29 protein-coding genes, 1 tRNA gene and 1 pseudogene are annotated in these 44,837 nt (G+C 39.0%); 18 read left to right on the top strand and 13 right to left on the bottom strand.

The annotated features are described in order from the left end of the window. Positions 1 to 248 precede the first annotated feature (248 nt). The 3 genes and pseudogenes from AC3WVG_RS04040 (at position 249) to AC3WVG_RS04030 (ending at position 4,200) form a co-directional block, all read left to right on the top strand. Positions 249 to 1,355, top strand: coding sequence for a glycosyltransferase family 4 protein (locus AC3WVG_RS04040; RefSeq protein WP_488796896.1), 1,107 nt, complete (start codon positions 249 to 251; stop codon positions 1,353 to 1,355). Continuing rightward, positions 1,345 to 1,821, top strand: a pseudogene (locus tag AC3WVG_RS04035) (polysaccharide deacetylase family protein); the annotation flags it as partial. The gene AC3WVG_RS04040 and the pseudogene AC3WVG_RS04035, both read left to right, overlap by 11 nt. A gap of 591 nt (positions 1,822 to 2,412) precedes the next feature. Next, positions 2,413 to 4,200 carry an ABC transporter ATP-binding protein gene (locus AC3WVG_RS04030; RefSeq protein WP_488796898.1) on the top strand — a complete coding sequence of 596 codons (1,788 nt, stop codon included), beginning with the start codon at positions 2,413 to 2,415 and terminating at the stop codon, positions 4,198 to 4,200. Between the two features lie 205 nt (positions 4,201 to 4,405). Here AC3WVG_RS04030 and AC3WVG_RS04025 read toward each other — a convergent pair whose 3' ends face one another. Both AC3WVG_RS04025 and AC3WVG_RS04020 read right to left on the bottom strand, forming a co-directional pair. After that, positions 4,406 to 6,217, bottom strand: a complete 1,812-nt coding sequence (locus AC3WVG_RS04025; RefSeq protein ID WP_488796895.1) for a chloride channel protein — start codon at positions 6,215 to 6,217, stop codon at positions 4,406 to 4,408. Then, positions 6,217 to 7,158 (bottom strand): bifunctional riboflavin kinase/FAD synthetase, encoded by a 942-nt coding sequence (locus AC3WVG_RS04020; RefSeq protein ID WP_488796894.1) that lies wholly within the window; start codon positions 7,156 to 7,158, stop codon positions 6,217 to 6,219. Before AC3WVG_RS04020 ends, AC3WVG_RS04025 begins: the two co-directional genes overlap by 1 nt. 155 nt (positions 7,159 to 7,313) lie before the next feature. On the opposite strand from AC3WVG_RS04020, the gene AC3WVG_RS04015 reads away from it, so the two are divergent. After that, positions 7,314 to 7,400: transfer RNA gene (locus tag AC3WVG_RS04015), tRNA-Leu, on the top strand. A gap of 411 nt (positions 7,401 to 7,811) precedes the next feature. Then, on the top strand, positions 7,812 to 8,819 hold the full coding sequence (locus AC3WVG_RS04010; protein WP_488796893.1) for a glycosyltransferase family 4 protein: 1,008 nt from the start codon (positions 7,812 to 7,814) through the stop codon (positions 8,817 to 8,819). A gap of 22 nt (positions 8,820 to 8,841) precedes the next feature. Here AC3WVG_RS04010 and sfsA read toward each other — a convergent pair whose 3' ends face one another. Continuing rightward, positions 8,842 to 9,549 carry a DNA/RNA nuclease SfsA gene (gene sfsA / locus AC3WVG_RS04005; protein WP_488796892.1) on the bottom strand — a complete coding sequence of 236 codons (708 nt, stop codon included), beginning with the start codon at positions 9,547 to 9,549 and terminating at the stop codon, positions 8,842 to 8,844. Between the two features lie 79 nt (positions 9,550 to 9,628). Here sfsA and AC3WVG_RS04000 point away from each other — a divergent pair, with 79 nt between their 5' ends. From AC3WVG_RS04000 to amrB, 3 genes are all read left to right on the top strand, one after another. Next, entirely contained in the window at positions 9,629 to 10,621 is a 993-nt protein-coding gene (locus AC3WVG_RS04000) for a sigma-54 interaction domain-containing protein (RefSeq protein ID WP_488796891.1), read from the top strand. A gap of 98 nt (positions 10,622 to 10,719) precedes the next feature. Then, entirely contained in the window at positions 10,720 to 13,656 is a 2,937-nt protein-coding gene (locus tag AC3WVG_RS03995) for a tetratricopeptide repeat protein (RefSeq protein ID WP_488796890.1), read from the top strand. A 149-nt stretch (positions 13,657 to 13,805) separates the two neighbouring features. After that, positions 13,806 to 14,630 (top strand): AmmeMemoRadiSam system protein B, encoded by an 825-nt coding sequence (gene amrB, locus AC3WVG_RS03990; protein WP_488796889.1) that lies wholly within the window; start codon positions 13,806 to 13,808, stop codon positions 14,628 to 14,630. Positions 14,631 to 14,713: 83 nt separating this feature from the next. Here amrB and folD read toward each other — a convergent pair whose 3' ends face one another. The 5 genes from folD to AC3WVG_RS03965 form a co-directional block, all read right to left on the bottom strand. Continuing rightward, complete coding sequence (folD, locus tag AC3WVG_RS03985; protein WP_488796888.1) at positions 14,714 to 15,559, bottom strand: bifunctional methylenetetrahydrofolate dehydrogenase/methenyltetrahydrofolate cyclohydrolase FolD; 846 nt, start codon at positions 15,557 to 15,559, stop codon at positions 14,714 to 14,716. A 114-nt stretch (positions 15,560 to 15,673) separates the two neighbouring features. Next, complete coding sequence (gene eno / locus AC3WVG_RS03980) at positions 15,674 to 16,957, bottom strand: phosphopyruvate hydratase (RefSeq protein ID WP_488796887.1); 1,284 nt, start codon at positions 16,955 to 16,957, stop codon at positions 15,674 to 15,676. A gap of 219 nt (positions 16,958 to 17,176) precedes the next feature. Continuing rightward, on the bottom strand, positions 17,177 to 17,950 hold the full coding sequence (locus AC3WVG_RS03975; RefSeq protein ID WP_488796886.1) for a type III pantothenate kinase: 774 nt from the start codon (positions 17,948 to 17,950) through the stop codon (positions 17,177 to 17,179). A gap of 397 nt (positions 17,951 to 18,347) precedes the next feature. Beyond that, complete coding sequence (locus AC3WVG_RS03970) at positions 18,348 to 20,459, bottom strand: ribonuclease catalytic domain-containing protein (RefSeq protein WP_488796885.1); 2,112 nt, start codon at positions 20,457 to 20,459, stop codon at positions 18,348 to 18,350. Between the two features lie 127 nt (positions 20,460 to 20,586). Continuing rightward, positions 20,587 to 21,861: an IMP cyclohydrolase gene (locus AC3WVG_RS03965; protein ID WP_488796884.1), complete on the bottom strand. Its 1,275-nt coding sequence runs from the start codon at positions 21,859 to 21,861 to the stop codon at positions 20,587 to 20,589. Positions 21,862 to 22,276: 415 nt separating this feature from the next. Between AC3WVG_RS03965 and AC3WVG_RS03960 the strand changes: the two genes are divergently transcribed. After that, entirely contained in the window at positions 22,277 to 22,597 is a 321-nt protein-coding gene (locus AC3WVG_RS03960) for a hypothetical protein (protein ID WP_488796883.1), read from the top strand. On the opposite strand, the gene AC3WVG_RS03955 is transcribed toward AC3WVG_RS03960, so the two are convergent. Next, entirely contained in the window at positions 22,520 to 23,947 is a 1,428-nt protein-coding gene (locus AC3WVG_RS03955; RefSeq protein ID WP_488796882.1) for an MltF family protein, read from the bottom strand. The genes AC3WVG_RS03960 and AC3WVG_RS03955 overlap by 78 nt on opposite strands. Positions 23,948 to 24,550: 603 nt before the next feature. Between AC3WVG_RS03955 and AC3WVG_RS03950 the strand changes: the two genes are divergently transcribed. The 7 genes from AC3WVG_RS03950 (at position 24,551) to malQ (ending at position 35,184) form a co-directional block, all read left to right on the top strand. Further along, positions 24,551 to 25,459: a transporter substrate-binding domain-containing protein gene (locus AC3WVG_RS03950; protein ID WP_488796881.1), complete on the top strand. Its 909-nt coding sequence runs from the start codon at positions 24,551 to 24,553 to the stop codon at positions 25,457 to 25,459. Positions 25,460 to 25,462: 3 nt separating this feature from the next. Next, on the top strand, positions 25,463 to 27,916 hold the full coding sequence (locus tag AC3WVG_RS03945; RefSeq protein ID WP_488796880.1) for an ATP-binding protein: 2,454 nt from the start codon (positions 25,463 to 25,465) through the stop codon (positions 27,914 to 27,916). 120 nt (positions 27,917 to 28,036) lie between these two features. After that, positions 28,037 to 29,362, top strand: coding sequence for a diguanylate cyclase domain-containing protein (locus tag AC3WVG_RS03940; protein ID WP_488796879.1), 1,326 nt, complete (start codon positions 28,037 to 28,039; stop codon positions 29,360 to 29,362). A gap of 145 nt (positions 29,363 to 29,507) precedes the next feature. Beyond that, complete coding sequence (locus AC3WVG_RS03935; RefSeq protein ID WP_488796878.1) at positions 29,508 to 30,788, top strand: adenylosuccinate synthase; 1,281 nt, start codon at positions 29,508 to 29,510, stop codon at positions 30,786 to 30,788. A gap of 113 nt (positions 30,789 to 30,901) precedes the next feature. Continuing rightward, positions 30,902 to 31,729 carry a DNA polymerase III subunit delta' gene (locus AC3WVG_RS03930; RefSeq protein ID WP_488796877.1) on the top strand — a complete coding sequence of 276 codons (828 nt, stop codon included), beginning with the start codon at positions 30,902 to 30,904 and terminating at the stop codon, positions 31,727 to 31,729. Beyond that, on the top strand, positions 31,726 to 33,612 hold the full coding sequence (glgB, locus tag AC3WVG_RS03925) for a 1,4-alpha-glucan branching protein GlgB (RefSeq protein ID WP_488796876.1): 1,887 nt from the start codon (positions 31,726 to 31,728) through the stop codon (positions 33,610 to 33,612). The genes AC3WVG_RS03930 and glgB overlap by 4 nt, the downstream gene beginning before the upstream one ends. Before the next feature lie 42 nt (positions 33,613 to 33,654). Beyond that, on the top strand, positions 33,655 to 35,184 hold the full coding sequence (gene malQ / locus AC3WVG_RS03920; RefSeq protein ID WP_488796875.1) for a 4-alpha-glucanotransferase: 1,530 nt from the start codon (positions 33,655 to 33,657) through the stop codon (positions 35,182 to 35,184). Between the two features lie 43 nt (positions 35,185 to 35,227). Here malQ and gyrA read toward each other — a convergent pair whose 3' ends face one another. The 4 genes from gyrA to AC3WVG_RS03900 form a co-directional block, all read right to left on the bottom strand. Beyond that, positions 35,228 to 37,663, bottom strand: coding sequence for a DNA gyrase subunit A (gene gyrA / locus AC3WVG_RS03915; RefSeq protein ID WP_488796897.1), 2,436 nt, complete (start codon positions 37,661 to 37,663; stop codon positions 35,228 to 35,230). Positions 37,664 to 37,709: 46 nt separating this feature from the next. Further along, a complete protein-coding gene (gene gyrB / locus AC3WVG_RS03910; RefSeq protein WP_488796874.1) occupies positions 37,710 to 40,085 on the bottom strand; it encodes a DNA topoisomerase (ATP-hydrolyzing) subunit B in 2,376 nt (791 codons plus the stop codon). Between the two features lie 27 nt (positions 40,086 to 40,112). Beyond that, positions 40,113 to 41,264, bottom strand: coding sequence for a DNA polymerase III subunit beta (dnaN, locus tag AC3WVG_RS03905; protein ID WP_488796873.1), 1,152 nt, complete (start codon positions 41,262 to 41,264; stop codon positions 40,113 to 40,115). A gap of 145 nt (positions 41,265 to 41,409) precedes the next feature. Beyond that, entirely contained in the window at positions 41,410 to 42,705 is a 1,296-nt protein-coding gene (locus tag AC3WVG_RS03900; RefSeq protein ID WP_488796872.1) for a DnaA ATPase domain-containing protein, read from the bottom strand. A 225-nt stretch (positions 42,706 to 42,930) separates the two neighbouring features. Here AC3WVG_RS03900 and AC3WVG_RS03895 point away from each other — a divergent pair, with 225 nt between their 5' ends. Together AC3WVG_RS03895 and larE are read left to right on the top strand one after the other, a co-directional pair. Next, entirely contained in the window at positions 42,931 to 44,097 is a 1,167-nt protein-coding gene (locus tag AC3WVG_RS03895; protein WP_488796871.1) for a homocysteine biosynthesis protein, read from the top strand. Then, a partial coding sequence (gene larE / locus AC3WVG_RS03890) for an ATP-dependent sacrificial sulfur transferase LarE (protein ID WP_488796870.1) occupies positions 44,084 to 44,837 on the top strand: 754 nt, incomplete at its 3' end. The genes AC3WVG_RS03895 and larE, both read left to right, overlap by 14 nt.

The raw sequence follows: 44,837 nt of genomic DNA, 5'->3' as shown, positions 1-44,837 counted from the left end.
TACTAACTCAATTGATCATGTTTATGATATAGAAAAATTTTTATCTGAAATAAAAAGAGTTTTAAAGATGAAGGTTTTTTTATTTGTGAAATGATGTTGGGGTATGAAGATGAACATGGCAAGCCTATTGACTTTTATGGCGCTTTACACTGGAAAAAAACTGAAGATCTAATAAATTATATTTCTAAAACTCGTTTGAAGGCCGTCTATCAACAAAAATTTTCATCCCCCTGGCATGGTAAACACGTATGGTTTACACCAGAATCCAAAAATTGAGATTGCGCATAATATTTTTTTCATCATCTCAAACAAGCAGTGGCGGCACAAGGCAAGCATTATACAGTGCCCAGGAACTTCAAAAGTTAGGCCATGAAATTATTTTTTTTGTCCCAGCTAAATCAAGTATCATCGAGAAAGGCCCTGATATAGACTGGATAGAACTTCCTGGTAAGACAAATTTGTGGAAAAAAACTTTTTTAGACACCGTACAAAAATTTCAACCAGACATTGTCCATGCCTTCCACAATAAGGCCGTGAAAAAAATTTCATGGTGGAGCTTGCTCTTTAAAAAAAAATATCATTTCCTATGCCTTGCTCATCGGGGGGTTGTATTCAGGCCAAACAACCCACTTCCCTACTGGTCACCAGGCATTGATTGTTTTACTGCTAATTCACACGCTTGTGCTAAGAAACTGACCAGCATTGGTGTGCTAAGAAAAAAAGTCAAAGTTATTTATAATTGTCTACCTCCTCAAAGAGTCCTCCCGGCCAATCCACCTCATGCTATTTTAAAAAAACTAGGAATTGACAAAAAAAAGGTTATCATAGGCACAATAAGTGGAGACTCACCAAACAAGGGAATTAATGTACTTTTACAGGCCGTAGCAAAAATAGAGGATACCGATTTTGTGCTGATAATTATTGGGGGAACTCCAAAAAAATGGCTCCCTGTTTGTCATCAATTAAATATCCATACCTTCACTCATATCCTGGGACATCAAGAAAACATTGCTGATTATTTACAAATCTTTGACATTTTTTGCATACCATCTTTTAGTGAAAGCATGCCTAACACCCTTTTGGAGGCAACCCATTTCGGGCTTCCAATTGTGGCGTCAAATGTAGGAGGTATCCCGGAGGTTCTAGAGGGTAATGGGCTTTTATTCGCCGCGGGGGATAGCAAACAATTGACCCATCACCTTAAACAACTTATCTCCTCTCCAGCTCTCAGGAACTCTTTGGGCCAAAAAAGTTTGGCGTTAAAAAAACTTTTTTTGCCCCAAACAAAAGCAAGGACCCTGGAAAATTTATATCGAGATCTAATCTCAAAAAAAGATAACACACATGTTGGATAGAATAATCCGCAGCATACCTGTTTTATGCTACCATGACATGGGTACTCCTGGTGGACATGACCTGGAGACATTTAAAAAACATCTGGCAACTATCAAAGAACTTGGCTTTCAAACCATCACAGCGAGTCATTTGTATGCCATTTTGACGGGCCAAAAAAAACTGGATGGCAAATATATTGTCCTCACTTTTGATGATTGCCATATCAGTAATTGGGTGCACACCATCCCCCTTCTGGTCAAAGAAAATATGCGAGGTGTATTTTTTGCCATAACAGACTTTATTGCTGAGGGGCCGGCTAGAGACCCCAATAACATTACAAAACCAGACAAATTATCTGACTCGTTTCGCAAGGCATTGAGAGACAAAGATTACTCTCAATTTATGAATTTAGGTGAATTAAAATCAGCTATGCAAGACTTTGGGATGGAAATTTATGCCCATTCAGCAAGACATCTGGGATGCTTTAAAAATACAAAGCAGGTGAGTACAATAAGCCAGGGTGGACACTGGTCCATCTATGGCATCTATAAAGAACCCCGACCAGAGTACCCTGTCTTCGAAATTGGTAGCGCCTATGTTTACAATGGCTTCTGGCCCGTAGAAGATGTTCAACGTTCAAGGTTCAACGTTCAAAATTCAACGGAAGATCATTTTAATTTGCATCAAAAAGGCCAAATTTTTCAAGCAGGCGGAATGCATTTTAGACCACGCTCAGACGAAGAGAGATATAAATTTTGCCTGAGTGATTTTAAGCGCTCTTATGCAACAATCAGGGAAATCAATAAATCCAACCTGCAACTCTTTTGCTGGCCTTGGGGCCACTACGATAAATTATCTTTGACCGCCCTTAAAGAGACTGGATTTGCCGGCGCTTTTAGTCTGGAAAGATATTACAATGGTCCGGGCACAGATCCATTCAGAATCCACAGGATAGGAATAGGCCGCAAAAAAGACCACAAATGGCTTAAAACTAGATTATATATGCACGCCAATGCGCTGGGCTCCAGAATCTTTTTTAAATTTTTCCGCAAAAAAAAAAATCTAAATGAGGAGAAAATGAAGCTAAAATCTGACTGGTCTAACGTAAACAGCCTAAAATTACTCAAGAGATGTCTGGGCTATTTCAAGCCGTATAAATGGCGTATTTTTATCTCCATTATCTCCATGTCCATAGTAGCTGCATGTTCAGCTGCTGCAGCCTTTCTGGTCAAACCTGCCCTGGATGATATTTTTATTAAAAAAGACAAACAAGCTCTTATGTACATCCCTATTCTTTTAATTATCGTTTTTATCGTCAAGGGAGTGTTCAGATTTTTACAAAATTATGAGATGAATTATTGTGGTTTAAAAGTGCTGGAACGCCTTCGCAATGAACTACACTCCAAAATTATCTCCCTGCCTGTAAACTTCTTTGACGACAACCAAACCGGCATGCTCATGTCCAGAATCCTTAATGATGTTACCTTAATCCGAACCAGTCTGCCTAGTATAGTCATGCTTACCAGGCAAATTCTGACCATGCTGGGCTTGTTATTTGTTGTCTTTTACCGCGACCCTTACCTGGCTTCTATTTCTATCCTGGTCCTGCCTCTGGCTATTTATCCATTTATCTATTTTGGTAAAAAATTACGCAAACTGGGACGCAAGAACCAGAGTAAAGTGTCTGATATTGCCTCTTTCTTGCAGGAAATTTTTAGTGGGATAAAAGTGGTCAAAGCCTTTGCCACGGAAAAAAAGGAAGAAAAAAAGTTTAATCAGGAAAATTCAAGGCTGGTTAAAATTGCTATCAAGGAAATAAAATACAATGAGTTGTCTTCCCCTGTTATGGAACTAATCGGAGCATTAGGCGCTGGAATCGTTGTCTGGTACGGTGGCAGCCTGGTCATTGCCGGAAAATCCACCCCAGGAACCTTTTTTTCATTCATGACGGCCCTCATTATGCTCTATGATCCCATAAAAAAATTGAACAGCGCCAACCTGAACATCCAGAAAGCTCTGGCAGGGGCAGAAAGAGTATTTCAAGTTCTTGACAGCAAAGAGCTTCAAACAGAAAAATCCGGCAATTTAACCCTTAAACCGCCTTTCCAAGAATTGATCCTTAAAAATGTCACCTTTACTTATAACGGCTGTAGCACCCCAGCTGTAAACAACGTAAGCCTGAAAATCAAACAAGGCGAAAAGGTCGCTATTGTCGGCCCGAGCGGTTCAGGAAAAACTACCTTGGTTCATCTTTTGCCCCGCTTTTACTGCCATCAACAAGGAGAAATAATTCTTAACGGCCAGCCCATAGAAAAATATACTCTGGCAAGCTTGCGCCTATTTATGGGGATAGTCTCACAAGACAACTTCTTATTCAACTGCAGCATTAGAGAAAACATCGCCTATGGACTTGCCGGAGTTACTGAAGACAAGATTATTGCTGCGGCCAAAGCAGCCTACGCACACGATTTTATTATGGAACTGCCTGAAAAATATGACACTGTTATTGGCGAGAGAGGAGTCAAACTCTCTGGTGGGCAAAAGCAGAGGCTCACCATTGCTCGAGCTCTTTTAAAAAATCCTCCGCTGCTTATTCTGGACGAGGCCACCAGCGCCCTGGATACTGAGTCTGAACGCATAGTACAAAAGGCACTGGACAATCTCATGCGCGAGCGGACAAGCATAGTTATTGCCCACCGATTATCAACTGTCCTTTCAGCGGACAGGATCATTGTCATGTTCAATGGAAAAATCATTGGTGAAGGTACCCACGCTGAGCTTTTACAAACGTGTTCCCTGTATAAACGTCTTTATGAGATGCAATTTAATGAGGATATGGATTCAACGTGTGAAGGTAATGGCTAATTTGTAACTAATCGCAAATGCTTAAGTTCTCTCACACTCCCGCTGACCGCAACTGGATGCTTTTTAAAAAGATAGGAGGTAGAAGCTGCGGGGAACACCATTCAAAATTAATCCCGCACACATATTAAAAAATATCAAGGCTTAATTTTTGATGTGCTGTTGTGTGGTTATCATTTCAACAACTTAATTTCTCAATCTCTACTTACTAACAAACTAACTTTTTAGCCTTCTGTCTCAACGCCCTAAACACATCTTCTCTAGCCAAAAGCCCTAAAATCTTTTTGGGATCACTTTGGTCCACAACAGGAATCTGGCCAAGATCACTATCGACAAATTTAAGCAGAGCAGTATACAAATTATCCTCTGGCACCAAAAAAACTGCCTTCCTGGCCACATCTTTGGCAACCAGCAGATCATACAAACAATCTTCAAAAAGAACCTTCCTTAAATCCTGCACAGCTAAAATCCCTGTTATCTCGTCCTTTTGGTTACGCACAGGAAAATAAAGCTCATTGGTGTTGGCAATAATATCAATTAAGGCCTTGAACGAAGTCCCTTCTTCCAGGATAGTCACCCTTCCGGGCTGATAAAAATCTTTGACCTGTAAATTCTCCAGGATATTTATCGTGGCATCGTCAATATGGGCAGGCGACTCAAATTTATTATCAACCTGATTTTCATAAAGGGAAATATTTCTATTTAAAACCAAGCACAAGGCTGATGCAAGCATCAAAGGAGCCAGCAAGCCATAACCTTGAGTTAGCTCGCAAACCATGATCAAAGGCCCGATAGGAGCATTGGCCACCCCGGCAAAAAAAGCAGCCATGCCCACCAAAACATAGCCACCAGGCTGAGTAACAATATTTGGGAAATATTGGTTTGCAGCATAGCCAACCATTCCTCCGGTCATCCCACCAACAAAAAGGGCCGGAGCAAACATACCCCCACTCATGCCTGAGCCGAGGGTGATGGATGTAGCCAAGGTCTTACCAAGGACGATTCCCAACATACTCACCAAGGTTAACTTGCCCAGAATGGCGAGTTCCAACCAGCCATAGCCTCCACACAGAACCTGCGGAAAAAGAACGCCCAAAACACCCATAATCAGGCCACCCAGACCCATAGTCCAGATAACGCCCCACTTATCCATTAACGGCCTGAAAAACTTATACTTTATAAAATAAAAGGAACGCACATAAAACCAGCCGGAAAGAGCACAGCATAGAGCCAGTATGGCATAAAAAGGAAGTTCCAGGGGATTGGAAAAGCTAAACCTGGGTATACCAAAGATTGGTTCTGTGCCAAAAACAAGAGTGAAAATAGAGTAGGCCACTACAGAAGAAATAACCGAAGGTAAAATTGCTTCGGCCTCAAAATCTTCCTTATAAATTACTTCCACAGCGGTTAAGGCGCCACCTAAAGGAGCTCTGAAAATGGCTCCCAAACCTCCGGCCGCGCCGGTTAAAAGCAAAATACGCCTTTCTTTTGGCGACAGTTTTAGTTTGTCTGCTAAAAAAGATCCCAACCCCGCACCTAAAAGAGAGATAGGGCCTTCTCGACCAGCACTACCTCCGGCCCCAATGGTCAGGATAGATGTTGCGCCCTTAATTAGTGCGACAAGCGGCTTTATTACCCCGCCCTGATTATGAAAGGCCTTGATCATGGAATCTGTGCCATCTGTCCCCCCATGAATACTTTCCGGAATAAATTTAGTCACTAAATATCCGGTAATAATCCCAACTAAAGAGGTAAAAATGGGGATCAGCCAGGGCCTATAGACAGATGCGTGGCCATGAAAAATTTCTTCCCCTGCCGGAGCTGGCAAATTAAATCCAGCTAACTTGTGCACCAATAAAAATTTTAGCCCCTCTACTCCGGCAAAAAATATAATGGCAAGAATGCCGGATATGACACCGGTCAGTGCCCCTAGAATCAGCCACCTTGCATTGGTTATAATTTGGTAAACCTTGACCGATTCTTGCCACAAGCGAATAAGTGGGAAAAAAATCTTTTTCATCAATGCAATTGTGCCTCTGGTGTATTTAAAATTTTTCGTCCCAATTCAATGTCAGCCTGAATTTGTTTTTTCAACGCATCCAATCCGGAAAACTTCTTTTCGGATCGAAGCCTTTGCACAAAATGCACTTTGATATCCTGATCATAAATATTTTGCTTGAAATCAAGAATATGTGCCTCAACAGACAAGTAGTCGTTGCCAAAAGTAGGATTATAGCCAATATTGGCCACGCCTTGCTTTATCAGACCTAAAACCTCCACCCAAACAGCATAAACGCCTGTTTTAGGAAACAGCTCATCTTTCAGACAAATATTTGCGGTAGGAAAGCCAAGCAAAGGCCCACCACGTTTTTGTCCGGATATAACCCTGCCTTGCACCCGGTAAAACCGGCCTAATAACTTTCTAGCTTCCCACACTTGCCCTGCTTGAACTAAATCTCTTATCCGAGTAGAACTAACGACAGCTCCATCGACCATTACCGGCGAAAGTTGTTCGACGATAAAACCAAATTTCTCTCCCAATCTTTTTAATAAATCGTAATTTCCTTTTCTACCTTTTCCAAAGGCATAATCATAGCCTATAATTAATTCTTTGACTTTTAATCCCTGAACCAAATACTTATAAACAAAATCCTCTGGCTCTAAGGCCGCCAATTCTTTAGTAAACTTTAAACACAAAACATAATCGACGCCTAATTTTGAGATAAGCTCTAATTTCTGTTCAGTAAGTGTAATGAACGGTGGAGTCTTTTTATCCACCAAAACTCGTAAAGGATGCGGGTCAAAGGTAATAACCACACTAGGAATATTCAAAATTCTGGCTCGATCTCGAACTCTGGCAATTAACTTCTGATGTCCTAAGTGAACACCGTCAAAATTACCAATAGTCGCGCAAGAAGCTTGTATTCTGTCCCTTAACTCATTGATATTCTTAACGACCATATACCAGCCTAGCCTCCGTATGCTGTTTGAAGATAGCAACAAAGAAAAGCTAACTCAAAAGACGCTTATCTTCAACTCATTGCTTGGTTTACAAAAAAATTGAGCCAAAAAAACTCTTGCCAATAAAAAACAAATTCCTTAATAAACACTTTCGCGCCGAAGTGGTGGAATTGGTAGACACGCTAGGTTCAGGGTCTAGTGGGGGGTTCCCCGTGGGAGTTCGAGTCTCCCCTTCGGCACCATAAGTTAATAAAAAAGGAGCCATCAGGCTCCTTTTTTTGTATTCTAGGCCCATAAGACTTTGTTGAATCGCATCATTTGATTGAACACTTGTCCTTTGCTGATGCAGGCAGAACTGGCGCTTCAAGAATGGCATCGGGTTCTTCGACCTCAAGGTCTCCTTGTAATAACATGCCCTGACATCACTAAAATATGTATACGATGGCTTAAATACACTTTATTGTATCCGATTAGACCAAAAATAAGTAAATTCGATTATACTCTTAAGATAATGGTATATTCCATAGAAATGTCTATGATATTAGAAGAATGAAACGTCTTTTATCAAAAAACGACTTTCAAATAGAATTTGCCTACAGCCCTTTTCCACGCAGAACAAGTCCTTCTTTTATTACCATAGCAAGAAAAATAACATGAGCCTACATTCCATCATTTTTCTAACTCAAGCCGGTCCAACTCTACCGAGCGTACGGTTTCGCGTCATACCTTATATAAAAGCGTGGCAGAAGACGAAACTCCAAATTAGCTATCTCCGTATTCCCAAAACCTTTTTAAAAAGAATTCCTTTTTATCTTTACCTACCAGCTGCCGACATAATAATTCTCCAAAAAAAACTTGTTTCCTCTATTGAACTAAAAATTTTAAGACAAAAAACAAAAAAACTTTGTTTCGACTTTGATGATGCCATCTGGACAAACCATCCCAGTGTGCTTGTAACCCCTAAAATACAACAAAAAAATGCTAGAAATCAAAAAAGATTGAAAGCTTTGGTCAAAAACGTAGATTTGGTTATATGTGGCAATGCTTATCTCAAAAGGGCCGTTGAACAAGAAGCAAAAGAAACTCTTATTTTGCCAACTCCCATTGATACCAGAAAATATCAGCCTAAAACTCTCTTCAAAAAAAAACAAAAACTGATTGTAGGCTGGATAGGCACAAATACGAACCTATACTTTTTAGAAAAAATAATGCCAACAATTTTAAGTCTTCAAGACATCCAACTCAAAATTATTTCCAATCAGATACCTATGGTATTGCCCAATGAGGTTGTATATGAAAAATGGAATGCCAGCCAGGAAGTAAAGCAAGTTTGCTCTTTTGATATAGGTCTCATGCCTCTAACAGATGATGCTTATACTCGTGGCAAATGCGGCTTTAAAATTTTACAATACATGGCTTGCGGCGTTGTACCAGTAGCTTCTGATGTAGGCTTTAACAGAGAAATTATCACTCACGGTCAGGATGGTTTTTTGGTGAAAAATGACAACGAGTGGCATCATTATATTGATATTCTGAAAAATCCCCATATAAGAAGCCAAATGGCTCTTAAAGCAAGACAAAAAGTTCTTGAAAACTTTGATATAACTGTATGTGCCAACCTTCTTCTAGGCCAACTCAAAGACCTCATGGCTCAAGCATAACTATAATTAAAAAGTCCCTTTGTTATCCCTCAAACAACTCCAGTCTCCGTCCCAAAGCTATCCCTTCCTCATCAACAACCACCTGAAAAGGATACGCCTTAACCCCGGCCTTTATAGCCTGCCAAAAAAGTTTGGCAAATTCCGGATCAATAAAATCAGCTGGGCCAAAACAGTTACAGTCAGGTCTTTGGATAAGATAAAAACAGGCTACTTGGTGTCCCTTTTTAGCAAGCCCGATTAACTCACGCAAATGCTTTCTGGCTCGCTCACTTTGGGCATCCGGAAAATAGGCCACATCATCTTCGACCAAGGTTACATTTTTGGCCTCGACCCACAAAACGCCCCCCGGACCCTCTAGTTTAGCATCTAGCCGACTCTGGTTTAGTTTTGCCTCAGGAATAAAGCGTTCATAAACAGCCCATTCAGGAATCAACTTATTTTCCCAAATAATCTTAAGCATTTTATTCGGCACCGAAGTATTTACTCCTACCCAGAAGTGCCCCATATAGATAAGCTCCAATGTATATGGCAATTTGCGCTTTGGATTCTTAGCAGGTGACAGGAGTAAAGTGCGACCTGCCTTAAGCAGACCCAACATAGACCCCGAATTATTTGTGTGCGCCCAAATATCCTGTCCATCTTTTGAGGCCAGGATGGTAAAACGCTTTATGCGGCGTACGAAACGGGCCTGGATACAGTCTTTTGGTAAAAACAATTTCTTTTTATTCATTTAGGAAACTCAGGTGTTGACTTTCTGTCATTATTTTGACAGCAACAATATGTTAACTAAATAAAATCCAGGAGAGATTATGTCACTTGATACAACAGGCATTATCGGCCAAAGCCCTGCCTTGCAAGAAGTATTTAAAATCCTGGCTAAAGTTGCCCCAACAGATACTACTGTCCTGGTTACTGGAGAATCAGGAACAGGAAAAGAATTGCTTGTCCGGGCTCTTCATAGGAATAGTCCCAGGGCAAATCAACCTTTTGTGCCTATAAATTGTGGAGCCATTCCTAAAGAACTTTTAGAGTCCGAACTCTTCGGCCATGAAAAGGGTGCATTTACCCATGCTATCAGGTCCAGGGCCGGCAGGTTCGAACTGGCTAATGGAGGCACCGTCTTTTTAGATGAAATCGGGGAAATGGATCTTAGCCTACAAGTAAAAATTTTAAGGGTTATTCAAGAAAAAGAATTTGAGCGAGTCGGAGGAACTAAAACCCAAAAAGTTGATGTACGCATTGTCGCTGCTACAAACAGAGACTTGGAAAAAGAAGTAGCCAAAGGTACATTTCGCGAAGATCTTTTTTACCGCCTCAATGTAATTCCGATTAGCCTGCCCCCTTTAAGAGAAAGGGGAGAAGATATTCTAATTTTGGCCGAATATTTTCTTGAAAAATTCTGCGCGCAAAAAGGCCGTGAAAACATGTCCATTTCTCCTGCCGCCAAGGAGCTCTTACTTAATTATCCCTGGCCAGGTAATGTCCGGGAACTGGAAAACTTCATGGAACGGCTGACTATCCTGTGTGAAAACACAGAGATTCAACCAGAAGACTTACCAAGAAAACTCCTTGAGGCCTCAGGGATTAAACCAAAACCAAAAACTTCGGCCTTTGCCTGGCCCCGACTTAAAGACATGCAAAACAACAAGATGAATTTAAAGGATTTTTTAGATAAGATTGAAGAAAACCTGCTCATCGAAGCCCTGAAACAGGCTCAAGGTGTTAAAAATAAGGCGGCTGAAATCCTCGGTATCAAGAGAACAACATTGATTGAAAAATTAAAAAAGAAAAAAATATCCTAATATTTTGCCTAAAAATTGCATACAATTTTAAACTTTGAATATTAAGAACTACATAGAAGAAATGATCTCAATTTTTACCAATCGTTTCAAGGTAAAGAATGGCAGTAGCTAACTTGCATTATAGAATAAAATCAACCCCCCTCCTTTTTATCGTGGTCTTGGGGATATTTCTTTGGGAAAGCCTGCTCCCAAAACAATGCGCTGCCTTGATCTATTATTGGGGCAAACACCCTCAAAATGAACGAATCGTCTTTAAGCTTGACCAAAAAAAACCAGAATTTAAATTAGAGAGAACAGCAAAAAAACAACTCACCCTTTTTTTACCACCGGATATATGGAAAAATGAACTTAAACCAACCCCTGTTGACCTATCCTTTTCTCGTTTGGTGGAAAAAATCATTATTTCCAAAAACGGTATTGAAATTATCACAAAACATCCCAATTTTGGCTTTATCACCTTTAACCTCGCCAAAGAGAAAAAAATCGTCCTGGATATCTTTTATGACCCTTTAGGAGCCAAATGGTCTCCACCACAAAAGCCTAAGAAAACCAAGAGGCAAAAAAAATCGACAAGTACGACCAAAACACAGCCAAAGTCTACTCCAAAGACCGCTGCTGACTCTGCCCAGGCTCACACACCAAAAACCAAACCAGGGCCTATCAAACGAAAAATTCAGGCCAAACCAAAACCACCAGAGCCACCAGAACACAACGCATCTGCCACACCTGTATCCAAGCCCATAACACCGGTTCCAAAACCAACCAAGGTGACAAACGCAACTGTCTCCAAAAGACCTAGCCAGGTCAAAAAAGAAGTACCTTATAAACTCAAGGCTAAAATAAAAAGAGTTCCTCCAGACCAAGCCCAGACCATACGTCCTCGATCTGCTCAAGAAGTGAAAGCCCCCGTTGAAACAGAGAAACCCAGTGTCCCAAAGGAGCAAGCAAAAAGTAAAACACAGGTACCCGTTCAACAAATCCCTGACACAGCAGCTGCTCCACCCGATTCCAGTAAGGCAACAGCACCAGAGAGCACAACCTCCGCAACAACAAAAGCAAACCAAAACGCAACTGCACAGCCTGATTATCAAGGCATACTTACCAACATTAGGGCAGCTATTGCCAATGGTGAACTCGATGCTGCGATGGAAACGCTAGTCCCCTTGGTTAATGACCCGCGCCTCCCTGAAGAACTCAAGGAAGAAGTACTTTATACACATGCTGATCTCCTTTTTCAAATAAACCGCAATAACCTGAAGGAAAATTTTTCCCAAGTTGTCGAAGCCTATGAACGAGCCATAAATTATGATCCCAAATCACCTAGACTCCCTTCTGCCTTGCTCAATTTAGGTTATGTCCACCTGACAGTTGGCAACATCCCGGAAGCGCGGGCCTATTTTAATCTTTTGCGCAAGAAATATCCTTATGATCCCGATATTCCCCTGACCTATTTTTATTGGGCTGATTTTTATTTTCGAAAAAAAGATTATCAAAAGGCTGCCGATGAATTTCAGTATATTATTCAAAAATATCCTGACCACCGTATAACGCAGCAAGCAGCAGTAGGCTTGGCCAAGAGCCTAAAACAACTTGAATTTTTCAAGCAGGCCTTAGATATCGTGGAATACATAGAACAAAGATGGCCCAGATACTACATTGATGACCCTGATTTTTTAATTTTGTCTGGTTACGTTGCTTATAAGAATAAAAAATATGACCGGGCCAAAGAGCGATTTTGGACTTATGTAAATCTGCTCCCGGATGGAGACAAGGCAGACATTGCTTTGGCCAGAATCGGCGACATCTATCTTCTTAAAGGTAAAAAACGGGCAGCCAAAGAAATTTATGAGAAAACATCCCAAAAATTTCCCGACCGGGAGGGCGGGCTAATAGCAGCTATGCGCCTTGCAGAGGAAGGAATTTATGACCAACCCAGTATAAAAGATATGTTTTCAGTCTTTGACCGGCCTTATACCCTGCGCCCCCAAAAAATTTATACTTTAATCAGTAATAAATATCCAGACAGCCCTCTAGCGCCTGTAGCCCTGATCAAATTGGCCATTTGGGAGTTATGGAACAAAAAAGAATTGCAGGCCTTAAAGACAATAGATAATTTTTTAAGCAGATATGGACAAAAAAAACTTCGCTCCAAGGCCCTGGATGTGGGAGTACAAGCCTTTGTTCAGCTAGTACACAGATATGTGCTGGAAAACAATTATAAGCAAATACTCAACGCGTGGACAAAGTATCCTTTTCTATCTCAAAATTTAACTAAAATAGACCCTGAAACCAGACTGGCCCTGGCCACAGCTTTTTTAAATAATAACCAGATCAACCAGGCCATCAAACTAGCACAACCTATATTAGACAAAAAAATTGTTAATCAAAACAGTTTCACGGCCCTGGCCCTACTCCTCAACATCTATTTTAAAACGGAAGATTGGAATAAAATTATAGAATTAGGAGAAAAGTGTAAGGATTGGTCCCTGCCTAAAAAGCAAAAACAGCAATTAAATTATGCTCTGGCCCTGGCTTATGAAAATTTGGACCAGCCCTCAAAGGCCATGCCATTGTGGAGAAAACTAGCTGCAGATATAGATCTCCCAGCTAAACAACGCGCTTATGCCTTGTATTTTCTAGCCCAAAATGCATTGTCCCAGGGAGATCTTGAGAATGTGTATATTTTCGCCCAGGAAGCCCTGTCCATTTTTCTAGAAAATAAAGACGACATCCCAAAAATTAAGTCTTGCCTTGACCTTTTAATCCAAGCTACGGAAAGGACTGGCCGTAAAAAAGAGGCCCTGGGCTGGGCCCTGGAATTGGCTACCTATATTAAGGAGGATGATCCCGACTGGCCAGCCTTCCAGTACCGTCTGGCCGGACTCTATAAATTAAATGGAGATACAGCCTCCTGGATCAAAATCTTAAACGAACTTATAAATAAAAAACCAAAAAGCCTGTTTAGCAAAATGGCCCAATCAGACCTGAATTCAGCCCAATTACTTAAGGAAGCCGAACAATACTTTGTTGAGTAGTTAAGTGGTTTAAGTAGTTGAGTAGTTGAATGATTGAGGTGAGGCAGCCCCATATCTTTGAGCGTTAATAGTAAACCATTCAGCCAAAAAGCCAGTAAACCAATAACAATTAGCCCCACTAGACTACTTAACTTAACCATGGAGGGAAAATGGACAGACAACCCATTGTTGCCGGCCAATTTTATCCAGGCACGCCCCGAACTCTTTATCAACAGGTACAGGAACTGCTCCAGGGTCAACCTGAGATCGATGAAAAGACCATTCTGGCCATGGTCCCCCATGCCGGATATATCTTCTCTGGTCCAGTAGCAGGAAAAACTTTATCCCAGGCCAATCTCGGCCAGACCATTGTCCTCTTAGGGCCCAACCATTCCGGTCACGGGGCCCGGCTTTCCCTTTGGCCCAATGGAAAATGGATAATTCCAGGCGGCTATTTTCAAGTAAATGAAAATTTGGCCCAGGAAATCGAAAAAATACCAGGTATAAGCTCTGATTATCAAGCCCACCTTTATGAACACTCCCTGGAGGTGATACTACCCTTTTTATGGGCCAAAAATAATAACATCCAGATTGTTCCCTTGAGTGTTTCCGAGTTTAATTTGGAAACTCTTCTCCAGGTGGGTCAGGAGCTAGCCCAGGCCATTTCTCGCTATACACAAAACTCTGGACTCAAACCAAGTGATGTCTCCCTGGTAGTAAGTTCAGACATGAGCCACTATGTTACTCATAAGCTGGCCCAAAAAAAGGATCAAAAGGCCATTGAGCAAATCCTAAACCTGGACCCCAGAGGGCTTTTTACCGTTGTCCAGCAAGAAAACATCTCTATGTGCGGAGTCTTGCCCATGACCATGGGCCTTGCGTGTGCCAAAAGTCTCGGAGCAACCAAAACAAGGCTTGTTGCCTATGCAACTTCTGGTGAAGTTAGTGGTGATTATGATCAGGTGGTTGGTTATGCTGGAATTTTGGTTGGTTGAATAGGTGAATAGCAAGGGCGGATTATCTATCCGCCCTTGTGTTTGTCGAGTAAAAAAATGGCTAACTTGACCTCTTAACCTTTTTACTTTTGCCTTAACTTAAAGGATTGAACAGTATTGAGCAAAAGTTGAGCAATGGTCATTGGACCGACCCCTCCAGGTACCGGGGTAATGGCCGAGACTATATCTTTCAAGTTTTCAAAGTCACAATCCCCAACCAGGCCTTCTTCTGTTCTGTTTATACCAACATCAACTACTACTGCCCCCGGCTTGACCATTTCCCTAGTCACAAACTTAGCACGCCCCACAGCTGCAAAAACAAAGTCCGCCTGGCTGACCTCCGAGGCTATATCCTGCGTGCGAGAATGACAGATTGTGACTGTAGCATTGTCCTGTAAGAGCATCAGAGCTAACGGTTTGCCAACAATATTACTCCGACCGATGACAACGGCCTTTTTGCCCTGAACACTCAAGTCGTAGCGCTTAAGCAAGGTCATTATTCCGGCAGGAGTACATGAGCGTAAACCATCTAGACCCAGAGTCAATTTTCCTACATTTACAGGATGAAAACCATCCACATCTTTTTCGGGCAAGATAAGTTCCAGGCACCTCTGGCTGTCCAATCCTTTGGGCAGAGGAAGCTGGAGTAAAATTCCATCAACCTCAGGATCCTCATTTAAGGCGCAAATCTTATCCTCCAACTCGACTTGAGTTATCTCCGCTGGCAGATGAAACCCTTTGGAGATAATCCCCACCTCGGCACAGGCCTTTTCCTTGTTGCGCACATAAACCTGGGAGGCTGGATCTTCACCGACCAGAATAACCGCCAGCCCGGGAGTGCGACCAGCCTGTGATTTTAGCTGAGCAATCTCCTCTTTTAATTCCTGTCTAATCTGTGCTGCTGTTTCCTTACCATTTAATATTTTCATAACCACCTCTTTTGTTGTTCAATGTTCAACGTTCAAGGTTCGATGTTCAACGTTTGACGTAGATTTCTGTTCACTGTCTACTGATTTTAGTGTCTGTTCACTGATCACTGTTCACTAACTCAACTGGCTCGCCATAGCCGGACCAAAGTAAATAGCCTGCTCATCAAGTTCCTCCTCAATGCGCAAAAGCTGGTTGTATTTGGCCAGGCGGTCGCTACGACAAAGCGAGCCGGTCTTGATCTGACCAGCATTCATGGCCACAGCCAGATCAGCGATAAAAGTATCCTCTGTTTCTCCTGAACGATGAGAAATAACAGTAGTGTAAGAAGCCTCTTTGGCCATCTCAATGGTATCCAAAGTTTCTGTTAACGTTCCGATCTGATTTAATTTAATCAAAATAGAGTTGCCAACACCCTGCATGATCCCCTCGGCCAACAAGGACGGATTGGTGACAAAAATATCATCGCCCACCAATTGGACTTTATTTTCCAGGGCTAAAGTCATAGCCTTCCAGCCTTCCCAGTCATTTTCCGCCAGCCCATCTTCAATACTAATCAATGGATAGGCAGCAATAATTTCTTTGTAATAATCAATAAGCTCGTCAGCAGTAAAAACCTTACCTTCTCCCTGAAGGTTATACTTACCATCCTGATAAAACTCTGTTGCTGCCGCATCAATGGCCAGGCCAACTTCTGAACCGGGCTGATAACCTGCCTCCTCTATAGCCTTTATAATATAATCAAATGCCTGGCGATTACTCTTTAAGTTTGGAGCAAAGCCACCCTCATCACCAACGGCTGTAGAGAGCCCATCCTTGGCTAAAATACTTTTCAGGGCGTGGAATATTTCAGCCCCCATGCGCAAGGCATCTCTAAAGGTAGCCGCTGCCAAGGGCATAATCATAAATTCCTGGATATCCAGATTGTTGGGTGCATGCACCCCACCATTTAAAATATTCATCAAGGGAACAGGCAAGACTTTGGCATTTACCCCGCCAATGTATTGATACAAAGGGAGTCCGAGAAAATTGGCTGCTGCTCTGGCTGTAGCTAACGAAACACCCAAAATAGCATTTGCCCCAAGCTTTGACTTGTTTTCAGTGCCATCTAAGTCAATGAGCATTTCATCGATTTCAACCTGACGCAAAGCATCATAGCCTATAATTTCGTCAGCTATTTCTTCAAGCACATTGGCCACTGCCTTGCTCACGCCTTTGCCGCCATACCTGGACTTATCCTGATCACGTAGCTCTAAGGCTTCCTTGGAGCCAGTAGATGCCCCGGAAGGCACTGCTGCACGTCCAAACACACCAGATTCCAAAACAACTTCCACCTCAACAGTGGGATTACCCCTGGAGTCCAAAATCTCCCTAGCCCAGATATCGGTAATAATACTCATCTCTATTCTCCTTTTTTATATTAAAGTTTGTAATTTGCAGTGGGAAAACCAAGGTTAAAAGATCAAAAAGTAAGGACGTCCTGAATGAAATCCCCCATTATGCTCTGCCTGCAAGCAATATATAGATGGGTCCATGAGTTTGCACCTGCATGAAAGAATCCAAAGCTGAAAATAATTATGAAAACTTGCCCTCTTAAATATGGTTTGGCTACAGACTCTCTAGCCTTTTTCAATATAATAAGCCATCTTTAAACCATGAAAAAGAAGATCCGGACGGACTTCCTGAATTTTAATGCATACACTAGCAATTTTATCGGCAAACCCGCCAGTGGCCAGGATAAAAACATCTTCACCTAACTTTCTTTCCAACTTACTAACCAATCCATCAACAAGGGAAGCGAAACCAAAAATAATCCCCTGGCTTAAGCTGTCTTTTGTACTCCGACCTATTTCAAGGTCTTTATTTTGTATATCCAAATTGATTTGGGGGAGCTTGGCTGTCTGCGTACTCAGGGCCTTGATTGAAGACAAAACTCCAGGACAAATCAAACCGCCAAGATAATCCTGTTCATATACGCAATCAAAGGTCGTCGCTGTACCGAAATCAACAACTATAAGCCCTTTATTAACATATAACTTTCTTGCGGCAAAAGCGCAGATTAGCCTGTCTGCCCCTACCTCATTGGGACGTGAGTATTTATTTTGCAACCCCAAAGAAATGTCATTCGGGACAAAATAAACAGGACAATGACAAAATCTTTGCCCGGCTTGTTTGAGCAAACTGTCCATAAGCGGAACTACAGAGGAAACAACCCAGGCCTGAATGCTCCCTGGTTCCACCCGATTAAACTGAAGCATCTGTAAAATTTTCAGACCCAGCGAGTCAGATGTCTCAGAGATATTCGTGGGCAAAACAAAACCACCCAAAATATTATCCCTATCTGCCAGGCCAAATTTTATATTTGTATTCCCTACATCAATTAATAATATCATTATTGAAATTTACTAGGTTTAAGTTCAAGGTAGCAGGCTCAAAGTTTAGAAATAACGTTGCAAACTAAACTCCAAGAAGCCCATGCTCGACCGGACAGGCCGCCCTTACAAGCTCAAAAAAACTCAATGTACTCAATTTGCCGCGCAACATATTGCTCCTAAATTGAGCTATTTTTTTACAGTTCAAACTTTGAGATTGCTTCGTCGCTTCGCTCACGCTCGCTCCTCGCAATGACAGGATGAGCGCGAAGTCATTGCGAGGGCAGCAAAGCTGCCCGTGGCAATCTCACCCATTGGGTGAGAATCGTCGGTGGCTCAAAATCGACTTTTATTCCAATGTGTTTAAAAATTAAAAATTGCTCAACTGCTCACAATTCAATTATTCCACGGAGTAACATCAACAAACTTCTTGTGCTCCGCTGACCTTGATTTCATTGTGCAAAGGATCAACTCTGCCCAGTCTTAGTTTAAATTTTTGTCCGATTCTGACTTTATCCCCTATAATATTGCGCGCAACGCGCACTAATATCTGCTCTCGAGGCAAAGATAACACAACTAACGGTCCGGATTTATCTACAACAACCCCTGTCCAGTTCATCTCCTTAGCCTTTTGCTGAAAATAGACCAACTTCCAGTATCTTGGCCGAAATCTTTGTACTTGGCTCACCGCACCCTGACGAGAATTCAAATAGGGAAGTAACTTTTCCAATTCTTCCTTTGACCACAACGGGATGTTTTTTTGCAAAAAAGTAATGGTCTGGGCCAGATTTAAGAAATCAACATAGCGTCGTAAAGGAGAAGTGATGGGAGCATAAGCGGCAACGGCCAGGCTACGATGAGGCTTAGGGGTAACTTCAGTAATAGTGGCACCCATAGCCTTAACCAAAGGATAAATTTCTTCCGCCTTTGTCCACACTCCCCCGCTTTGTTCCGGCAAAACAATATCCTGAGTACGGTATAAAAAAGGCACTGATTTATCCATGGCCCATAAGCCCATGGCCATATTAGCCAGAATCATGAACTCAGATACAATAAGTTGGGCCCGCGCATAAAAGGGTTTATCCTGTAAATCAACAACAACTTTACCGTCCCTGTCCTGAAGGACAATCTCCGGTTCTGCCTGCTCAATGACAACAGCCCCATTGTCCAGACGATTCTGCCTAAGGATACGAGCAAGTCCCAGAGCCTGTTCGAGCATCTGGTCTTGCTTTTCAACCAAAATTTTCTCAACCTGAGAATAGGTTAAATTTTTCTGTACCCTTATCCAGGCAAACTCAGGTTTAAATTCAACTATTCTCCCCTGCTCATCCACAATAAAATCTAGCAAGAGAGAAGGCTTGGTTTCGCCTTGCTTTAAACTAAAAGTCTGCGTAGCCAGCTCCACAGGCAGCATGTGGCTAGTACCTTCAGGCAGATAGAGACTGCTCACCCTATGCATCACGGCCCGGTCCAGCTCAGAGCCGAATTCCCAACCCAAAATCGGACAGGCCAAGGCCAATTTCAAACGAAAACCTGTATCCTGTCTTGCTACATAAAAGGCATCATCAATATCTTTTGTGGATTCTGAGTCAATACTGACTAATTCGCTCAGAGCAGGTTCCTTTATATCCTGGGAAATTTTCTTTTTAATCTGTTCAATCTGCCCGGCATACTTATCTTCCCATGATCTACCCCAGTCATACTCGGCCTGATCTAGCAGGTAGTTATAATGTTTAGGAAGTATGCCCCACTCTTGCGCTAAAACAAGCGGTAGCAAAGGATCATCGGGCAGTCCGCGAGATATCTGCTTCCAAATTTTCTCACTTTCCCGATCCTCAGGGTCCTTAATTCTCTTTAATAAAAGTTCTTTTATCTGTTCCCTTATTTCAGGATCATCAGGCGGTACAACTTTTTTTTGCTTTCCTACATTTTGCCATAGTGTCTTTAAAAAATCTTGTCCCAGGCTGACTAATTTTTCCCTTAAGGCAGCTTGTCTTAATTGTTCAACTCTTTTTTGGACAACCTCCTGACTGTAAACCTCAAAGTCAGGAGGGTTAAACTTGAAATGCGTTTTGGCTCCGAGCATGGCCCGTCCCAGAGCCGCTATCTGATCTATGGATGGTTCTTCCCAGATAAGACTTGCAAACCAAAAGATAGAAGCCTGTGTAATTTCTCCCTGGGCCAATTCCCAGACTTCCAGGACATCAATCTCCTTGGTCAATTTTTCGCGTCTGGACTGGTGTTTCTTCAGGTTATCTAGAATATCCTGCCTGGACAATGAATCAGAATATGCCGGACCAACCCAGGGCAATACCCTGGAACCCGGCAACTTCATTTCTCTTTGATTAACATTAAAGACCCTGAGCCGGGAGCTTTGCACGTCCAAAACCCAAGCTATCTGAGCCTGATTGTTCTGCAAATATTCGACTACTGCTCCTGGCTGAATTGAGGACTGAGGAAACAGGGCTGAGGTCTGAGCGTTATGGACCGAATTTTTATCAGTATTGCCCTGATTTCTATAATTAACCATAAATCTACCCCTTTATTCCCACCTAAACCCAACTAATTGCTCAACTCTTATCTTGCTCCTCTCTATCAATATCCCGCTCTGAGTTCTGAGCCCATCATACATCACTCAGTCCTCAACCCTGATTCTCTTAATGTTTAAATGAGCGCTGCCCGGTAAATACCATAGCCACCTGTGGTTCAGCCTGATTAACAGCTTGAATAACCTCAAAGTCACGAATAGAGCCTCCTGGCTGAGCAATGGCAGTTATGCCCTGCTCAATGGCTACGTCTACTCCGTCCCTAAAAGGGAAAAAACCATCAGAAACCATGACAGAACCTGGCAGTCCGCCCTTGTGAGCTTTGGTTCTCTCCTGGATATCTTCCAAGACCTTGGCTGCCTCCGGATCATTTTTGGCCTTTAATTTTAATTCATACAGTGAAAGGCCATGTTCACTAAAAGCCAGATTATCAGCGTACTTGGTATAGGCTTTATGGATAGTCAGTTCCACACAGCCAACCCGATCCTGCTCTCCAGTGCCTATGGCCACTGTCTGACCATCCCGGGCAAAAATTACAGAGTTGGAAGTCACTCCTGCCTCCACTGCCCACGCAAAGATCAAGTCATCCATCTCGCGAGAATCAGGTTTCCTGGCCATGACCACCTGCCCATCTTTTTCCGCAGAAGCAGGAATAAAGTCATCTGCACTTAAAATTTTGTTCCGGAATGAAAATTGGGCAATAATCCCGCCATCAACCAATGATTTGAGGTCCAAAAAAGGCGTGTTCACTAATTTTTCTAATTCAGCGAGGCCTGGTATTTCCAGTATACGTAAATTTTTCTTTGTCTTTAAGACATCAATTGCCCCCGGTTCATAAGCAGGCGCTGCTACCACCTCAAAATAATATTTAGTCATAAACTCGGCACACTCTTTAGGTAACGGCCTATTAACAACAACAGCACCACCAAACGCAGCAATGCGATCCGCAAAATAGGCCTTGCTCAATGCTTCTTCCAAGCCTTGTTCCGACCAGGCAGCTCCGCACGGGTTGTTGTGTTTTAATATGACCGCAGCCGGCTTTCTGGTCAAATATTGCAAGATGTTAATACCATTATCCACATCGGTGAGATTGATCTTGCCCGGATGTTTTCCCGATTGAATTAGATTTTCTTCTTTGAGACTGGAAACCAGTCCGGCACCCGGAGAACGAAATTTCACTCCTCCAAGCTCTAGATCGCCTTCAACCAATTCATATAAAGCTGCGGGCTGATCAGGATTTTCCCCGTACCTTAGGCCCTTTTCCTCTCCTTCAATAACCCAGGATCTTCTCACAAATTTCAAGACTTGATCTCCTAAAGTTAAACTCATCTCCGAGGGAAAAGGATCTTTGACAACTGTCTTATACATTTCCTTGATATTTTTCATACTTTCCTCCAATATTTTGAGTTTATCTCGCCAAAGGCGAGCTAGTATAACAAACTTGTGAACTATATACCTTATTGCTAACTTGTAAGATTTTTTTGCAATTTAAAGTTTGGGATTGCTTCGCTCGCTCAAGCTCGCTCCTCGCAATGACATAGCGCACATCCTATAGTCATTTAGTAAATTGGATTTATTAACATTTTATCCTCTGCATTTACCCTATTAAATCACGCTTGACCAAAAGCTCTAAGCATTGCAGAATCAGCGCCTTAGCAAAAGTGCTTCTATCATAGGCCTTCCTGCTGGGCAAATCGAAAATGGGTGCATTGAGTGTTGCGGTACTTCCCGGCGGGTTTGAAATTTATTGTTAGGATACCTCGGTGTGAATATCCACGTAAAAAGTCAATCTGGAGAAAAAATGGATAAGATGTTACGCAACTTAGCAGAAAAATTAAACCAGTTGGATGAAGCCTCACTCATGTCATTGTGGGAAAAATACTATGAACGGGTAAAAATCTTTTCCCCCAGCAAAAGGTGGGAAGAAGATGTGCTTATCCTGTCTATGATTCAGTCTGTACGCTGGAAAAATCAGCTATTTAACCACCTCTGGGCCAAACCGGACAATAAACACACCAGCGAGGAAAAAAATGACTCTCCTCCATCAGTTGGGCCAGTCCGGGGGAACAAAGTCAAGAAAGCTGGCAAGGTGCTTAGCTTCAGGTCGCCCCAGAACGACTAATCCATGTAAAATATAATAATAATATCGAATGCTCTGAACATAGTCTACAGCTTCAAATCCCCGGCAATAACCTCTTTTTACGGTTCGATAGTATTTTTTATAGCTAAGAAGGGGAAATACTTCCTTCAAGCCCATCCAACTAAGATGGTCTTTTTTGAGCCGCTTTGCCAGATCCATGGCATCATATAGATGACCTGGCCCTTGATTATACGCGGCTAAAGCAAAAAACCACCTGTCCCACCCATTAACACCCTTTTCTCTTATTATTTTATTCCCAAGAAATCTCAAATACTTAGCCCCACCCAGAATACTCTGTTTAGGATCAATACGATTAGAAATACCTACATAACTGGCTGTATCTAAGCTTAACTGCAAGAGTCCGCGTACACCTGTTTTACTTTTTGCCCTGGGATTAAAATGAGACTCTTGGTAGATCATGGCCACAAGAAGAAGTGGGTCTATATTGTATAGTCTTGCTGCTTCCAGGATATACTGATCATATTTTGGCAAAACCAACTCTACAATATCCATAAGATGATCTAATTCATAATAATCGATTCTTGATGGAAAAAAACCATAGTACTTTTCTTTTAAACGAAAAAATTCTCTGCTGCCAAAAAAATCATCCCAAAATGCTGTTAACATGCTATTCAGTTCACTATAACGTGTAGACCAACACCATTTATAGTCAAATATGTCATCGAACGAATAGGTTTTTCTTACGTCTATAAAATATGGATGCCAGTGATTAAAACTTATTCTATCGGTCAGTGCAAAACGGGCCTTGTTTTCAGTTATGGCTTGATACAACTTTTCCATTTTCGGGATTAATCGTTTCGCCTTTATGGAACAAGATAGTTTCTTTTGATATGAGATTAATTTTTTTTCAAAAATCTCTTTATCAGGAATAAACACTACGACTCTACACAATTCGTCAGGCCGACGAAGAGGAAAACGAAATCTGTTGTGGACAACGATAAAATTATTACTCAAGTAAGCCGGGCCAAATCTAATTCTGTCGTCCTGAAACTCTTCCTTTGTTGTCAGACCAATAAATAAATCAGCAAGTCCAAGACGAAGTTTTTTTAGCCCCTCTTCTAAATTCTCTACTTTACTCCACGTAGCCTTAAGACCATTTTGGTGACAAAAAATATCCACTAGCTCCTGTTCCAGACCAGGACCATAAGGGTAAAGTCTAGACTTTACCCTTTCGGAATCAAGATAAACAATCCGCAAAGTTTTTTTGGGCCAATAATAAAGCTGGTAATAAATATGTCCAAAAATAAGAACTAATTGTATAAAAATCAAAAGAAGCAAAAGCTTTTGTGCGCTTAGTGACTTTTTGGACATATATTAACCTTTTTAACAAAATCCCGCCAAATGCGGGAGGAAGAATAATATGAAAAATTCGGAGAAAATTCTTCGCCTCGCTCAGAAATTACTTTAGCCATAGCTTACGGTATAGGTGGTTGTCCAATAATCATCTCTCCTCCCCCCATAAAACCATTGTGTCCTAACCTTCCTTAAGAGTCTGTGGCCAAACCCCATTTTGACCACCAGATTGAAAATCCTGGTTTCTTGAAAGCATTGCAAAGGGCTGGGTAAGCCATCTTGACGAAGCTTGCGGAAAGACAGAGCATCGGGGTAAATGGGCTAAATGTTTTGCGGGATTGACCATAACTATCGACAATAAAAAGAATCTTCATTTATCCTAAACGTCCCATTATGCTCTGCCCGCAAGCAAGCTATAGATGGGTCCAGGCATTTGCACCAGCATGAAAGAAATCAGGATTGAAAAAAATAAAAATTGTCCTCTGAGTAAAGTTTGGCCACAGACTCTTAATAAGTAAATTAAAAAGTTTATATCAATAAAGTTCCAACTTGCTTAAGAAATGGAACCTTGCTATTTTTACAGTAAAATAACCTCTTTTAACAAAGAAGGAGGACGCAGATATGCAATTTCAAAAACTGTCTTTTGCTATGCTGACAATATTCATGATAACCTTCTTGATTTTCCTTGGTGGATATGCTGGGGCTGCAGATCTTGATGAGATAAAAAAAAGAGGAGTCTTGAAACATCTGGGAGTACCCTATGCCAATTTTGTTACAGGCATGGGGGATGGTTTAGATGCAGAACTTGTTCAACTTTTTGCTAAAGATTTAGGTTTAGCATACCAATATGTCAAGACATCCTGGGACATGGTGATACCTGATCTTATTGGTAAAAAAGTCAAACCAAAGGGCAATGATGTAGAAATGCTGGATCAAACTCCAATACGGGGGGATATAGCCGCCAATGGTCTAACAATGCTTCCCTGGCGAGAAAAAATTGTTCTATTTTCTGACCCTATTTTTCCCACACAAGTATGGCTCATAGTAAGGTCCGACTCGGATATTTCTCCAATTACTCCTACTGGTGACATTGCCAAAGATATCGCTGCGGTCAAGGCAAAACTTCAGGGACGAACTGTTTTGGGCAAATCAGGAACCTGTCTTGATGGCAGTCTATATAAACTTGAACAGGCAGGAGCCAAATTTATCCATTTCCCGGGACAATTAAACGACTTGGCCTATGCTGTCATCAAAGGCGAGGCAGAAGCCGCGCTTTTAGATGTACCTGATGCCCTGATAGCCTTGGAAAATTGGGCGGGACAAATCAAAGTTGTTGGCCCGATCTCTCCACCTCAAAGGATGGCCACTGCATTCCCCAAGGATGCCCCAAAACTGCGGCAAGCCTACAATCAATTTCTAGACAAATGTAAAAAAGATGGGACTTATATCCGGCTAGTCAAAAAGTATTATCCGGTCGTGTTTGAATATTATCCTGAATTTTTTAATGATCTTCTTCAGGCTAATAAGTAAAAAATGAGTCCATTACGATTTATCGATTTAAAGACCAACACACATTTCCATCGGCAGAACATACTCCTTTATTTTTTGCCTGTGCTGGCGGGACTGATTCTTTTTGGTTATGTTTGGTTCCTGATTCATCTCGTTTACACCTCTCACATCCGTTTACAGTTATTTGCACTTGATCGCTTTCAGGCTGAAGTTGATGATCGCGCTCATAACCTCGGTTACTTTTTATGTGAGCGCAAAGAGGATTTGCAGGTCCTGGCAATGGACAGGACCATACGTGCCTATTTTCAAAATAAGGCCCTCGGCATGACCATGGTCTACGGACTCAGGGGCAGTCTCTATAATATAAATGCAAAATTTAAAAAATATGTGCAGGAAAGGACTTTTAATGGTAAAAGTATTTATACTCGGATTGTCCTAGTTGACTCAGATGGCATAATTCTGGCGGATACAAAATGCAGTGACAATAAAAATCTAGGTAAGCTCAAATGGAATAAATCATTCCTCGGTAAAGAAAAAAATATATTTATCGCCCCTGATCAGGACAACAAAAATTTTCTGTTTGTCTCAGCCCCGTGTATGGTCAAAGATAAATTAAAAGGCCGAGTTATGGCCTGGATTAATTTTCAAACTATTTTTGAAAACTTTTTAAAGGAATATACTTCCCGTATTCAATCCAATAATACCAAACAAAGACTTGCAGCTATAGTTTCCGGCTCTGAAACAATTTTTCTATTTGATCCAGCTGGTAATAATTTCCGTAAAATTTTAAAATTTGTTCCTTTGAAAGAACGAAAATCAGGTGAAGAATGGTATGAATCAAACGAAAATAATGAGCCTACAACCATAGATAAATTGCCAACAAAAAAAGAATTTTGGGTAAAACTTGTACCAGGCAACCAAGACTCAATAATTTATGGTTCACTCGTTCCCAGCACACCATTTTCTTTATTTGAAATAGTAGATGCTGATCAAGTTATTGGTCCCTTCAAGCAAAAAGGACTTCTCACAGGACTGATTCTATTGTCGACAGGCATATTAGGAGGAATAATTTTTGCGATTGTTATAAGTATCAGACAGTCAGCCATAAATGCGAGGTACCAGGAAGCTTCAACACAAAGAAAATTTTTGGAGGAGAAGAACAAAGAATTGGAGGAACAAATAGAGATAAGAAAAAAGACAGAAATGCAACTTATTGCTGCCAAATCAGAAGCAGAACAAGCAGCCAAAAACCTCTCCTCTGCACTTAAGGAATCTGAACAATTAAGACAACAGGCCGAGGCAGCTACCAAGGCAAAAAGCCAGTTTTTGGCTAATATGAGCCATGAATTGCGCACCCCGATGAACGGTGTCATTGGCATGATCGATCTTGTCATGGACACTGACCTTTCACAAGAGCAAAGAGATTTTCTGAAAATGGCCAAATCATCGGCCTATAGTCTTTTAAAAATATTAAACGATATCCTGGACTTTTCAAAAATAGAGGCAGGTAAATTGAATTTGGAAAAAAATAAATTTTCCATCAAAGATACCATAGCCTCAACCGTCAAACCATTTGCTATCCTTGCTGCTAAAAAAGGACTGAAACTTAATTATAATATAGATTTTCAAGTGCCAGACCTCATCATAGGCGATCAGGTAAGACTGATGCAGGTCATAAATAATTTAGTCAACAATGCCATCAAATTTACAGAAAAAGGTGAAATAAACCTTACAGTGACTCTAAAAGCCAGACAAAAAGAAAAACAAGGAGAAAAAGCAATTATCCTTTTTACGATCAAGGATACTGGCATAGGTATCCCAAAAGATAAAATGGAGACTATCTTTGATAGTTTTTCGCAGGCTGATAATAGCATTACGAGAAAATATGGTGGAACCGGTCTTGGAATAACAATATGTAAACAATTAGTAGAGCTTATGGGTGGAAGCATCTCGCTTGAAAGCGAATTGGGCAAAGGAACTACTGTAAAATTTGCAATACCTTTTCTCATTGCCTCAAAATCCGAAAAAAATACTAAAGACAACAAAGGCGAAGATAATTATATTAAAGGAGAAGACAAAAGATCTATAGATTTTTCAAAATATAAGATTCTTTTAGTCGAAGATAATCTGATTAATCAAAAGCTGGCTAAGATCATTCTTGAAAAATGGGGATTTAATGTAGTTGTTGCTGAAAACGGGAAAAAAGCGCTAGATATATTAGAAAATGAAAAATTTGATCTCATTTTAATGGACTGTCAAATGCCAGAGCTGGATGGATTCGAAACTACAAAAGCCATTCGCAAAAAAGAATCTAAAACAGGGGATCATATCCCTATTATAGCCATGACCGCCCTTGCGATGCAGACAGACAAAGAACGTTGTCTTAAGGCAGGAATGGACGACTATACCACAAAACCAATCAAGCAGGATCAACTCTTAAAAGTAATCACAGAAATATTGAACAAACAAGAAGGATAGCCCGGCATGTTATCTTGTTAAAATTTTGAAAAATGTTTTTTTACAATGACATCTATAATTTCACATTAAGCACTCCAATCTAGAGATAGGTTCCTATTTAAAAATATTTGCAGGTGTACTATGAAACAGAAAATTTTAAACCTGCTATTAGTTGAAGATAGCTTGATAGATGCAAAAATTATTTTATCGATGCTATCAAAAATTGAGTACACAAACTTTAAAACAGATCACGTTGAAACGCTTGCAGATGCCAAAAAATATTTGCAAAAGAAAAAATTTGACCTGATAATTCTTGACCTGATGCTTCCCGATTCTGATGCTTTAGATACTTTTAACACAATTAAAACAAAAAGCTGTGGTACACCTATAATAATTTTAACAAGTATCGATGATAATGACAATGCATTAAATAGTCTGGCTAATGGAGCTCAGGATTATCTCATTAAAGGATGTCTGCGAAAGGATTTATTATCACATTCTATTTTATATGCTATTGAAAGAAATCAATTAATGCTGAAATTAAAGAATAAATTAAAAGAACTCGATCTATTAAAAACACGTCTTGAATACATTATCCAATCAAATCCAGCAGTAATTTACACAAAAAACATTGATAAAATGCATGATTTTGTGTTTATCAGTGAAAACATGAAAAAAATATTTGGATATGATCCGGAGCAATTTATCAAGGATCAAAGTTTATGGCAAAAAAATATCCACCCTGAGGATTTATCAAGAATAAAACCACAGATGGAATCATTATCTTTAAAGCGTTGTTACATTTGTGAATACCGTTTTCAGCATAAAAACGGGGAATGGAGATGGGTGCATGATGAAGCACGTGTAGCAAGGGATGAAGAAGGTAAAGACACTGAAGTAGTTGGTTATCTAGCAGATATTACAGAACGCAAACAACTAGATGAGAATATTAAACATTATGCCATGTATGATCAGCTGACCGACCTGCCAAATCGGAGACTGTTTATGGATCGCGCAGAACAGGCAATTGCCAGGGCAAGGCGTGAACAAAAAGGTTTTGCTTTGCTTTATATAGATCTGGATAAATTCAAGCCCATAAATGACACTTTTGGCCATACAGCCGGTGACGCTGTCTTACAGGAAGTAGCCTCTAGAATGAAAGCCATGGTGCGCTCAACAGATACAGTAGCAAGGATTGGTGGAGACGAGTTTGCAATAATTCTCCAGGACCTAGAAAACATTAAATATGCTGGCATTGTGGCCCAAAAATTAATCAACAGTATTATTAAGCCAATTTCACTTAACAAAAATAGTTGTTCCGTTGGGGCAAGTATTGGTATAAGCTATTATCCTATAATAGCTTCTGATATAGACACATTATTGTTAACCGCCGATAATTCCATGTATAAAGCCAAATTAAAAGGTGGGAATAGATTTGAATATTCCGTGGCATCATCCAGTAAATAAAAATTTTGAGGTTTAAAATTCGACTCAATCCTTTCCAATTGACTTCATAAATTTATTTTTTTACGAAACCTTGCCATTTGCTCAAATTATGTTCATCTTCTCCTGTTTTGAGTCCCTGGCCAAAGTTCAAATTGTGGAGGAAAGCATGGCTAATCTAGTCGTTATGGGTGCCCAATGGGGCGACGAAGGTAAAGGAAAAATAGTTGATCTATTAACCCGGGAAGCTGATTTAATAGTCCGCTTTCAAGGTGGAAACAATGCCGGTCACACCCTTGTTGTTGGTGAAAAGACCTTTATTTTACATTTGATTCCTTCTGGAATTCTGCATAAAGATAAAAAATGTCTTATTGGCAACGGAGTTGTCCTGGACCCGGAAATTTTATGCCAGGAAATTGACAATTTATCTGCTAATGGCATTGAAGTGACTCCGGAGAGGTTAGTTATCAGCAAAAAAACCCATCTCATTATGCCTTACCATAAGTTGTTGGATGCCGCACGCGAGGCCTTTAAATCCGGTGAAGATAAAATTGGAACAACAGGAAGGGGTATCGGACCATGTTATGAAGACAAAATGGCTCGCATTGGTATTCGGGCCGGTGATCTTACCAAGCTCGAACTTTTGCGCTCCAAAATTAAAAAGGCATTATTAGAAAAAAATGTTATTCTTAAAGAATTATATAATCGTGAGCCGTTAGACCCTGAAGAGGTATTTAAGCAGATCGAACCTCTGGCAATAAGACTAACTCCTTATTTGGGCGATGTGAGTGCTGAAATTCAGAATGCCAATAACGAGCAAAAAGCTGTTCTCTTTGAAGGGGCACAGGGTACGCATTTAGATATTGACCATGGCACTTATCCCTTTGTTACCTCTTCCAATACTGTTGCAGGAAATGCATCAGCCGGGGCAGGCACTTCACCACGGGCTCTGAAAAAAATCGTTGCCGTGGTCAAAGCCTATACCACCAGAGTGGGCAGTGGACCTTTTCCCACTGAAGAAAAAAATGAACACGGCGATTATATGCAGCAAAAAGGATCAGAGTTTGGAGCCACCACTGGGCGAAAAAGAAGATGTGGATGGCTAGATCTGGTTATCTTACGGGAATCAGTGCGTCTTAATGGGCCAACCGATATCGCTCTGACCAAACTGGATGTCCTGGGTGGACTTGAGGAGATAAAACTCTGCACTGCTTATAAATACAAAGGGCAAACAATCTATTATCCTCCCCAGGAAGAAAACAGTCTCGCAGAAGTAGAACCTATCTACGAAACCGTTCCTGGCTGGAAAGAGGATATAAGCACTTGTCAAACATTTGATGAGCTCCCGGAAAACGCCAAAAAGTATATTCAAAAAATAGAACAAATCTTAAATGTTCCAGTCACAATTATTTCAGTGGGTCCGGAACGAGAGCAAACCATAAGAAGATGAAACAGTGAAACTAGAAAGCGGTGAAACGGTGTATTTAGTCCTCTTTTCATCCGTGTTTTTGCCATTATCCGCTTCACCGCTTCATTATGTCACTGTTTCATTATTTGGTTAATATGTCCACCTCTTTTGCTATACCAGAGAGTCAACAACGAGTCCTACAATTTTTTCACAAACTAAAAAAAAATCCTCCCCAAAGTCTTGTCCTGGAAGGCGGACGTCTGGACCAGCGTCTTTCCCTAGCCCTTTATTGGGCTATGGCCTTAAATTGCGCAGAAAATACCCCTTGCCTGAAGTGCATGGTATGTTCCCAAATTAAAGACCAGGTTTTCCGTGATTTAATCCTTCTGGATACCAGGGAGGGAGTTGGAGTCGAAGACATTCGTCAAATGCGAACCACTTTATCCCATCCGCCACACCACCAAAACCGGGTCGTAATTATAAATGAGGCCCAAAACATTACCCCGGAATCTGCCAATGCCCTCTTAAAATCAATGGAAGAACCAATACCGGGCAATAATTTTATCCTTCTGGTCCCTCAGAGAGAAAGTTTGCTTCCAACCCTTATTTCACGTAGCTTTGTTCTCACCTTAAGCTGGGAACAATTTTCCTGGCCTGAAAATATAAATGATAAATGGGAGCCATTTGTCTCTTTTATAAACACTGGTCGTGGCTGGTTTCACTTAACCACAAAAAAAACTTTTTTAACCAAAGACGAGGCCAAAAAGATTATTCTCTGCGCTCAATATGAACTGTTGAAAACCATGCACGGTAAAAAGGACTCTAAACTGAGCTCACTTTGGTCCAGCTTAGATGTACAAACATGGCGCAAAATCCATTTGGCCCTGAACTTAGCCGACCAGGCTCTTGACGTAAAGGCAAATCCAAACCTTGTCTTGGACTGGCTGGCTGTAAAATTATGGAATTTTAGCCAGCAGAAATGATAATCACCGGACACGACATCTATCTTTTTAAACAAGGCCGACACTTTCGACTATATGAAAAACTGGGTTCCCATGTAGTCAAAAATGGTGGGGTTAAGGGAACTTTTTTTGCTGTCTGGGCACCCAATGCACAATATGTATCAGTTGTTGGTGATTTTAATAATTGGAAAAACAACACTCACCCTTTAAGTCCTAGACTGGACTCCTCTGGAATTTGGGAAGGTTTTATTCCTGAAGCTTTGCCGGGTCAAAAATATAAATATTTTCTTCGCTCCAAAAACAATTATCAAGTAAACAAAGGTGATCCTCTAGCCTATCTCTGGGAAATTCCGCCTAATACTGCCTCTGTCATTTGGGATCTGGATAATGAATGGCACGATCAGCAGTGGATGCAAAAAAGAAAAGAGAAAAATAATCTTAATGGACCAATATCAATCTATGAGCTACATCTTGGTTCTTGGAGAAGAGACCCGCAAGATCCAAGTCGCTTTCTTTCCTATCGTGAACTAGCTCATATTTTGCCAGAGTATATCAAAGATATGGGATTTACCCATGTAGAATTTCTCCCTCTTGTTGAACATCCATTTTATGGTTCATGGGGATATCAAGGAGTAGGATATTTTGCCCCAACCAGCCGCTATGGGACTCCGCAGGACCTGATGTATCTGATAGACGTCTTGCACCAGCATGACATTGGTGTAATCATGGATTGGGTCCCATCTCATTTTCCCTCTGATGAGCATGGTCTGGCTTATTTTGACGGTACACACCTATATGAACATATGGACCCAAGAAAAGGATATCATCCGGACTGGAACAGTTATATTTTTAATTACAGTCGCTACGAGGTCGTATCTTTCCTTGTTAGTTCCGCTTTGTTCTGGCTCGATAAGTACCATGTAGATGGACTACGCGTCGATGCTGTAGCCTCGATGCTCTATCTTGATTATTCAAGGAAGAATGGTGAATGGGTGCCCAATAAATACGGTGGTAATGAAAATCTTGAGGCTATTGATTTTTTAAAACTTTTAAATACCCAGATTTATCAAAATTTTCCAGATGTACATACATTCGCGGAAGAATCCACGTCGTGGCCATTGGTCTCTCGTCCAACATATATTGGTGGACTTGGATTCGGTTTTAAATGGAATATGGGTTGGATGAACGACACCCTCGACTACTTCCAAAAAGACCCAATCTATCGCAAATATCACCAAGATCAGCTTACTTTCAGCATATGGTATGCTTTTAGTGAAAACTTTGTACTGCCTCTATCCCACGATGAGATGGTTTATGGTAAAGGCTCGCTATTGAATAAAATGCCGGGAGACAGATGGCAACAATTTGCCAATCTAAGGCTCCTTTTAGGATATATGTTTGCCCATCCGGGGAAAAAACTACTTTTTATGGGCTCAGAATTTGGCCAAATTAAAGAGTGGGATCACGAGCAAAGTCTGGATTGGCATTTGTTAGATTACCCTGATCACCAAAATCTTAAACGTTGGGTTAGCGATCTCAATCATTTCTATCGTTCTAATCCCGCTCTGTTTACACTGGACTTTGAATCAGATGGGTTTAACTGGATTGATTGTCACGACACAGAAAATAGTGTTCTTTCTTTTTTACGCTGGGACAAAAATAAAACCCCTCTGGCCATTGTCTGCAATTTCACCCCCGTACCACGCTACAATTATACTATTGGTTTGCCCCAGGCCGGCTTGTGGTATGAAGTTTTAAACAGTGATTCACATGTCTACGGTGGATCGAATTTAAGCAATTTTGATCCTTTTCAAACAAAAGAATCCGGTTGTCACAACTTGCCCTATTCCATACAATTAACCCTACCACCTTTGAGTATAATTTTCTTATCTCCTCAATCTTAAATTAATTGAGTTTATTTTATTATTACCAATCATGAATTAATTATGTATAGAAGAAGTGGCATTTTACTTCATATTTCAAGCCTGCCGTCTAATTTCGGCATCGGTGAATTTGGTCCCTGGGCCTGTCAATTTATTGATTTTTTATTTCGCTCAGGTCAAACTATTTGGCAAATTTTACCTTTAAACCCTGTAAATGGAGGAACAGGTAATTCACCTTACAGTTCTCCATCTTCCTTTGCTCTTAATCCCCTTTTTATAAGTTTGGAGAAATTAATTATTGATGGTTATGTGTCGTTAAGAGAATTAGAGTATAATTTTTTCTTCTCCAACAACCGAGTTGATTATGACCTTGTCCGTGAGTTTAAATTAAATATTCTGAACCAAATTTTTGTTCGTCACTTGGTAAGAATAGAAAATAATTCTAAGTTTAATAATTTTTGTACAAACAATGCTTTTTGGTTAAACGATTATTGCATCTATCAAGCTATAAAAGACTATTTTCAAGGCTCTGCATGGTATTGTTGGCCCAAACTTTTACGTTTTAGAGACGAAAATGAAATCAAAAAGTGGTCACGAAACTTGGCCAGAGAAATTTTAAAACAAAAATTTTTTCAGTTTTTAGCCTTTGATCAGTGGCAAAATTTAAAAAGTTACGCCAATGGAAAAAATATCATCATCTTAGGTGATATTCCAATCTATGTTAGCCTGGACAGTAGTGATGTCTGGGCAAATTCGGAATATTTCCTTCTGGATAAGGATAGACTTCCCCTATTTGTAGCAGGAGCACCGCCAGACTATTTTAGTCCTCAAGGACAATTATGGGGCAATCCAATATATGACTGGGAAAAATTAAAGAAAGAAAATTTTAACTGGTGGATAAAACGAATTGAGCACAACCTTGCTCTCTATGATTTGGTCCGCTTAGATCATTTTCGGGGCTTTGTCTCTTACTGGCAGGTAGATGCAAATGAGCCAACAGCACAGAATGGTCAATGGGTAAAAGGACCAGGAGATGATCTGTTTCGAGTGATGATGAACACTTTTGATCCAAATTGTTTTCTGGCTGAAGATCTTGGCCATATCACAGAAGATGTTCTTAATTTACGTGATAAATACAATCTTCCGGGCATGAATGTCCTGCAATTCGCCTTCGCTAACGCTGCTGATGCGAATGACGCTAATTCAGATTTACCCAAAAACCCATATCTTCCTCATAATCACAGAAGAAATAGTGTTGTCTATACAGGAACGCATGATAATAATACTATAAAAGGATGGTATAAAAACGAATTAAACATTCAACAAAAATTGATAGTTAGTGAATATATTGGGAAGGATATAAATGAATTTAATGTACATAATGAGTTTATACGCTTAGCCCTGTCATCAACGGCAAAATTATCTATAATACCCATGCAAGATATCTTGGGTCTGGATACAGAAGCAAGAATGAACCTGCCCGGAAGCAGCGCAGGTAATTGGGAATGGCGTCTGCTTCCGGATCAGTTGACTGAACATATCGAGGAAATGATTTCTCGCCTTACATATATCTATGGCCGTAGAGTAAACTAAATTAAGGGCAAGATAAAAATCAGTCTTTTATGATTTAGCCTTCTTAGCCTTCGGTTACTTGCAAACTGTTTTCTTGGACCACTATGTCAAAACAGATCACTTTTTGATCTCCTTCCAGATTGACCAACTTCACTCCCTGAGTATCACGTCCTGCACGACGTACTTCATCTACTTTAATTCGAATAATTTTATTATTCGAAGAAAGTAAAACAAGTTCATCGTTATCTGCTACCAGAACAGACCCAACCACTGCCCCGGTTTTTGGGGTAATTTTCATATTTTTTATACCCATTCCTCCTCTGGACTGAACTCTGTAGTTTTTTAAATCTGTTCTCTTTCCGAATCCTTTTTCAGAAATAGTCAGTAAATCTCTTCGATGATCTCCGTTCACTATGACTGCTGACACTACTTCGTCGGATTTACGCAGGGCAATACCTTTTACTCCCATTGCTTTTCTTCCTATAGGCCTAATTTCTTTGCCCATAAAATGTATAGCGTACCCATTTCTGGTTGTTAAAATTATCTCAGAATCTGCTTCAATAACTTTCACAGCAATAAGTTCATCACCTTCTCTCAGCTTGATGGCTATTTTCCCCTGGCTGCGTAATATTTTAAATTCTGAAAAAGAAGTCTTTTTGACCATTCCATTTTTAGTAATAAAAAGAAAATATTTATCATCATCAAGACTACGGAGTGATATGATATTAGCAATATATTCATTGCCTGTAAGGGGCAATAGGTTGTTCATATGTACGCCTTTAGCGATCCGGCTGCCTTCAGGAATTTCATATACTTTAAGGCGGTATACTTTCCCTTTGTTGGAAAAAAGGAATAAATCTTGATGATTAGTAGTAATAATCAAATTTGTAATAAAATCTTTTTCTGAAACATTTGCACCAGCAATTCCTTTTCCACCTCTTCTTTGCTGATGATAGTTGTCAAGTAACGTTCTTTTAATATATCCATTTCTTGACAATGTAATAATAACATTTGAATCTGGAATAATATCCTCAATATTTATAGAACCTGGATCATATTCCATTATTTTAGTTCTTCTAGGAGTAGCATATTGTTTTTTTATCCCCTCTAGTTCTTCCCTGATTACTCCCTTCAACACCTCAACATTTTCTAAAATACTCTTTAAATATTCAATCTTTTTTAGTAATTCCTTATATTCTTCAAGTAACTTCTCTTGTTCAAGATTAGTTAATCTTTGTAAGCGCATATCCAGAATAGCCTGAGACTGAACCTCGCTTAAATTAAAACGGTCCATTAGTCTTTCTTTTGCTTCTCGAGGTGTCTTAGATGTCTTAATCAGCTCGACAACCTCATCAATATTTTCCAGAGCTATTCTAAGACCTTCAAGTATATGCGCTCTTTGTTCTGCCTTATTTAAGTCATATCGTGTTCTTCTTATAATTATTTCTTTTCTATGCTCAAGAAAATATTCCAGTATTTGCTTCAAATTTAGAAGCTGTGGTCTATTATTGACCACAGCCATCATATTAATACCAAAACTTGTTTCCAATGCAGTAAATTTATATAGTTTATTGATTACTACATCAGCAATTGTCCCTTTCTTTAAATCTATAACTATACGAATACCTCTACGATCTGATTCATCTCTGAGATCGGTAATACCCTCAATCTTACGTTCATTTACCAGCGCGGCAATTTTTTCCACCAGATTAGCTTTGTTCAGAGCATACGGTATTTCAGAAATAACAATAGATTCCAGCCCCTTTGGTCTGGACTGAACTTCTATTTTAGATCGTATCTTGATACTTCCACGCCCGGTTTCATAAGCAGAAATAAGGCCTTTTTGGCCATACATAAAGGCACCGGTTGGAAAGTCCGGTCCCTTGATATAACGCATCAAGTCTTTAATTTGTGCCTGTGGATTATCCAATAAATAAAGTAAGCCATCTATAACCTCGCCTAGGTTATGGGGCGGAATATTCGTTGCCATACCAACGGCTATACCTGAAGAACCATTAATTAAAAGATTAGGAACCTTTGTCGGTAAAACCTCTGGTTCCTGAAGCGAATTGTCATAATTGGGTCTAAAATTAACAGTTTCTTTTTCAATATCGGCTAAAAACTCTCCGGCAAGCCTAGACATGCGCACTTCGGTATAACGCATGGCAGCTGCAGCGTCGCCATCAATGGAACCAAAATTACCCTGGCCATCAACAAGAGGATCGCGCATATTAAATTCCTGAGCCATTCTAACCAAGGCATCATAAACAGCTGCATCACCATGTGGATGGTATTTACCTATTACATCACCAACAATGCGGGCTGATTTTTTATAAGGGCGATTATAGGTATTACCAAGTTCATGCATAGCAAATAAAATACGGCGATGAACAGGCTTTAAGCCGTCACGTACATCAGGAATAGCCCTACCAATAATAACGCTTAAAGAATATTCCAGATATGACTTCTTAATCTCTTCTTCGATACTTACTTTATCCAACACTATTTTTCTCCTTTAATCCTTACCCTTTATCACTTAACCTATTTTAGATATCCAAATCACTGACAACCAGGGCATTGCGTTCAATAAACTCTCGTCTAGGCTCAACTTTATCGCCCATAAGTTTTGAAAATAGTTCATCAGCTTCCTCGGCATCGGCTATGGTTACCTGTAAAAGTTTTCTCTTTTCCGGATTCATGGTCGTTTCCCATAGTTGCTCGGGGTTCATTTCACCGAGACCTTTATAGCGTTGAATATTTATTCCTTTATTGGCCAGAGATAATACATAATCTCCCAGTTCAAACAGACCGTGAATATGTTCGGAACTATCTTTATGGATCACTTCAAAGTCAAAGTTAGGACTCTGCTTTTTTATTCTGGAAAATATATCATAACTTAATTTATATAATTTAGAATTAAAAAACTCTACACCTAATTTTACCTGATGACCATTTTGATCAATAAATTTTAAATACATTCTTTTTTCTTCATCATTATCTTCTACAATCATCTCAAAATCATATCCATTTTTTAAAATATAATCTTTAAATGAACTATAATCCATATATTCAAAATATACAGGACTCAGCTTTTGATCAAACATAAGTAAATTTAGAAACATATCCATACTTATACCAATATTTTCTGTCTCTAAAAATTTATCCTTTAAAATTAAAATATCCTCTAAAAATTTAATCAATTCTTTGCCTGTATATATATTTTCATCCTGTGTCTTAATCTGAACTTCATCAGATATCCTTGATAGTAAAAATTCGTTTAATTCCTTCTCATCTGTAATATATTTTTCAAAATTTCCTTTATGTATTCTAAATAATGGTGGTTGAGCAATATATAAATATCCATTTTCAATAAGACTCTGATATTGTCGAAAAAAGAATGTGAGTAAAAGTGTTCTGATGTGGGCACCATCAACATCAGCATCAGTCATAATCACAATTTTATGGTATCTCAATTTTTTCAAATCAACACCGTCCTCACCAACTCCCGCTCCCATAGCTGTAATTAACGCTCTTATTTCTTTATTCTCCAAAATTTTATCAAATCTTGTTTTTTCCACATTTAAAATTTTACCACGCAGAGGCAGGATGGCCTGAAACTTTGGATCACGGCCTTGCTTAGCAGAACCACCAGCTGAATCTCCCTCAACAATAAAGACTTCGCATTCAGCAGGGTCTTTACTCTGACAGTCAGCCAGTTTTCCTGGTAAGGAGTTGTCAGAAAGAGCTCCTTTTCGACGCACTAGCTCGCGCGCCTTTCTCGCTGCTTCACGGGCTCTGGCTGCATCAACAACCTTCTCTATAATTAATCGAGCATCTTTTGGATTTTCTCCAAAAAATTTACTTACGGTTTCATAAACCAAAGCAGAAACATAACCCGATACTTCGCTGTTTCCTAGTTTGGTTTTAGTCTGTCCTTCAAACTGTGGATCAGGAACTTTCACGCTGATTATCGCGCTCAGACCTTCGCGCACATCATCACCGGTTAGCTTTTGCTTCAACTTCCTTGGTAAATCAGCGTTTTGAATATAATTATTTATAGCCCTTGTGAGGGCAGATCTGAAGCCAACCAAATGAGTTCCACCCTCTATTGTTTTAATATTATTAGCAAAAGAATAAATATTTTCCTTATATCCTGCCTTATATTGCAGCACGAACTCAATGCTCACATTTTTAACTTCTCCTTGACCATGAATAACTTTATGGATTCCATTTCCAGTATTTATTTTATTAATAAATGAAATTAGCCCACCGTCATACTTAAAAACATCCTTATTTCCAGATCTTTCGTCAAAAAATTCTATTTTTAAGCCTTTATTTAAATAGGCTAATTCTTCAAATCTTTTGGCTAACGTCTCATAATTAAAATTAACATCTTCAAATATCTCTTCGTCTGGCCTAAATTTAATGGTAGTTCCTGTTTTTTCAGTACTACCAATCTCTTTTAACTGACAGACAGGTATACCTCGCTCATATCTTTGAAAATATTTTTTTCCATTTCTTCTAATAGTTACTTCCAAATATTCAGAAAGGGCATTAACAACTGAAACACCAACACCATGCAAACCACCTGATACTTTATAAGTAGCATCATCAAATTTACCACCTGCATGAAGAACCGTCATAACAACTTCTACAGCAGGTCGTTTTTCTTTTGGGTGAATATCAACAGGTATTCCACGCCCATTATCTGATATAGTAACACTATTATCCAAGTGCAAAGTGACCTTAACATGGTCACAAAATCCTGCCATAGCCTCATCAATACTATTATCAACAACTTCATATACAAGATGGTGCAGACCTCTTTGATCAGTACTGCCAATATACATTGCAGGCCTTTTGCGAACAGCAGAAAGACCTTCTAAAATCTTGATACTTGCTGCGGTATACTCATTACTCATATTTTTCATCATCTCCTTAGTCTAATTTTAATTATTAACCTCATCTTCTGTATAATAAACTTCCTCTTCAATCTCAACGGGCATTGTTATTACCATATAACTATAGTCTTCATCACCTGTAATTTTACATGGTTCGGTTTGTCCTGAGAAATGAAATTTTACTATTTTAGAATCAAAGTGACTTAAAATATCAATTATATCTTTTGTAAGTAAGACAATATTTTTTATAGTTCCTTTATAATTACATAAAAGCGATTCGTAAGCTTCTCCTATATCAGTTCCTTCTACATAAAGTAATAATTCCTTTTCATTAAGTTTAAAATACGTTGAACTTGTTTCTGAATTAAATATCATCAACCTATCTAATGATTCAATCAAATCATCTTTGTCTATTTCTAAAACAGAGTTAAAATGATCTTCATATTTATTTAACAGTTCATGGTAATCAGGAAAGTTATATCCACTTAAAGGAAATGAAAATATTTCTTTATTTTCTTGTGTCCTGAAAAATAGTCTTTTATTAGATAAACTTATTTCTATTTCATCTTCAGACAACCATTTTTTTAACTCTGTAAGAAATTTTTTAGATATCAAAAAACCATCTTCTGGTAAAATTCTATGAATATCTTCGTTTTTAAATTTAAGCAACGCAAATTGATGTCCATTTAATCCACAGATTTCTATATGGTCATTGCTTACAGCTTTGAAACTCATACAAGTCATGCCTTCCATAGTATCATCATCGCTTATACAAAAGGAAATTTTTTGAATAATTTCCTTTAAGATATCACCTGACCATAAAACCTTGTTTTCATCTGGAAAATTTTCAAAGTTTTGAAACCACGAGGGGTCACTTGTCGGAAGACGATACCTTCTTTTCCCCTGTTCAATGATCAAAATATTATCCTTAAGACGAAGGCTAATTTCGCCTGGCTTCAATTTCCTTACTAGATCGGCAAAAGTCTTACCTTGTACCCCTACCAATCCCTCTTCTCCGACAATTGCCGGATAATTTCCTGTAAATTCAATATTCGAGTCAGTAGCCCTTATCTTAAGTTTGTCTTCTTTAGCCTCAAGCCAAATAGTTCTTAAAAAAGCTGCACCTGTCTTGGCAGGAATTATGCTTGATGACTTTTGTAAACCTTCAATGACATCTTCTCTAATAAACTTAATATACATCTTTTTTTCTCCTATTTTTATTAAAGAGGGTCTATTTGTAGATAATTTAATTAACTATTTGAAATTAATGGATTTTTTAGTGTTTTTTTTATGAACAATTAAGGTTCACTTTTGACAAATTTTGTTCGATTTAGGAAATTTGAACCTATTTTTCTTGTGAGGAACATTTTTGTTCCAGATTTTTTAACAAAGATTTCATAAATCGGCTATCCTCTTTTAATCTTTGAATTTTTTTTACACTATAAATGACGGTACTATGGTCTTTTCCCCCGAAAAATTTCCCTATTTCTGGATATGAATATTTAAGTAATTTACGACATAAAAACATGCTCACCTGTCTGGCTTTGACGATTTTTTTTTCTCTTTTTGAGGAAAGGATATCATCTCTTTCCAGGTTCATTTCCTCTGCTACAATGTCTATAATATTTTCAAAGGTTAAGTTGTCTGCTCTTTTCTCCTGAACTGTATTTAAAATGGAAAAAAAATCTTTTTCTCTTAGGTTATTATTTATGAGCTGTGTGTAAGCTAAAATTTTTAAAAGGATACCTTTTATATTTCTCAAATTTTTAAATTTTTGTGCAAGAATTAAAATTTGTTCATTAGATAATTTTATTTTTTTGTCTTCACAAAATTTACGTATAAATTTAGTTCTAATTTCTAGATCCGGTTTTTTCAGATTTACAATTAACCCCCATTCTAGCCGTGATTTTAGCTTTTTATCAAGTCTATCCAATAGTAAATACTTGCCAGTATAACTGAAAATCATTTGTTTTTTTTGTTCATAAAACAAATCAAAAATTGTAACTAATTCTTTTTGTAAACTATCAAAGTTTAGTACTTCTTGAAAATCATCTATAATTAGGTAGTCGAAATTATCTATATATTGTTTGAATGTAATATGATTTCTTTTAAAATTTACAATATATTTGTTATTTAAGTCGTCTGAATTAATAAATAATATTTTACTATTATGTTTGTTTTTTAAAATTTCATTTACAATTGCTTTTAATAGGTGTGTTTTTCCTGTTGAGCTTTCTCCGTAAATTACGAATGGATTGAACTTTGCGAAGTTATGATTGCATATTTCTTTAGCTGATACAATTGGAAAAATATTTTTTTTATTGTATATAAAATTTTTGAATGTAAAATCGTAATTTAAGGTCCTGTTATTTTCTTTATTTTTTTTCTTAAAGTTTTTTATTATTTTGTTATTGGTGTTTAATGGTAATATTTTGTATTCAAAGTCTAAATTGATATCATTTTCAATTATATCTTTAAATTTAATTTTATAGTTATCAAAAAGAAATCTGTGTTGGAATATTATATATATTTTTTTTTCATCTTTTTCAATATTTAATGGATCAAACCATATTTTTAGTGTCTCTTCAGAAAAATTGTTTTTTATGAGTATTTTTTTTATTTTTTCTTTTATGTCAGACATAATGAATATTTTTGTTTTAGTAATTTATTGACTTGACCGTTATCCTTTTATAGCCATTTGGGACAGAAACTTTTATATTTTGAAAGGGTGAAGTCTGGGAAATGCCAACCGTGTTAAATTATTTAGCTTAAAAAAAAACTATACCAGATATGGTGATGATTTGGCAAATTTTAATTATTATCTAATATATTAATATCATTATAATTTTTTAGAATTGGAGAGGAGATGATGATGGAGATTAAGCGAACCATTTCGGAAATAAATGATAAAATTAAAAAAGGCAAAGCCGTTGTTTTGAATGCCAAGGAGATGGCCAAGCTGGTCCGAGAAAAGGGGAAGAAAAAAGCCGCTCAAGAGGTTGATGTTGTTACCACCGGGACTTTTTCGCCGATGTGTTCATCGGGCATGTTGTTTAATTTTGGCCATCAACCGCCACTTATTAAAGCTTCAAAGGTATGGTTAAATGGGGTTCCATCCTATGCTGGTCTAGCTGCTGTTGACGCTTATTTAGGGGTTACAGAACCTGCAGAAGATGATCCTCTGAATAAGGTTTATCCAGGACAATTTAAATATGGCGGTGGTCATGTTATTGAAGAACTCGTGCGCGGAAAATCTGTTCGTTTAAAAGCCATAGCTTATGGGACTGATTGCTATCCAAGAAGAGAATTGGAAAAGGATATTACTCTTGCTGAGCTCAAAGATGCAATTTTGCTCAATCCTCGTAATTGTTATCAAAACTATAATTGTGCTGTTAATAAGACCAATAAAATAATATATACTTATATGGGTCCATTGAGACCAAATCTAGGTAATCTTAATTTTGCAACATCTGGGGAATTAAGTCCGTTATTTAATGATCCTTATTTTAAAACCATAGGGTTGGGGACAAAGATTTTACTTGGCGGCGGCATTGGCTATGTTATTGGTGCCGGGACGCAGCATAACCCTAATCCGGTGCGAAATAAACGAGGAATCCCCATGCGCCCATCCGGAACACTAATGGTAAAAGGTGACTTAAAACAAATGAACGCTAGATTTTTGCGTGGAGTAAGTATAGTTGGTTATGGTTGTTCAATGGCCGTGGGTGTTGGCATTCCTATTCCTATTCTCAACGAAGAAATGGCTTGGTATACGGGTGTAAGTGATGAGGATATCCAGATGCCAGTTATAGATTATGGTGTTGATTATGGACAGGGAAAAGCTAAGGTTATTAAATATGTTACTTATGCTGAATTAAAGTCAGGCCAGGTTGAGGTGGAAGGTAAAAAGGTATCTACAGTTCCAGTAACCAGTTATTCTCTTTCTCTGGAAGTGGCGGATCTACTCAAAAAATGGATCGAATCCGGTGAATTTTTATTGACCGAAGTCCAAGAAAAAATTGAATCCAATTAATAATACGGTTGGTCAGGTACAATTTTCTGGTCAGGCTAAACTCGATAGTTTGTATCATTTTTTAAACAAATACCCTGGGTTTATAATTGCCCTGTCAGGTGGTATTGATAGTCGGTTTCTGACTTTTTTTAGTCATAATTTTAAGCTTAATTACCAGGCAGTAACCTTTTATGGACCGCATTTAACCGATTTTGAAATAGATTTTGTTAAGAGATGGGTAGAAAAACACAAGATAAAACATAATTTTGTATATTTTGATCCTCTAAAATTTACGCAGATTAATTCTAACTCAAAGGATAGATGTTATTTTTGTAAAAAAGAAATATTCACCCTTTTAAAGCGAAAATATGGAAAAGATGGTTATATAATTATTGATGGAACTAATTATTCTGATTTAAAAAAATATAGGCCTGGTGTTAGGGCCTTAAATGAACTGAAAATTATAAGTCCGTTAGCAGAGTTTTTTATAGAAAAAAGTGATATAAGATTTTTAGGTCAAATTATAGGTCTGGATTACTTAGATCAGTATTCTAGGTCGTGTCTTTTGGCTAGATTTGATTATAATATAAAAATTAATGATATTTATTTATTAAAGTTAAGAGAGATTGAAGATTTTTTACTAAATCTGGGTTTGTTAAATTTTAGAGTTAGAATTTTAAAAAATAAAATTTTATTACAAGTAGATGATTTTTTTAAGGAATTATTTTTTTCTTATAAGAAAAAAATAGATATTATATTTA

It is taken from the genome of Desulfovulcanus sp. (genome assembly GCF_982781345.1).
Note: the sequence above shows the minus strand (reverse complement) of the source record. Positions and strands in the feature narration are given on the sequence as shown.

What these genes read in the sequence shown, in the direction of transcription:
- AC3WVG_RS04040 (WP_488796896.1), top strand. Translation starts at nt 249, where the DNA reads ATGGTTTACACCAGAATCCAAAAATTGAGATTGCGCATAATATTTTTT.
- AC3WVG_RS04030 (WP_488796898.1), top strand. Translation starts at nt 2,413, where the DNA reads ATGAAGCTAAAATCTGACTGGTCTAACGTAAACAGCCTAAAATTACTC.
- AC3WVG_RS04025 (WP_488796895.1), bottom strand. Translation starts at nt 6,217, where the DNA reads ATGAAAAAGATTTTTTTCCCACTTATTCGCTTGTGGCAAGAATCGGTC.
- AC3WVG_RS04020 (WP_488796894.1), bottom strand. Translation starts at nt 7,158, where the DNA reads ATGGTCGTTAAGAATATCAATGAGTTAAGGGACAGAATACAAGCTTCT.
- AC3WVG_RS04010 (WP_488796893.1), top strand. Translation starts at nt 7,812, where the DNA reads ATGAGCCTACATTCCATCATTTTTCTAACTCAAGCCGGTCCAACTCTA.
- sfsA (WP_488796892.1), bottom strand. Translation starts at nt 9,549, where the DNA reads ATGAATAAAAAGAAATTGTTTTTACCAAAAGACTGTATCCAGGCCCGT.
- AC3WVG_RS04000 (WP_488796891.1), top strand. Translation starts at nt 9,629, where the DNA reads ATGTCACTTGATACAACAGGCATTATCGGCCAAAGCCCTGCCTTGCAA.
- AC3WVG_RS03995 (WP_488796890.1), top strand. Translation starts at nt 10,720, where the DNA reads ATGGCAGTAGCTAACTTGCATTATAGAATAAAATCAACCCCCCTCCTT.
- amrB (WP_488796889.1), top strand. Translation starts at nt 13,806, where the DNA reads ATGGACAGACAACCCATTGTTGCCGGCCAATTTTATCCAGGCACGCCC.
- folD (WP_488796888.1), bottom strand. Translation starts at nt 15,559, where the DNA reads ATGAAAATATTAAATGGTAAGGAAACAGCAGCACAGATTAGACAGGAA.
- eno (WP_488796887.1), bottom strand. Translation starts at nt 16,957, where the DNA reads ATGAGTATTATTACCGATATCTGGGCTAGGGAGATTTTGGACTCCAGG.
- AC3WVG_RS03975 (WP_488796886.1), bottom strand. Translation starts at nt 17,950, where the DNA reads ATGATATTATTAATTGATGTAGGGAATACAAATATAAAATTTGGCCTG.
- AC3WVG_RS03970 (WP_488796885.1), bottom strand. Translation starts at nt 20,459, where the DNA reads ATGGTTAATTATAGAAATCAGGGCAATACTGATAAAAATTCGGTCCAT.
- AC3WVG_RS03965 (WP_488796884.1), bottom strand. Translation starts at nt 21,861, where the DNA reads ATGAAAAATATCAAGGAAATGTATAAGACAGTTGTCAAAGATCCTTTT.
- AC3WVG_RS03960 (WP_488796883.1), top strand. Translation starts at nt 22,277, where the DNA reads ATGGATAAGATGTTACGCAACTTAGCAGAAAAATTAAACCAGTTGGAT.
- AC3WVG_RS03955 (WP_488796882.1), bottom strand. Translation starts at nt 23,947, where the DNA reads ATGTCCAAAAAGTCACTAAGCGCACAAAAGCTTTTGCTTCTTTTGATT.
- AC3WVG_RS03950 (WP_488796881.1), top strand. Translation starts at nt 24,551, where the DNA reads ATGCAATTTCAAAAACTGTCTTTTGCTATGCTGACAATATTCATGATA.
- AC3WVG_RS03945 (WP_488796880.1), top strand. Translation starts at nt 25,463, where the DNA reads ATGAGTCCATTACGATTTATCGATTTAAAGACCAACACACATTTCCAT.
- AC3WVG_RS03940 (WP_488796879.1), top strand. Translation starts at nt 28,037, where the DNA reads ATGAAACAGAAAATTTTAAACCTGCTATTAGTTGAAGATAGCTTGATA.
- AC3WVG_RS03935 (WP_488796878.1), top strand. Translation starts at nt 29,508, where the DNA reads ATGGCTAATCTAGTCGTTATGGGTGCCCAATGGGGCGACGAAGGTAAA.
- AC3WVG_RS03930 (WP_488796877.1), top strand. Translation starts at nt 30,902, where the DNA reads ATGTCCACCTCTTTTGCTATACCAGAGAGTCAACAACGAGTCCTACAA.
- glgB (WP_488796876.1), top strand. Translation starts at nt 31,726, where the DNA reads ATGATAATCACCGGACACGACATCTATCTTTTTAAACAAGGCCGACAC.
- malQ (WP_488796875.1), top strand. Translation starts at nt 33,655, where the DNA reads ATGTATAGAAGAAGTGGCATTTTACTTCATATTTCAAGCCTGCCGTCT.
- gyrB (WP_488796874.1), bottom strand. Translation starts at nt 40,085, where the DNA reads ATGAGTAATGAGTATACCGCAGCAAGTATCAAGATTTTAGAAGGTCTT.
- dnaN (WP_488796873.1), bottom strand. Translation starts at nt 41,264, where the DNA reads ATGTATATTAAGTTTATTAGAGAAGATGTCATTGAAGGTTTACAAAAG.
- AC3WVG_RS03900 (WP_488796872.1), bottom strand. Translation starts at nt 42,705, where the DNA reads ATGTCTGACATAAAAGAAAAAATAAAAAAAATACTCATAAAAAACAAT.
- AC3WVG_RS03895 (WP_488796871.1), top strand. Translation starts at nt 42,931, where the DNA reads ATGATGATGGAGATTAAGCGAACCATTTCGGAAATAAATGATAAAATT.